Here is a 57,671-nt window from a genome sequence, read left to right on the forward strand (position 1 = left end):
GGCGATGGTGTGTCAGCGACATGGGGTTGGCTGACACACCATCGCCAGCAAGCCGGCTCCTACAGGGGATTGTGTTTATTCAATGAAAAGGGGCAGACCCGTGAAGGTCTGCCCCTGTTTTTTATTGCGCGAGATGACTCAGTCAGTCTCGATCCGCGAGTGCTTGCGGGTATCTTTCATGGTCACGTACACCAGCAACGACACGGCAATACACGCTGTGACATACCAGTAGTAACCGGTTTCCATGCCAATGCTCTTGAACCACAGCGCGATGTATTCAGCGGTACCGCCGAAGATCGACACGGTCAGTGCATACGGCAAGCCAACGCCCAGTGCACGAATCTCGGTCGGGAACAGCTCGGCTTTGACCACGGCGTTGATCGAGGTGTAGCCGCTGACGATGATCAGCGCCGCCATGATCAGGAAGAACGCGCCCCACCAGGATTGAACGGTGTGCAGCGTGGTCAGGATCGGCACGGTGAACAGCGTCCCCAGAATACCGAAGGCAATCAGGATCGGCCGACGACCAACTTTATCCGACAGCCCGCCGATGATCGGTTGCAGGCACATGAACAGGAACAGCGTGGCTGCCGAAATCGTGGTGGAGTCGGAGATGCTCATGCCGACCGTGTTCACAAGGTATTTCTGCATGTAAGTGGTGTAGGTGTAGAACGCCAGGGTGCCGCCCATGGTCAGGCCGACCACGGTCATCAGTTCCTTCGGGTGGCGCATCAAGGTGCGCATCGCGCTTTCCTTGGACTTCTCTTTCTTGGTGAACGACTCGGTTTCTTCCATGCCGCGACGCAGGTACAGCGCGACGACAGCACACAACGCGCCGATGGCAAACGGGATGCGCCAGCCCCAGGCGTACAGCTCTTCGGTGGTCAGCACTTGCTGCAACACGATCAGCACGGCCAGGGCTATGAGCTGACCGGAAATCAGCGTCACGTACTGGAAGCTGGAGTAGAAGCCGCGACGTTCCTTGGTTGCCATCTCGCTGAGATAGGTCGCCGAGGTGCCGTACTCACCCCCAACCGACAAACCTTGCAGCAGGCGAGCGAACACCAGCAGGATCGGTGCGCCGATGCCGATGGTTTCATAACCCGGGCTCAGGGCGATCAGCAGCGAGCCGAAGCACATCAGGTACACCGAGGCCATCAATGCTTTCTTGCGCCCGACCTTGTCGGCATACAGGCCCATCATCCAGCCACCGATAGGACGCATCAGGAAGCCGACGGCGAAGATCGCGGCGGTGTTCAGCAGTTGGGCGGTGGTGTCGCCTTTGGGGAAAAAGGCCTTGGCGAAGTACAGGGAGAAGGCGGCGTAGACGTACCAGTCATACCACTCGACCATGTTGCCGACGGAGCCGCTGAAGATCGACTTGATGCGGCTGGAGGTGGTTCTTTCTTTGGCGGGCGCGGCAGCCGACCCAAGGGGCAGGGCGTTGGAGTTATCCATTGAAGGATCCTTCGTCTAATTGTTTTTGTGGAGCGCGTTTAAACGCAGCCTGTGAGGGCTATAGCAGAAGGTGTGCCAAGAGGCAGAGGGGCGGTTTAGAGGGGTTTTGACGGATGGATGAGCGGAAATCCGCTTATGCTGGATTGAGAGTGAGCGGAAAGTTGCTTACCGACTCGTTATTTGCGTTGGCTGTGCCGGCCTCTTCGCTGGCAAGTCGAATCGTCGCACCGCAGCTCCTACAGTGGATCAAGGTCTAATGTAGGAGCTGGCTTGCCAGCGAAGAGGCCATATCAGGCACCAAAAAATCAGCTGTCTTGCAGGAACATCTCCCGACTCAACCCATGCCGCTGCATTTTTTCATTGAAGGTGCGGCGTGGCAGTTGCAGCTCTTCAAGCACCGCTTTCACATCGCCCTTGTGCCGGGTCAACGCCGCGCGCAAACAATGCGCTTCAAACGCTTCCTGTTGCGCCGCCAGCGACTGCCCCGGATCCATACCCATCGGTTCTGGTTCACTCAACCCCAGCACTTGCCGCTCAGCGACGTTCGCCAGTTCGCGCACATTGCCGGGCCAGTCGTGGCTTAGCAGATGGCTAAGTTGCGGGCCGGTCAGCGGTGGAAAAGTCCGCCCCAAACGCTCGGCGGCATGCTGGGCAAACGATTCGAACAACAACGGAATGTCTTCGCGCCGATCGCGCAACGGCGGCAACCGCAACTCGGCGACGTTCAATCGATAGGCCAAATCCTCGCGAAAACGCCCGGCTCGCGCCTCATCGAGCAGATCCGGTTTGGTCGCGGCGATGATCCGCAAGTCCACGCGAATGCTCTGGTTCGAGCCCAGGCGTTCAAGCTTCTGCTCCTGCAACACCCGCAGCAATTTCACTTGCTGGGCCAGGGGCATGCTTTCGATCTCATCGAGAAACAGCGTGCCGCCATCGGCGTATTCCAGCTTGCCGATGCGTTTGCCCTGGGCGCCGGTGAACGCGCCGCTCTCGTGGCCGAACAACTCGGCCTCGAACAACTGCTCGGGAATCGCCGCGCAGTTGAGCGCCACAAACGGCTTGTCGGCACGCGGTCCGAAGTCATGCAGGCAACGCGCAACCAGCTCCTTGCCGCTGCCGGTTTCACCCCGGATCAACACATTGACTGGCAACGCCGCCAGGTCCAGCACCTGTCGGCGCAAGGTCTGTAAACCACGGGACACGCCGAGCAAGGTGGCGTCGAGTTTGGCGCGGTTATCGGCCTGCTCATGCAGCGCGCGGTTTTCCAGCACCAGCCGACGTTTGTCCAACGCCCTGCGCAAACTGCTCAGCAGGGTTTCCGGGCTGAAGGGTTTTTCCAGAAAGTCATACGCGCCATCGCGCATCGCTTCGACTGCCATCGGCACATCGCCGTGACCGGTCAGCAAAATCACCGGCAAGTCAGCATCGCGGCGTTGGACTTCGGCCAGCAACTCCAGCCCGGTCATACCCGGCATGCGCACGTCGCTGAGGATCACGCCGGGAAAGTGCGCGGGCAATTGCGCCAGGCACTCATCGGCGCGACTGAACAACTGCACCTCAAAACCCGACAGGCTCAGCCATTGTTCGACGGCGCTACGAATGCTGCTTTCGTCGTCGACCACCATCACTGAATTCAGCATGCGACAGGTGCCTCCAGATCGATGGGCAAGGTCAGGGTAAACACGGCGCCGTTTTCGCCATTGTCGGCACTCAGGCGTCCGCCCGATTCGTGAACAATGGCAAACGATACCGCCAGACCAAGGCCCAGGCCATCACCCACCGGTTTGGTGGTGAAAAACGGATCGAACACATTCGGCAGGTGTTCTTCGGCGATGCCGCCACCGTTGTCGCTGACGCTCAGGCGCCAGAGTTGTTGGTCGGCTTCGAGGCGGATTTCCAGACGTTTGCAGGGCTTGTCGTGCATGGCGTCGAGGGCATTGCGCAGCAGATTGATCAGCACCTGTTCCAGACGAATCGCATCGCCGCGCACCCACGCCGGACGTGTCAGGTGCAGCACGGTGCTGACCTGTTCGTCACGCAGACGCGCGTCGAGCAAATGCAGCGACTGGTCCACCACCGCCGCCAGGTCCAACCGTTCGCGCAGGCCGCTGGGGCTTTTGCGGGCGAAGGTTTTCAGGTGGCCGGTGAGGGCCGCCATGCGCGTCAGCATCTCATCCACCGGCCTGAGCGCCTTGTAGGCGTCGTCGACCCGACCGTGATCGAGCAGCAGGCGCAAGGTTGCCAGTTGCATGCGCTGGGCGGTCAGTGGCTGGTTGATTTCGTGGGCGAGGGCGGCCGACATCTGCCCCAGGGCCGCGAGTTTCGCCGATTGCACCAGACCGTCTTGAGCGGTACGCAAATCGCGGGTGCGCTCCTCTACCAGTCGTTCAAGTTCTTCGCGGCTGCGCTGACGCATTTTGGCCAGGCGCCAGCGTTGATTGAGGAACAGCAACAGAAACACCAGCGCCAGCCACAACCCGGCAGCGGCGAGCGCGGCGTTGCGGCTGTCTTCGAAGGCGACTTGCGGGCGGCGCAGCAGGTGCAGGGTCCAGCCTTCACTGGCCAGCGGCAGCGACTCCCACAGGTAATCAGCCGTCCCGTCGGGGCCCGCGACGCGCCGCAGATCACTGTTGTCGTCAAAGTGCTGCAGCGGTTGGTAGTCCAGCGGTGTCAGCGGTTGTTTGTCGTATTGGCGGGTGGCCTTGAGCGCGGCGTGATCGCTGTCGCTCAACGGTTGCAACAATCGATAACGCCAGCCCGGCTGGTTGGCGATGAAGATGATCCCGCGCGCATCGCTGACCAGCAATGTGTCGCTGCCCTGACTCCATTCGCGCTCCAGTTCCGGAAACTCGAGCTTGACGACCATTGCGCCGAGAAACTCGCCGTTGTCGCCGGTGACCGCGCTGGACAGAAAATACCCCGGAATCCCGCTGGTCACGCCCACCGCATAAAAACGCCCGGTGCCTTGGGTGCGTGTTTCGCTGAAGTAGGGGCGAAAGCCGTAGTTGTGGCCGACATAGCTGCTGGGCAAACGCCAGTTGCTGGCGGCCACGGCGAGACCGGTGCGGTCAAGCAGTTCGAGGGTCGAGGATTGCGCTGCACCGTTGATTTTTTCCAGTTTGCGATTCAGCGCCTCCTGCTGTTCAGGCGATACCGTGCCGTTGAGGGCGGCGCGCAACTCCGGGTCCAGCGCAAGTACGGCGGGCAGGGCGCGGTAGCGATCGATCAGGGTGTGCAGGGAGTTGGCGTACAACGCCAGTTGCTGATTGGCGCGCGCGGCGTCTTCGACCAAGGCCTGGCGTTCGGTATGTCGCATGGCGAAACCGGCCGCCAGCGCGGCGCCGGCGATGATTAGCAAGGTGTACAGCGTCAGGCGCAAAGGCCGGGAAATCGCCAGCATGGTGTCCGAAACAATCAGCAGTAGGGGCGCGCACCATAACATGGAGTTGCGCCGAAAATTCAGGGCCCGGCGGCGCCGCGCAGGCCTTCAGGCGGCTCTTTTTTCGATGAGGTACTGTGAAACTCTTCCGGCCAGGTTTCTGGCTTGCTTGATCCCGCTTCGTGCGACTTTGAAGTCCTGCTCAAGCCTCGACCTGTCGAGAGCACCCGAGCTCATCGGCATGTTGAGGGAGCCGATCAGCCTGTCATCGCTGACGGTCGCGCCTGCCAGCGTTTCAAGGGCTTCGTTGACCTGCGCTTCTACATCATTGAGATAGGTGTCCAGCGCGTCGAGATTGGACGTTATCCTGTCGAGATCGCCTTGGCCAAGAGAATCATTGAGCGCTTCGGTCAGTTGGGACGCCTGACGCGCTATGGCCAGGGTTTGTTTGAGGTAAGGCACCTTGAGGTGTTTACCAATGACTCTGGCGGTGGTTTCGATGGCTATTTTTGTCAGGCCTGCCGAATTTTCCGGGCTGAAGCTTTGTGCCACCGCTTTAAAGCTGAAAGGCTCGGCGCGGGATTTGCTTTTCAGGTTTTTCACCGAGATCGCTGACGGATCCGGGGTGATGGTGTAACCCAGTCCTGTTTCCTCGCCGACTTTGTCCATGAATTTGGCGGCCGCTTCAGCGGCAAAAATTCCTCCGACAGCCGCTGTTACGGGGACCACAACAGGTGCTGCGGGCCCCGTCAGGGTGCCAATGCCTGTACCCAATGCGGCGCCAGCCGCCCCCACATGAAAAGTGAGGGCAAACGAAGCCACGCTAAACAGCAGTTTTTTGCCTGCCGTTTTGTAGATGTCACGGGTTCGAGTGAGGTTGTAGAGTTGATAATTGAGCTTCTTCATTTCGCTGTTGACGGTCGATAGCGTGTTTGACACGTCGATGATCTGTTGTTTTGCAGCATCCTCCTTGCGTGTACCGTGGCTGTCGATATAAAGCAGCGGGTTATTGCCCACAAACCCATACAGATTCAAACCATCCACATCCCCTTGCGGATCAGCACTCACCCACCGCTGCAACCACGGCGCGTAGTACCGAGCACCGTAGTAATAAAGCCCGCATTCATCCATTTCCTTGCCCGAATAACGGACGGTCTTGTAGTCAACCTCCAGCGCTGAAACCGCCGTCAGCCAGGCGGTGCCGCCAAACGGGTAATAGCCTTCGTGGCTGATCAGTCGGGCGTTTTGATCAAGCTCCATGAGGCTGGAACCCAGGTGATCGTCGAGGCTGTAGCGCAGTTGATCCTGATCGATACCGTCGGGTTTTTTGCTGACCCAATGCAGGCAACGCACGCTGCCACGACCTCCCGGCAGGGTGATGACGTGCAGTGTTTCGCCGTTATCGCGGCTACGGATTTCCAGCCCCGGCAGGTAAATGACCTGGTGGAAGTGGGTGGTCGATGACGTATGGGTTTCGTGGCGTTTGAAGACCCGTGCGCCCTGGCTGTAGCGAAAGATTTCGTCATCGTTGAGCCCGTCGTCACGTTCGACCAGCGTCACTGATGCCAGTTGATCACGGCTGTTCCAGTGCAGGGGCCTTCCCGGAGATGAGGTCTGGAGGTTGCCATGGCGGTCGAACAAGCTGTCGAAATCAGGGGCGGGATCCCCTGCTTTCCAGCGCACGCCCCGGTTGCTGGACGGGTCTATGAACATCTCTTGGGTGTAGCCGCCCACCGCGCGTTCATGGACCAACTTGATCAGGTTACCGCCGGGGTCGTAGGCGTAGGTCTGTTTGTAGTTGAGTTGGTTGTTTGGATCGCTCGGCGAAGGGCGCCCCGGCAAGTCCGAGCTCGGGACGGCATCATGACCGCTAGCGCTGGTCAGTTGGTACAGCGAGTTGTAGGTGAACGCTCGGTGACCATCGATGTACTGGTTCGCGAAAAACACCGGTTTAAACGTGAGATCGTCAATGTGTAATACGTTACCGACCCGATCATAAAAGTACCGAAAGTGTTGGAGCAGATCCTGCCCGGGCACACCGGCGGTCAAGGTATCGAGACGGCCATCGGCTTCGTCGTAAGCCCAGGTGCTGACCACACCGTTGCCGGCCTGCTGCTTGATGATCTGTCCGGCGGCGTTGTAACGGGCGTCTTCCAGAATGGTCGTGCCGTTGTCCTCGGGTTGGAGCCGAAGCTGGGATCTTTTCAGCTGCCCGGCGATGTCGTAGAACAGCTGTTGCAGGTGATCACCGGCATCGGTTTGGGTTAGCGGCGCGCCGAGAGGACTGTAGGTTCGACTGCTGGCGAAGGTTCCGGCATGGGTGATCGTTCGGCTGTCGAGCAGTGGTTCGCTGTGCAGGCTGAAGCTTTGGAACTCAAGAAGGCCTGAGGGATCGGTTTGCCTGATCATCTGGCCGCGCAGGTTGAGGTTCGGGTTATCAAGCGCGGTGGCGTAGGTAAAGGTTTCGACGGCGCCTTGATCGTTCTCTTCAAGCGTGATCACACGCAACTGGTTGTCGTAACGGGTGCGCCAATCATTGCCCCGCCCGTCCCAGCGCCGGAGTGTTTCACCGGCCAACCCCACGAGGCTCAGCCGCGTACCGGCATCGGCGCTGACGAGCTTGATCGGTTCACCGGAGAGTCGGTAGACCGCACTCAGGTTGGGCACTTTGTCGAACAGTCGCGGGTCCCACTGCGCCACCAAGTGCCCATGCGCGTTAGAGCGCTGGTGCGTGACAAGCGCTTCCAACAGCCCGTTTTGGCGCAGATAGTCAACCTGCCTGACAGGCAAACCCCGACTGTCGAAGACATTCAACCGCGGGGTGCGGTAGTGGAGGTTCTGCTTCATTTGACCGGCTCACAGGTAGGCCCACTCATGCGGCTGACTCAGAGAGGGTTCTATGTAATTTCGGGATCAGCTTCCTGGGCTTGGGCACCGGCTTCTCTACCGTATTCGCCACGACTTCCTGAGCCAACTCGGTCAGTCGCTGGGTCACACCCTCTGCTTCGCTTGGGGCATCTGCCAGGCTTTTCGCCCGCCCCAGTACGGCATCGATTGCTTCAAAAGGATCGACGCCGGTATTGACCAGTTTCATCACTTGACGTTGATGCACCGAGGCAAGTTCCTCCAGCTGGTTGTAGAACATTTTCTGCAGGGGCTCTGTGTAGCTCGTGATACTCGCCACTCCATTCTTTATTTTTTCGAGCACCTCTTTACCGCCGCTTAAAAGGTCCTGAGCGCCATTGACTACTTTCTTCGTGGTGTCCACGGCGGTGCTCAAGCCCTCTTTCAACTCCTGGGTATGCAGCGTTTGGGCAAGTTTTAAACCTTTCTTCAAGAAGTAATACCGCAGTAACGGCATCGCAATGGCACCGACCACCAGACCGACGACGGCGCCTATGCCTGTACCAACACCGGGAACTACACTTCCCAGCGCCGAGGTCACAGTGCTTCCCGCAATGGCCCCTTTGAGAATCGATTTGAAGCCATGTTTGGACTTCATGAATTTGCCCAGCGTCATGTTCTGTCGAACGTCGGCAATATCGGCGCCTTCGGGAACAAGTCCGTCGAATTCCTCCGCGAGATTGTGTAACTGGTCGGCGGCATTTTTGGCTTTGCCGAGAACGCCGATGAAATCTTTGGCCAGTTCAAACACAGCCTTGGTTGCGCCCGACTTGTCGATGTACAGAATCGGGTTGTTACCGACCATCCGATACAGATTCAACCCATCAACGGCTCCTTCGGGGTCCGGACTGATCCAGCGATGCAACCAGCTCGCGTAATAGCGCAACCCGAAGTAGTGGAGTCCGCTGACATCCAGTTCCTTGCCTGAGTAGCGCAGGGTCTTGTAACTCGCGTCTATCAATGATTTTGCCGCCCACCAGGCGGTACCGCCGTAGGGGTAATACACTTCGGCGCTGATCAGGCCACCGAAGCGATCGAGTTCCAATGCGCAGGATCCGAGATGATCATCAAGGCTATAGCGCAGTTGGTCAGGGTGTTCATCCGTGACCCAGTGCAGGCAGCGCACGCTGCCGTAAGCGAGTGGCACACTGATAACGTGCAGTTGCTCGCCATTGCTGCGGGTGCGGATTTCCAGGTGTGGCAGGTAAATAACGGTCTGGCTGTGAGTGGCCATAGGGGTATGCGTCACATGATGTTTACGGACCCTCTCGCCTTGACTGTACTGATACGTTTCGACGTCATCCGGCAGGTCATTGTCATGGACAACTAAAGTCACTTTCTCCAGTTGATCGCGGGCATTCCACTGCAAGGGCTGGCCCGGTTGTAAACATAATAAGTTGCCAGACCTGTCGAACAGTTTCTCGATATCCGGTTCCGGTTGGTTTTCATCCCGGCGCACGCCACGGTTGCTGGCGGGATCGATATACATCCGCTGAGTAAAGCAGTGCTGGTCGCGCAAATGGCGCAGTTCGATCAGGTTATTGCCCGAGTCGCACTCGTACTCTTCGGTGTAGTTATAGCGGGGGCCGGGATCGAGCGGGGTGATGACATCCGGCAAACCCGGCCGATTGTTGGGTATTTCACCCTCGAACCCGCTGGCGCTGATCAGTCGGTAGAGCGAGTCATAGCGGAAGTCGCGATGCCCCTCGACGCGCTGGTTGGCGAAGTACACCGTGGCCTGGGTGTGATCTTCGATGCGCAGGATGTTGCCCACCCGGTCATAGAAGTACTTGAAGTTCTGTTGCAGCCGTTCGCCGATCTTGCCGGCCTTCAGGGTGCAGAGGCGACCGTCGGCCGGGTCGTAAGTCCATTGGCTGACCACACCGTTGCCGGTGGTTTGCACCTTGATCTGGCCGGCAGCGTTGTACTGCGCATCCTCCAGCACACAGTGTTGCTCGCCATCCTCAAGTTGCAGAACGACTGCCTTGAGGCGTCCGGCACTATCGTAGTGAAAATGCTGATGATGTCCCCCTGCATCGATTTGCGTCAGCACCATGCCGAGGGGGCCATAAGTCCGGCCAGTGACGCAGGCGTTTGCATCGACAATCGTTCGGGTTTCGCGTCGCGGCTGACCGCGCAGGCTGAAGCTGCTCAGCTCGAGTCGGCCGGACGGATCGACGTGCGTGATCATCTGGCCCCGCAGGTTGAACGCGGGGTCGGCCGTTGCATCGGCATAGCTGAAGGTTTCGACATTCCGCTGAGCGTTTTCATCAATGGCCACAGCACGCAATTGATTATCGTAGCGAGTGCGCCAATGATGACCGCGCGGGTCCCAGCGTTGCAGTTCTTCGCCGGCCAGCCCCGTCAGGATCAGACGCCTGCCTGCGTCGACACTGTTGATCCTGATGGCCTCGCCAGAGAGGCGAAAGGCGTTGCTGAGATTTGGTTTGGGCAGCCTCGAATCCCATTGTTCGATCAGATGCCCGGCAGTGTTATAGACGTCTCGGGTGTTGAGTGATGCCACGTCACCCCCGGCTTTGCTGCGCAGGTAAACCACCTGACGCACCGGCAGCCCCCTGGCGTCAGTGGCTGTCAGACGTGGGGTGCCCCTATGGACGGCCGCGTTCACGTACTGGCACTCACAGGCCATGAGCCCGAGACATGGAGCGAGTGGTCCTTGGTCCATCAAGCCGCTGCATGGGAGCTTTTTCCAACGCGTGCCTGCTTCAACAAAAACTGGTTATCCGTCGTTCTACTCTCTTTGTAGAGCGCCAGGCCGGCTTTGTTTCTGCGTATCAAGTCTTGCGTTCTTTCATGCTGTTGCGTCAATTCGCTGAGGCGAATCGGTTCCAGCAGGCTTCGAGGGGTCATGTGATTGACATTGGGAAGTACATCGGCAGGGTAAATGACATCAACGCCTACGACCTTGAAGGCGGCCACGGAATTGGCATAGCGTTGATTCTCTGTGGATTCCCACTCATCCAGCATTGTCTCGATTTTGTTGATCTTGACCGGATCCAGCCCGTTATTGATGTCCTCGGCTTCCTGAACCCTTGAGCCCATTGCAAGGAAGGCTCCCACCCCTGGAACCACAGATCCGACCACGTTGTTGAAGAAAATATTGATGGCGCCGCCAAGCCAGTCGATCGGGTCTGAACTCGTGCCGAGACCCAGTCCATGGTCAATCGCCTTGATGGACATGGTTGATGTCTGTGGTATCAGCGGGCCTGTCAGCCGAGAAGTCGGAATCACAGACGGGCTCGTACGGCCTGCCATTTCACCCCCGAAGTTACCGACGGTAAGGCCACCGGAAAAAGGCATGACTTCTTGAGCATTGAGGCTGCCTGCCGACGTGTGTTGCGGCACCAGGCTGCCGAGGTTTTCGCCGGCATAGAAGCCGCCGGCAAAACCGATACCCGCATTGATGGATTCACCCACCAGGTTCTTCGCCAGCGATAGGGCAACGTTGGATTTATTGATGATGTTGTCGATTTGTCCCAGTGTTTGAGTGGCATGCCCTTCCAGGACCGAAATGAATCTTGAATAGTTGAGGATGACGTTTTCGGCTTTTTCCTCGCCGACGTGATCCACATAACGCAGCGGGTTGTTGCCCACAAACCCATAAAGGTTCAAACCATCCACAGCCCCTTGCGGATCAGCACTCACCCAACGCTGCAACCACGGCGCGTAGTAACGAGCGCCATAGTAATAAAGCCCGCATTCATCCATTTCCTTGCCCGAGTAACGGACCGTCTTGTAGCTGACCTCCAGCGCTGAATCCGCCGCTAGCCAGGCGGTGCCGCCAAACGGGTAATACCCTTCGTGGCTGATCAGACGGGCGTTTTGATCAAGTTCCATCAGGCTGGAACCCAAGTGATCGTCGAGGCTGTAGCGCAGTTGATCCTGATCGATACCGTCGGGTTTTTTGCTGACCCAATGCAGGCAACGCACGCTGCCACGGCCGCCCGGCAGGGTGATGACGTGCAGTGCTTCACCGTTGTCGCGGGTACGGACTTCCAGCCCCGGCAGGTAAATCACCTGCTGAAAATGCCTCGTTGTAGACGTATGGGTTTCGTGGCGCTTGTAGACGCGCGTGCCCTGGCTGTAGCGAAAGGTTTCTTCATCGTTGGGCGCGCCGTCACGCGCAATCAGCGTCGCTACGGCCAGTTGATCGCGGCTGTTCCAGTGCAGCGGCCTTCCGGGGGACGACGTCAGCTGATTGCCATGGTGGTCGAACACGCTGTCGAAATCGGGGGCGGGGTCGCCTGTTTTCCAGCGCACGCCCCGGTTGCTGGACGGGTCTATGAACATCTGGTGGGTATAGCCGTCCACCGCGCGTTCATGGATCAACTTGATCAGGTTGCCGCCGCCATCGTAGGCGTAGGTCTGTTTGTAGTTGAGACGGTTCCTGGGATCGCTCGGCATCGGACGGCCCGGCAGATCGGAGGTCGGCGCGGCGTCATGGCCGGTGGCGCTGGTCAGCTGATACAACGAGTCATAGGTAAACGCGCGATGGCCATCGATGAGCTGGTTTTTGAAGTACACCGGTTGAAACGCGAGATCGTCGATGCGTAACAGGTTGCCGACCCGGTCATAACCGTACTGAAAGTGCTGGAGCAGCTCCTGCCCGGGCACACCGGCGGCCAGGCTATCGAGCCGACCATCGGCCTCATCGTACGTCCAGCGGCTGACCACCTGATTGCCGGCCCGTTGCTCAATGATCTGGCTGGCGGCGTTATACCGGGCGGCTGTCAGCACGGGCAGCCAACTCCCGGTGGGCGTGAGCCGCAGTCGAACCTGTTGCAGCTGCCCGGCGATGTCGTACTGCATCTGTTGCTGATGATCACCGGCATCGGTCTGGGTTAACAGCGCGCCGAGCGGGCTGTAAGTCCGCTGACTGGTAAAGGTGCCGACACCGGTGATCGTTCGGCTGTCGCGCAACGGTTGGCCGTGCAGGCTGAAGCTGTGGCGCTCAAGAGCGCCTGAGGGATCGACTTGCCTGATCATTCGTCCGCGCAGGTTGTGGTTCGGGTCATCGAGTGCGGTGGCGTAGGTAAAGAGGTCGACGGGGCCTTGATCGTTTTCTTCAAGCGTAATCACACGCAACTGGTCGTCGTAAGTGGTACGCCAATGATTGCCCCGTCCGTCCCAGCGTTGGCGTGTTTCACCGGCCAGCCCCGTCAGGCTCAGCCGTTTACCGGCATCGATGCTGTCGATCATGACGGGGGATTCGCCAAGACCATAGACCGACTTCAGGTTAGGGGTGGGTGTATCGGCCAGGCGCGGGTCCCGTTGCTCCACCTGGTGGCTGATCACGTCCCGGGTTTGCCGGGTGACGAGAGGTTCCAGGGCGCCATTGGCCACATTGCGCAAGTAAGCAATGTGGCGCACCGCCAGACCTCGCGCGTCATGGGACGTTATGGCGGGGGTGTTCCAGTGAGATGCGCCGGTCATTGCACGGCTGCCTTGCGTCGTTGCGCAGGCGGCTCAACGTGGGTGTCATTGAAGTCCAGGCTGGTTTTGTACCAGGGGTGGATTATTTCAAGCGCGACATCGCCTTTGGCATTGATGATCTTGATCAGGCGGCCGAGGACGTCATAAAAGCTCTTGTCGTGGTGACCGAACTGCCTGAAGGCGTGGTCATGGATGTAGCCGTAGGTGTTGGCGAAATAGGGACGATAGGTGCGAACGGGGAGCCCCTTGTTGTTGTATTCCACGCGTTCGCTGATGCGCCAGCGCCGATCGGCGTGCGCAACCTTTGGTTGACCGTTTTCAATCACCAGTTCGCCGTTTTCCACGAGATAGGCATCGCCGGGTTCAACCAGTTGTTGGGTTTGCAGGGGGCGTGCGAACCCATCGATGATGCTCAGGATGATGTGGATTTGCTGTGGTGTCTGATCGTAATAGTCGCGGTCGGCGGTGAGGACGACGCTGTGCACCGGAATTCGTGGGACGCTCGGCAGCCGTTCCCACAATGCCTGCTCGGCCGGCGTCCGGGACTTGAGCCGGGCCAGTCGCCGCCGTGCGCCTGCACGTAGGTGAAGGCTTGGCAACACCCAACCTTGCGCGCACCCATCGGTCAGCCAATCGGGTGTCTGCCGGACGGAAGGGGGGAGCTGGCCCATCCAGCTGAACAGATCCTTGCGCCAGGTACTGGCAGCGTTTTGCAGTGTCTCTTTTGGGGCGTCGATGGCCGTGCCGGCGCTGTCATCTTCGGGACGCTGATAGTCGGCGATGGGCAGGAAACCGGCGGGCAGGGCGGCTTCGGTGCCGTAATAGGTGACCGTGTGCGGGCCGGACGGATCGTAAAGGGCTTCTTCGACGTTGTCGTTGGCATCGATGATGCGTACCGGTTGCAGTGAGTGGTAGTCGATTTCAACGCTTGTGGTACAGCCATCCGGCAGCTCGACGCTGATGTTCATCAGGCTGTAGTCGTCGTACCGGGTCGTAGTGATCCCATGGCTTTGTGTTTCGTTGAACTGCGTCACCTTATAAAAATGTTGAAGGTCGCCATACCTGGCAAAACTGTATTGGGCCGACCAAAGATTGCGCTGCTGGTCTTCCTCCTCGTCGGCCTCTTTGTCCGTACCCAGAAACAGCTTCATGGGCAGATAACCAATGTTCGCCAGTTCTTCCCGGATATCGATCGCAGGGCTGACGTCGCCATAGACATCCAGCGCCGTCTTGTTCAATTGAGCGACTTCCAGTGGCCCCGCCAATGCTTCGAAGTCGGCAGTGCCGTCCGGCAGCCGCGTGCCGTCAGCCGTTTTGAGATAACACTGCACCGATTGCGAGGTCAGCTCTCGCTGAGCCACCCATTCGGGTGACTTGAACAGGTCACGAAACTGTTCATAGGCAATGCCCTTTGGGCTAAGGCCCGCTGGAGCTGGTCCCTTGGGCAATACCAGGGCGCTACCGCGTTGCCGATATGGCAGGCCAAGCCTCCAGCCTTGCAGATTGGACAGGTGTATAAATTCGGCGCGGGTTTCGCTCAGGTAGTAGCTCTGTTGAGCCGGATCATGGGCGTCAATCCACCATTTGCGTTCGTCGACATCGTCAAACGGCGGCTCATCGTCCTCGGTCCTGCGCCGGGCATAACTGACCGTGATGCTGTGGTTTGTCAGTCCGAAGGCGTCCCGGTTCACGTTGATGACATGGCGGCACAGCGGGTCTTCGACGAAGCGCTCGTAGTGGTAACTGATGTTTTCCAATAGCGACGGCATCAGCACCGCATTGGGGTGGTGTTCACCGCGTTCACGCACTTGGCGCACGATGTATCGGGACTGTTCCACGAGGTACGGATTGGCCGGGACCGGGTCATCCGCCGCGTAAATTTCCATTCTCAGCACAGAGCCTGACAGGGCGCGGGCGATTTCGTGCGCGGTGGCTTCATCGGCCGGCGTAATGAGTTCTTCGCACTCATCGCTCGGGTGATATCGACAAAAAAGCGTGTCGCCCAGCGGGTGTGCCTTGTCATCGCGATTGAAGTAACCATCGCGCGGCATATCGATGTGCCTGCCGGTATGAAACCAGGTGCAGACCAATGCCGGGGCAGTGAAGCTTTCGTCTTCGTCCGAGGCGGTTTCGCTGTCGGTTTGGTGCAGCCGTCCGAAGCCACGGAACTCTCGGTCCTGACTGTCGTACCAAGCCTCGAAATAGCTGAAAAACTGATTCAGGCAATTGCCGGTGATTTCGTCGCGTTGGGTTTGCTGACTGACGACTTGCATAGCGAAAGGCAAGTAACAAACGGGAAGGCGCTTGAACTTGAGCATTCGCTGTTTTTCGTCCAGCCAGTACTGCGCGGAACTTCGATACACCACCTCGGTGCTGCAACCCATGTTGTTATTGCTGGCGATCATCAAATACGGTTTGGCGCTGACAAAATCATAGCGCCAGTGTTGGGGTTTGATGTGCGGTACGGTCAGGATCAGGCTGGTGCAGCCGAGCCCTTGGAGATCGGCGAGCGTGACCTGGCACAGGTTGTCGTAACGCACGCCTTCGGGCCAGGCAACCGGAATGGGAACCTGCTCAAAACCGTTGCCACCCCGGTTGAGGTAAATTTCGAATCCGTCCGAATTCAGATAAATCAGCGCGGGGGCGCCGGAGCCGTTTACATCTGCGATCCGTACCCGTGCCGCGTCGAACGTGTCGTATTTGAAGGGCAGGGCACTCATGACAAACCCCGTACCGAAGTGCCCATGCCCCATGTTCGGCCAGCATTTGATTTCGTCGTGGCGAATGCGGCACAACTCGGTCATGTCGCTGCCCAGCAGATTGCCCAAAAACACCAGTTCGCTGCGTGAGTTGCTGATCAATGGCAAACGGTCATCAATCGGCTTATGAAGGACATCTTCGCCCCTGACAAAACCGTCTTCACGATTATTGGCGTAAAGGCGCACCGCGTTGGGGCCGATCAGCGCCAGGGAGCTGAGTCCGTTGCCCGTCAAATCACCCAACTGCGAAAGGACGTTGAAAAACTCCGCCGGGAACGCCGTGAATGGAATGAAGCTTGACCAGGTTTTATCCGGATTCAGCGTGTAGAAACCGCTCATGCCGGGCTGAGCAACGAGCCAGTCCAGGCGACCGTCACCGGTGAGGTCCATGAGCGCTTGATGCGCTTGCTGGTTGCGATCCGCGACCGGGATTTCGCCGAGCGCTGTCCACGGGCCATAGCTGATGTGATCGCCACCGGTCAGGTCACGCAGCGGCTCGCGGTAGTACCAGCATTGGTCATAACGACACAGGAAGCCCGGCAGACCTTCTGCGAACAGATCAACGCACTGATAGCGTTGACCTTCTTCGATGCCCGGCATGTTCTCGAATGGGAAGAACGGTGTCGGCTGTTTATTCAGTTCGAAATCCGCATAGTCGAACTCCACCGGGGGCATGTTTTCCACGGTGCCGCTCGCGTCGTACGCCTGATAATGCGCCGCAGTGATTTGACTGTAAGACCAGGGCTCTGCGGTGACCGAGTACTCCAGTAGCAAGCGGCGGACCAACACTGGCTCATCACCCAGCAGCGGAAAATTGTGAAACATCAGCACTTGCTGGCAGAGACGGCGAGTGCCGACTTCAAAGCCCTGGCCATAGGACGAAAAGGGGTCGCTACGGGTCAGCCATGGCATAAGCGTCGGGCCGTCGTAGACAGGTTTTTCAGTCAGGTCCCGCGTGCGTTCGCCATAGTCGAACACCAGGTGAAAGTGCCATGAAGGCGGCGCAGATCTCAGTACGTTCCAGCCATACAAATGGCTGCTCGCCTCGAAGTTGCCATACAGCACCCGATGCAAGTACCGCTGGGCCCGGTAGTCATGCGGGTCAGGATCCTGGGTCGGGTCCTCCTGTTTGTACTCGTAACAGATGTGCTCGCCGCGAGCGTTCATGCTTTCTTGCAGCAACCAGGCGACAACCCGGTTCGGGTCCTGTGGGTCAGCCTTGCGCGCGGTCTCTATCCTGCCGAAAAGGTGAAGGCTGCCATCGGCCCCATGCACCAGCCAGAAACCATCGGGGTTGGCTTCGCAGCGCCAGAATTCGACCACATCAAAGGAGCTTTCCACCCGCGGCCAATATTGCACCACGCTGTGAGCCCCGATGGGCAATCCTCTGTATTCGGATTCTTCTCTGGACTTGATCTTGCCTTCGCCATCGCGCTCGGCCATGAGCTGTTCGCCCGTTGGGCTGAGGAACACATCATCGTCAGTGTAGCGAGGCACCCCTTTGCTAGTCTGGCGGGTGATGGCGATGAGGTTCAAATGCCAACCGACACCGTACGGTCCGTTTCCGGATTGGCTGCTATAGCTCAGAGAGAGCTGAGGGTCCCAGCCGCGGCCGGGCGAAAAAGGCAGTGACAGTACAAATGAAGCGCCTCCGCTCAGACCCACCTTGCCCCAGCTTTTACCGATGGTGGCGATGGATGCACTTTTGGCGATAGAGGGTTCAGTGATGCTCAGGGACGCTTGGTCTTGCATGGGGCTGATCCTGTGTTTGGCCTGGCGCTCGCCCGTAACTACGGTGTCGCTGGATGGATCAGACGCTAACAAGATGAGCGCCATTCGTAACCTGTCAGATCTGACAGGTCAGGCGGGGAGTTCTAGACCGAGTAGTTGTAAACACTTCGGTTTTAATGCCATGGGCATTATTTTTTGCGCAAAAAAAACGGCCGGGGCGTCTATTCAGACACCCCGGCCGCTTTTTAGCCCGCTAAAGCGCTTATTGCACTTCTACTGCCAGGCTGTCACTGATCTTCTTCTGCCAGATGGCAGGACCGGTGATGTGGACCGACTCGCCCTTGCTGTCAACCGCAACAGTCACAGGCATGTCTTTGACGTCGAACTCGTAGATCGCTTCCATGCCCAGTTCGGCGAAAGCCACCACGCGGGACTTCTTGATGGCTTGCGCCACCAGGTAAGCCGCGCCGCCGACAGCCATCAGGTAAACGGCTTTGTGGTCCTTGATCGCTTCGATTGCGGTCGGGCCGCGCTCGGATTTGCCGATCATGCCCAGCAGGCCGGTTTGCTCAAGGATCTGACGGGTGAACTTGTCCATCCGCGTCGCGGTGGTCGGACCGGCAGGGCCCACCACCTCTTCGCGCACCGGATCAACCGGGCCGACGTAGTAGATGAAACGACCTTTGAGGTCCACTGGCAAGGTTTCACCCTTGTTCAGCATCTCGACCATGCGCTTGTGCGCCGCGTCGCGACCGGTAAGCATCTTGCCGTTGAGCAGGACGGTTTCGCCCGGCTTCCAGCTCTGCACGTCTTCCGGGGTCAGGGTGTCGAGGTTGACGCGACGGGCCGACGGGCCGGCTTCCCAGACGATTTCCGGGTAGGCGTCCAGCGGTGGCGCTTCCAGCGAGGCCGGGCCGGAACCGTCGAGCACGAAGTGCGCGTGACGGGTGGCGGCGCAGTTCGGGATCATGCACACCGGCAACGAAGCGGCGTGGGTCGGGTAATCCATGATCTTCACGTCGAGCACGGTGGTCAGGCCACCCAGGCCCTGGGCGCCGATGCCCAGTTGGTTGACCTTCTCGAACAGCTCCAGGCGCATTTCTTCAATGCGGTTCTGTGGGCCGCGAGCCTTGAGCTCGTGGATGTCGATGGATTCCATCAACACTTCCTTGGCCATGACGGCGGCTTTCTCGGCGGTGCCGCCGATGCCGATGCCGAGCATACCCGGTGGGCACCAGCCGGCGCCCATGGTCGGAACGGTCTTCAGCACCCAGTCGACGATCGAGTCGGACGGGTTGAGCATGGCCATTTTCGACTTGTTCTCGGAACCGCCGCCCTTGGCCGCCACGTCCACTTCAACGGTGTTACCCGGAACGATGGAGTAGTGGATAACGGCCGGGGTGTTGTCCTTGGTGTTTTTACGAGCGCCCGCCGGGTCGGCGAGGATCGAGGCGCGCAGGACGTTTTCCGGCAGGTTGTAAGCCCGGCGCACGCCTTCGTTGATCATGTCGTCCAGGCCCATGGTGGCGCCATCCCAGCGCACGTCCATGCCCACGCGAACGAATACGGTGACGATGCCGGTGTCCTGGCAGATCGGGCGGTGGCCGGTGGCACACATGCGCGAGTTGATCAGGATCTGTGCGATGGAATCGCGGGCTGCCGGCGATTCTTCGCGCAGGTAGGCCTCGTGCATCGCCTGGATGAAGTCAACGGGGTGGTAATAGGAAATGAACTGCAGGGCGTCAGCAACGCTCTGAATCAGGTCGTCTTGCTTGATCACGGTCATGAGTCGCGCTCCTCTAAAAGACGGGAACATTCAATAAGGTGCTTGCAGCTTGGGTGCATCGGTCGGTTGCAAGCACCTTTCAAGGCACGCCGGGGCTGCTGGCGCGACGCTAAAAAGGCGCGGCAGTATAGCGCGCCTCGCTTGCGGGCACACCCGCCGGTAGTCAATCGTTGGTCGCATAACACCGCGGCCCTTGTAGCAGCTGGCGAAGCCTGCGTCGGCTGCTACAGGGATCGGGGCAAGGGTCAGGTATGAGCGAAAACGGGTCATGCTTTTGACGCCAGTTTTCTGCCCCAAAAATAGTATGGTTATTTATCCGGCTCGCCACTAAAGTGGCACCCGGCCTGTAGAGTAGGACACTCAAACAGCTTTCTTTCGCATGGTGAGTCAACGATTGACCCATAACGCCCTTCAACAGCTTTTACTCAAACGCTTTGCCCTTGCAGCCGGCACTTACGCCCTGGCGCTGATGCTACTGTGGCTGGCGTTTTTCTCCGGACACTACGATGAACCGGTGGCCAGCCTGGCCGTCGGCACTGCATTGGTGGTCATCAGCCAAGCGGCATTGTTCGCGGTGTTTTACAGCGGCCGCAACCAGCGCTTTTCCGATCCCAGCCTGACCGAAGCGCAAGTGTTGATGGGGCTGGGGTGGCAAACCTGGCTGATCGCCAATCTGGATGAGGCACGCGGCGCGTTTCTGGTGTTTTACGTGCTGATCCTGCTTTTCGGACTGTTCCATCTCTCGCGCCGAGCGCTGGTGCGGTGTGCGCTGTTGGTGTTTTTCAGTTTCAGTGCGATCACGCTGTGGGAGGGCTACCACTTTCAGCTCCACGACCCGGCGCTGGCCGGGTTGCAAGTGTGCGTGTTGCTTATTGTGTTGATCTGGCTGGTGCTCTACGCCCGCTATGTCCAGGCTACGCGTCAGCGCATGCGCCAGCGGCGCTTCGCTTTGCAAGCGCACCAGGACACCCTGCGCGGCATGATGCGCCAGCTCGAAGACCTGGTCGCCACCGACGAACTCACCGGGCTGTTCAACCGCCGCCATTTCCTGCGCCTGGCCTCCCGCGAACTGAACGCCATGGACGCTGGCGTGATGCATGGGCTGGCGCTGATCGACCTTGACCACTTCAAACGCATCAACGATGTGCACGGCCATGCGGCGGGCGACCAGGTTCTGCAAGCCTTTGCCGGTGTCGCGACCGCGTGCCTGCGCGACGGCGATGTGCTGGCGCGTTATGGCGGCGAAGAATTCGTGGTGATGGTGTCCGATTGCGATGCCGAACGTCTGACCGCGTGCTGTGAGCGGTTGCGCATCGCCTTCACCGGTGTCGAGCTGATCGGCCTCAACGTCGCCCATCTCAGTTTGTCGGCGGGTCTGACCTTGCTGGAGCCGGGCGACGATCTCGACGACGCCTTGCAGCGCGCCGATCAGGCGCTTTACCGCGCCAAACGTGACGGTCGCAACCGTTGTGCGGCGGCCTGGGAGAACGTCGATGCCTGAGTTGCGGGTCGGCGAGCGCCGCTGGTCGGTGGTACCGGGCAGTAACCTGCTCGATGCTTTGAATCAAAACGGTGTGGCCGTCCCCTACAGTTGCCGCGCCGGCAGTTGCCATGCCTGCCTGGTCCAATGTGTGCAGGGGTTACCGAGCGACAGCCGCCCCGATGCCTTGAGCGCAGAGCAACGCCAACAAGGCTGGCGCCTGGCGTGCCAGTGCCAGGTGGTCGAGGATTTGCAAGTGCATACCTTCGATCCCCAGGTCGATGGTCTTCCGGCCGAGGTTGCCGCCGTCGATTGGTTGAGCGCCAGCGTGCTGCGCCTGCGCCTGACGCCGCAACGCCCGTTGCGCTACAACGCCGGGCAACATCTGGTGTTGTGGTCGGGCAATGTGGCACGTCCTTATTCGTTGGCCAGCCTGCCGCAAGAAGACCGCTTTCTGGAGTTTCACCTTGATTGTCGTCAGCCGGGGCAATTTAGCGACGCGGCCCGTCAGCTGAAGATCGGCGATTCGATCCGCCTCGGCGAACTGCGCGGCGGCGCTCTGCATTACGACCCGGACTGGCACACCCGGCCGCTGTGGCTGTTGGCCGCCGGCACCGGTTTAGGTCCGCTGTTTGGCGTATTGCGCGAAGCGCTGCGTCAGGATCACCAGGGCGCCATTCGCGTCATTCACCTGGCCCATGACGCCGACGAGCATTACCTGGCCAAACCCTTGCACGCCATGGCCGATGGCCGCGATAACCTGAGTGTCGAGTGCTGGACTTCGGCCGAGTTGCCGCAGGCATTGGCGCAACTGCGGCTTGTCTCCCGGCAAACCCTGGCCTTAGTCTGCGGAGCCCCCGACAGTGTCGACGCCTTTTCCCGGCGCCTGTACCTCGCGGGATTGCCGCGCAATCAACTGCTGGCCGATGTGTTCCTGCCTCGTGGTTGAGCGCTGATTTTTTCAGACGCGAGACCCCCATGACCGAAATCATCCAGATCGAGCGCGAATGCGGTTTGCTGACGCTGCGCCTCAATCGCCCCGAGAAGAAAAACGCCCTGACCCGCGCCATGTACAGCCATATGGCCGAGGCGCTGAAGCAGGCCGATACCAACCCTGAAATCAACGCCGTGCTGATCACCGGCAGCGCTGAATGCTTCACCGCCGGCAACGACATCGCCGATTTCATCCAACAACCGCCGGGTAGCCTCGATAGCCCGGTGTTCCACTTCATGCTCAATTTGCTGGAGTGCCGCAAACCGGTAATCGCCGCTGTGGCCGGTGCTGCGGTGGGGATCGGCACGACAATGTTGCTGCATTGCGACCTGGTTTACGTCAGCCGTGATGCTCGCCTGCGCATGCCTTTCGTCAATCTCGGCTTATGCCCGGAGTTCGGCTCCAGCCTGATCCTGCCGCGCTTGCTTGGGCATGCCAAAGCAGCGGAGTTGTTGCTGCTGGGTGAAGGTTTCAGTGGTGAACAGGCGGCAGAGTGGGGCATTGCCACTGAAGCGTTGGGCAGTGGCGAAGCAACGTTGGCCAAGGCGCGGGAGATGGCGTTGCGCTTTGAATCGTTGCCGCCGGAAGCGGTGCGCATCAGCAAGCAATTGATGAAAGCGCCGGACCGGGAATTGCTGCGCAAGGTGATCGAAGAAGAGGGGGCGTTGTTCACCCAGCGGTTGCGGTCGCCGGAAGCGTTGGCGGCGTTGACCGGGTTTATCAAGCGGCATTGAATTTTCGGTGACTGGACGGGCCTCATCGCGGGCAAGCCCAGCTCCCACAGGTTTTGAGTTGAACGCTGGATTTGTGGACACCGCCAACCCCTGTAGGAGCCGGGCTTGCCCGCGATGGGGCCCGGCCAGACAACACAACTTTTGGACCAGAAACCAAAAAGCCCCGCCATTCACATGGCGGGGCTTTTGTTTTTCAGCGGTCGGTCACTCAGACCATCGGATCGCCAACGTGCAGGATTTTCATCCCGTTGGTGCCGCCGATGGTGTGGTAGCTGTCGCCCTTGGTCAGGATGACCCAGTCGCCTTTCGCCACAACGCCCAATTTAAGCAACTCGTCGATCGCAGCCTGGCTGACTTGCTCAGGCGGCAGGGACGCCGGGTCGAACGGGACGGTGTAGACGCCACGGAACATGGCCGCGCGGGCCTGGGTTTCGCGGTGCGGGGAGAACGCGTAGATCGGCACCGACGAACGGATGCGCGACATGATCAACGGCGTGTAGCCACTTTCGGTCAGGGCGATGATCGCCTTTACACCCGGGAAGTGGTTGGCGGTGTACATGGCCGCCAGCGCGATGCTCTGGTCGCAGCTTTCGAAGACCTTGCCGATACGGTGGCTGGAGGTCTTGCTGGTCGGGTGCTTTTCAGCGCCGATGCAGATGCGTGCCATGGCCTGAACGGCTTCCAGCGGATACAAACCGGCAGCACTTTCCGCCGAGAGCATCACGGCGTCGGTGTAGTCGAGCACGGCGTTGGCCACGTCGGACACTTCGGCACGGGTCGGCATCGGGTTCTGGATCATCGACTCCATCATCTGAGTCGCGACGATCACGGCCTTGTTGTGGCGGCGTGCGTGCAGAATGATTTTCTTCTGAATGCCCACCAGCTCAGCGTCGCCGATTTCCACACCCAGGTCACCACGGGCAACCATCACCGCGTCGGACGCCTTGATCAGTGCGTCGAGGGTGTCGTCGTCAGCCACGGCTTCAGCGCGTTCGATCTTCGCCACCAGCCAGGCAGTACCGCCGGCCTCGTCGCGCAGTTGACGGGCGTATTCCATGTCGGCGGCGTCACGCGGGAAGGACACGGCGAGGTAATCGACTTCCATCTCGGCGGCAAGCTTGATGTCGGCCTTGTCTTTTTCGGTCAGGGCAGGAGCCGTCAGACCACCACCACGACGGTTGATGCCTTTATGGTCGGACAGCGGACCGCCGATCAGCACGGTGCAGTTCAGTTCGGTGGCGGTGGCGGTATCCACGCGCATCACCACGCGGCCGTCGTCGAGCAGCAGCTCGTCGCCTACGCCGCAATCCTTGACCAGGTCGGGGTAGTCGATACCGACTACCTGCTGGGTGCCTTCGGTCAGAGGATGGCTGGTGGAGAAGGTGAATTGATCACCGATCTTCAGCTCGATCTTCTTGTTGGCGAATTTGGCGATACGGATTTTCGGGCCTTGCAGGTCACCCAGCAGGGCGACGAAGCGGCCGTGCTTGGCGGCGAGGTCACGCACCAGCTTCGCGCGAGCCTTGTGCTCGTCGGGGGTGCCGTGGGAGAAGTTCAGGCGGGCGACGTCCAGGCCAGCCAGAATCAGCTGTTCGAGAACTTCCGGCGAGTTACTGGCCGGGCCAAGGGTAGCGACGATTTTGGTACGACGGACGGACATGCAAAGACTCCTGAGTTCAAGCGCTGAGTGAGGCTACTATGCTCTTGGGGTGTAGTCATTGTTCGAATGCACTACTTATTGGCTTTTATCTTTAAACGATAGTGACCAGCAGCCTGAAGATTTAGCACAACGGGTCGATACAGAGCTCAAGACAGGAGAACCCCCATGCGATTCGCGCTCATTGCCGTCCTTGCCCTCAGTGTGACGGGCTGCGCCCGTTGGTCGATGAACCATCATTTGAATCTCGCCTACAGCGCCTACGACCGTGGCAATTGCGAGCAGGTGATACTCGAACTTTCAAAAGTCGAGCGCTCCAGCCGTGCGCGGCCTTATGTGTGGCCGGAAGTGTCGATGATGCGCGGCCAGTGCCTCGAAAAGCAGATGCTGTTTATCGATGCGGCGCAGACTTACCAGTACATCATCGAGACGTACCCGCACAGCGAATACGCCTACCGCGCCCGCGCGCGTCTGGAAACCCTGGAGAGCCAGGGCCGTTACCCGCTGCGAAGCGCCGCAGCCGTGCCCCCGAAGCAGTACTGATTGCAGTCGTCACGCAAGGGCTGGCTCACTGGCGGTGGTGAGCTATAGTCCAAGAGATCGGTTTTAGAGCTTTGCTTCTAAACCCGAGTGCATACCTGTGATCGGCAGGAGTAAGCGTCAGCGGTTGCATGGACTGTCGCACCGGGATCAGGGAGAACGCGCCTTCACTTCTATCAATAAAGAGGAAGACCCGTTCCGAAGCAGTAGTGCGGCCCTGCTTAAGGGTCTTGCTGGGCCATTTGCGCATGTTTACCAACCGCCGGATCACGCGGCATCAACTGCCGTATTTCCTGAAAGTATTCAACAGCGTCACCGACAAACCCATAGGCTTTCTCGGCAACGTGTCTGAAGACGGGCTGATGCTGATCAGCCAGTTGCCCATGATGGTGGGCGTCGACTTCGACCTGCGTCTGAAAATCCCCGCCACCAATGGTTGCCTGCAGGTCATCGACCTGGCGGCGAGTTGCCTGTGGTGCCATGAAGACGAAACGCCGCAGCACTACGACTCCGGGTTCAGCCTGCAACGGGCACCGCCGGAGTATGGGCAATTGGTGGAGGCGTTGAGGCAGTACTTCAGTTTTCAGCCGTTGCCGGCGTCTGCCTGAGTTTAGCGGCGCTCTCACGATTGCCATCGCGAGCAGGCTCGCTCCCACACTGAATCTCCTGTGTTCACAAATCCTTTGTGGGAGCGAGCCTGCTCGCGATGACGTCATTACAAACAACAAAGAATGACCGGTAACGACTACTTCGTCTTGATCGCCCGCTCGTTATCCAGCGACCGCTCCACCAGCATCAACCCCAACTCACTCATCTGATAAATCACCATCGCCAGATGCCGTGGCCTGTCCTCCAGGCTTTCGGCCAGGTCGAGCAGCAGAATGCTGACCGACGAAAAGGTCTCGTAGGTCTGGATGGTCAGGGCTTCGGGATTGGCATCCGGGACAACGGTGAACATTTTCATGGCGCGGTCCTGGGAAGTGCGAAGGGATTCGACGTCGGGTTTGAGGTAATGGTCGAGCGCCTTGTCGGCGGCGGCGTGGAGCTTTCGTGAATCGAGGGTGGCGTAGGGGGAAACCGGGTCGGTTTCGGGGGGTGGATTGGGTGTTGGTTTGAACATATTTTCGTACTCGATTGGGGCTGCCTCGACCTCGCGACTAAACGAGGGGTGGCGGCTGTAAGCAGGTTAGTCGACCGGTGAGTACGAGAACCGGCGCGCCCGAGAGCGCCCTGCGAACAGCCACCATCAAGTGCGGGGGATAGGGAAAACCCGACTGGATGACGCCTATGCACATCGTACAAACACCGGGCGACTAAACCCGATCGCTGATTGGCAGCGACACGGATCAAGTTACGGGGCAGGGCCAAGGTGCACAAGCCGGCGGATTCTGGCGGATGTGTAGTCCGTTGCGCAAGGTTGTGTAGTCAATGAGCCGAAGGGCGAAGGCGCGGCCTTGATCGCGCAAAGCAGGAGGGTGCCGCTCGTCGGAACTGTCAGATTTTACAGGTTGGCAACTTCTGGGTTCGCAGTTAGAAAGAAAGCCTAGGGCTTTCCACAGCAGGCTGCGAAGGAGTGAGATCATGTCCGAAGATGAAAGCAAGTTCCGTGAGACTGAGCGCAGTCGCGTTGAAGATGTCAGTGAAGGGGAGACTTTGCCGTCGACCGACATGGAAAACCCGGATACCCGCGTAGCTATTAATCCGGTCAGATTTCCCTATATCTATGATGGGTTAATAGTGAGCCAGGATGAGTCGTTTGAGTACCGCATAGACGTCGATGGTAATCACCAGGTTTGGCTTCAGGTCATGATAAATGACATAGAGGATTGGTTTTCTCACGGCAAATGGACCGCAGGAAATGCATGGCACTCTAGCCGATTCAGCTACAAAAACAATTCAGGTCCTTTAAAACTGAATCATTATTGGCAGTACGGGAGTCAGAATTCAGGCTGGCACACCATTGATCTTTATATGAGTACCTTGCCCAAAATTGACAATGCTGCAACGTTTACAAATGTCATTACAGGAACGGGCGGCGATGCCACTACCCTCAGGATTTGTTCGGTTGACGGGCGTCCAATCAGTGGGGATTTTCAGTCAAGTAACGGTAGATGGTCGACTACATTAAATGGCAATTCAGGAACGTATGAAATATACGTCGAGCAATCCGTTCCAAACTTTGACTCTCGGAAATCCGCTGTAAAAAACATAACTTACCTAAAATCACCAAGCTTCTTAACCCCCCTCGAAAATGCGGACGTGGTCGCGTCAAAAAATATAGTAATCACTGGTAGTCAAGGAGCAGCTGGTCAAGTCATCCAAATCGTCAATGAGGGCGGAAGTAAAGAATTGGGTCGGGGTATTGTCGACGTTGGAGGAATGTGGACAATACCCATTGATTTGAGTGACAGAACAGGAAAGGTAACTATTGCGGCTCGGCATTTGCTGTCGGGTAATGAAGCATGGTCTCACCGAAGTTTTATTGTGGTGCCTCCAGTACCTTCAGTGCCTGACATTTACATGCCTGGCACCGGTGCTATCACTGATATGCGAGGGCCAATATCCGGAACAGGTGCTGTTGCAAATGCCATTGTCGAAGTACTTAAGGACCTTGATCATTCGTTCAAGATCGGGGAGGGGATCGCAGGTCCGCAGGGGCAGTGGACCATAACAAGATTCGACAGGGATATGCCCCCCGGTCCGTTTTCGATTGTCGCGCGACAAATTGTCGGAGGTGTGCCTTCTGATGAGAGCGCAGCCCGGTCGTTCAAAGTCCGTCCTCCAGCACTGACCGCCGTCACCATTTCATATCCAACCGAAACCTCGCTCAAGTTCTCAGGCACTGGCCACACCGGCGCAACGGTCGAGATCACTGTCGTCAGCGGGCCGGGAGGGACGCCGCCGTCCGCTGTCACAGTGACAGGTGGCCGGTGGGAAACCACCGCGACCAACTGGCCGTTTGGCACCTACAGCCTGAGGGCGATTCAGAAAGTCTCGGACAATGCCAATGGCTGGATTGAGTCACAGCCTTACGCATTTACCGTCAACCGGGTGCTGCCGGATCCGAGCGACATAAAGTGCACGACGGAATACCGGCCGACCTTCTCCGGCAATGGCACCAACAACGCTACGGTGAAGATCGCTGATCCCGGTGGCAGAACCTTCCCCGCCCCTAACGCGCTCGTGTCCGCAGGCAAGTGGTCGAGCCAGGCATCCCAGGTGTGGGGGCCGACATTCAAGCGGGATGTTCATGTCAGGCAATTTCTGGATAGTCAGCAGTCGCCGACCTGGGTCCCCCTCATAGTCACCATCCCACCATTGGCACCTATCATTGGCCTGGTGGTAGAGGACGGCTTCTCTCCAAAATTCTCCGGCACCTGCTGGTCAAATGCAGTCGTTGAACTCACGTTCAGCGATGCCCCCACCATCAAGCATCCTGCCATCGTTACCGGCCCAAACTGGACCTTTCAGCGCGGGACTGGGTTTGAGCCGGATGTTGTCACTCACACCGTCACCGTAACCCAGACGGCTGCCTCGCAAACATCGCCCGCTGCGTCTGAAACCTTCAAGGTCTACACGCCCATTCCCCAACCGGTGTTCACTAAACCCGAGCCCGACTCTGAGGTCGGTCGCGACATGACGGTCGAGGGTCGGGACGGCATGGCCGGGGCCACGATGCAGCTGCGCGATGCTCAATCCGGGCGGGATCTGGGAGACCCCAAGCTGCTGACAGCCGACGGTGAGTGGTCAATCGAACTCACCGGTCTGAGCTTTCGAAAGTACACCATCGATGCGCTACAAACGCGCTATGAGCGGCCATCCCCCCGCAGCGACATGGTCGATTTTGAGGTGGTGCTGCTGCCACCGGTCTTTACACAGCCAACGGAAAACGGCGATCTGCCACGAACCGCGACGCTTGAGGGGTGGGCCACATCGGGTGCGCGGGTCGAGGTTTGGCTCGATGGTGCTGCCGAGCCTTTGTTGAAGGATATTCCCGTGGGCACGGATGGCCGCTGGAAGGCCGAGGTGACCTTGCCGGTGGGGGCCAAAATCATCCGGGCCAGGCAAACCTTTGAAGAACGGACATCCCGGGATAGTCGCCCGTTGAACTACAACGTCGTGCCGGCGGCCCCGTATATCGAAACCCCGGCACTGGACGAACAGCTCGGTCGGCGGGTGGTGGTGTCAGGTTTTGGCGTGCCAGGGGATACCGTGACGGTGAAACTGAGGGACGCTGCGTTGACGGTGCTGGGGCAGAGTCCGGTGCTGGAGGATCGCACCTGGTCGGTGACGCTGATGCTCGATCAGCCTGGCGGTCGCTATGGCCTGGTGGCTGTGGCGTCGTGCGACGGTTTCGAATCGGCCGAATCCCCTGAACGACCGGTCGTGCTGGGTACGTTTGTGCCGTCCATTAATGTGCCGGCGGCGGGATGTTGGGTCAGTGATCCGGTTCACTTTGAAGGTCAGGGTAAACCGGGAGTCGGGCGCGTCATGAGCTGGTTCAACCCTGAGCAGGTGTGGGCGCCGAATATTGCCGTCAGCACCAGTGGCTGGCAGGGCAGTGCGGAGCAGCCGCTGCCCGACGGCGGCAATTGGTGCCGGTTCAGGCAGACCCTCACTGACGATGGGGATGGCGCGACGGTGTCCGATTGGGTGGACAGCCAACGCTTCGAAATCCTGCCGGCGTCCCCCAAAGCCTGAATCAACTTCTCGATGAACGGTCGCCGGTACTGTCAGTTATGACAGTAGACGGTGGTCGGTTTCAGGCGCCAAATCTCTTCAATCAATCGCACGGCCTGACAGGCTTGTCAGGCTGTTCAGGACCGTTATCGGCTCAAGGAACCTGACCATGGCTGACTCCCGCCCCGTCTCGCAATTGCTGAACCAGGTCTTCAGTGAAGAACAACGCGCACAGTACGCTGCTCTCAACACTTACATCGAAGACGGTGGTTCGATTTTTCCTCTGGTGGAAAAGGGTGTGCAGGGGCTGGTGAAGGAATACAACGTGAGCCCCGATGACGCCCGCCGATTTTTGCGGCGGGCCAACAGCATGGCCATTTATGTGCGCCGACAATTCATCGAGCACAGCTTGCGCGGTCATGAAACAGATGAGGCTGGGGCGACCAGTGGTTTGTTGTCGATGGTTTCGGGACCCAGTTTCGAAACGCTGTTCAGGCCTGAGTTCGCCAGTTTTTGCCCGTCGCAAGCTCTGGAATCTCTCGCTTCGCCAGTGGCGTATCTGATCGAGCTGTTGAGGTGGATCGAGCAGCGTATCGAGTCCGTTTCGAGCAGCAACGAAAAGCTGCCGCTGCATGAGCGACGCAAGGACCTGAAACCGCTGTCGGTCGATTTCAATGCGGTGTATCGATCGGTGTCTGCGGTCGACATCATTGTCCCGGTGCTGGAAACCTTCATCGCCGAGCACGATGCCAGACTGGATATTGAAGACGCGATGATCGAGGCGCGATATCCCAATGGGCTGCCTTATTATCAGCACTGGGTGACCCTGGATGCGGTCGCCCGTCACCAAGGCCTTTCGGTCGGCAATTTTGCGCACCTGGTGGACATCTCTGCCCCTTATTTTTTGCAACGCCAGGCGTGGGATGCCGACGCGGGGCGTGCCCTGGCTCACGCATCACGGCTGGGGCCTTATCAGCGACGGTTGCTGACCGAGGAGCCTGCAGACTCCGAAAGTCGCGACGCTTTTTATTTACAGAACTTCGGTGCCGGGGGCGTGGCGTGGCAGAACCTTAACCAGGTGCCATTCTTTGGTGAGCGAACCAAACTCGACACCCTGGGGCTGGAGGCCTTGCTGTCGGTACGAGGTTTCGCCCCCGTGCGCTCTGCCAACGTGACGTACCCGCAAAACAAGCCTGTTGAGCCGGAAAGCTGGCGCTCCGGTTCGGTTTACCTCAATGCCAATAGCGACCCCGCGGTCAGCATTACGGGTAGCGGAACCGGCCCTTCATTCCTGCATAAATTATCAGCGGATCCAACCGACGAAAATGGGCTTGAGCGATACGACCGAATGAACCGCAAGTTGCGTCTGGATCAGTGGCTGGAGCTGCCCAGCGATCAGGTGGATGCGTTGTTGGTGGCGGCCATCAGGGCTGAATCGCGCAGTAGCGCATCAGACAATGCCTGGTTGATCACGGAAAAAGTCGTGCATGCGCTGGGGTTGTTTCAGTCGTTACGCGAGCGCTACGGGTGTACGGCGCCAGACTTTGCCGCGTTTATCAACGAGTTGTCGATTTACGGTCGCGGTGAAGCGCTCTCGCAGTTTGATCAAGTCTTCAATGGCCAGGGCGACTACCGCCAACCCATGTTGCTCGATGACGGTGAGTTCTCGGTGTTGCCCATCCAGGGCGATTCCGAATTGACGATCACCCAGTTGTGCAGTGCGTTGGGGATCGACCTGCAGACCTACCGATACCTGGCCATGGCGATTGCCGGTGCGCATGGCGTCACCGACAACAAACTCAAGCGTACCGCTGCGGTCATCTCCAGTTTTTATCGCCTGGTGAAGCTGCCCCGTCTGTTGGGCATGACGCCGGTCGAAGGCGTCCTGATGCTGACGTTATTGGGTGGGGAAGAATGGCTCTACGGTCTGGCGGGTACTCCCCGGATCCATTCGACCCAAGTTGACACACCCGATGTGCTGAACCTCATTTACGCCCTGCATTCCTGTGTGGGGTGGTGCGCAGACCGCAAACTTGCGGTGCTCTGGATGTTGCAGCACATCTCACAACCCCAGGCATTGGCCACCGATTCTGACGATGAGCGCCAGTTGTTTGAAAAAGTGCGCAGCCTGTTGTCAGGCGCTCAGCTCACCCACTCGGCGTTACTGATGGCAGGTGTGCCACCGCTGGCGAACGCAAGCTGGCTGGATTTGCTGACGATGCTGGTCGATGCTGACGGGCTGGTCCTGGCGTATGCGGGTACGCAAGCCGAGTACCTGGCCTTTGCCCGGCAGGCGCTCGACGGGGCGGTGAAGGATGGCCTCGGTGAGAGCGATGAAGTCGCACGCGCTGCCATTGTCGAGAAAATGCTCGCCGTGCTTTTGCAGGCCCAGGAGGCTCAGGCGTCGGTGATCAAGGAGTCGCTGGCAGTTTATGCGGGCGTCAACGCCGAGCAGGCGTTTCAAGTGCTGGCCTGGGCCAATGCAACGGTGCACCAATTGTTGCGTCAGGTGTTCGAACGCACCCTGTCGGATCGGGAAGACTCCTTGCGGGGACGCAACGAGCAGCCTGACCCGCTGCTTGTACTGTTGGCCGATGTACGCCGTCGCAGTGCGGTGGTGGCGAAACTCGATCTCGGCGCCCAGCTGTTGCAGGACTACCTGGATTACGGCCACAAGGCCTGGCTCGATCAGGAGGACAAACATGCGTTCACGGTGAGGACGCTTTACTACCTGACGGTGCTCACCCGGGCGTTTGAGTTGAGCGAGAAGCCTGCGCAGAAACTGCTCGATTATCTGCGTGAGGTCAATGCCTTGCCTGACAACCTGAGCGTTGATGCTGAGCGTCTGGCCCAGCAAGCGGCTACGATTCGTCTGGCGGAGTTTTTCGACTGGAGTGTTCAAGAGGTGCGCGAGTGTGTCAGTCGCATCGACCCGGCACTCAAGATCCTGAAAAACCTGACCCAACTGGATCTGTTGATGCGCATTCGGGTCATGGCGACGAAGACCGGCATGGATGCCTTGACGATTTTTTTGATCGGCACCCTGCCAGAGGCCGTGGACAAGTCGAAGTACAAGGATGCTGCCGAGCATGCGTTGCTGAGCCTGTCCGGATCCCCTGTGCCTCAGATGGCGTTCACGGAGGATTTGCAGCAGCTCGTTACCTTGACCTGTGTGCCGGACAAGACCGAAGTGGTGGCCAGCAAGCCCGGCGAGAAAATCACCTTCACCGTGACCCTCAAGGATATCGACGCAAAGCCGTTGAGCGGCGTCAAGGTTCACTGGCTTGCCACGCTGGGCAGTATTGCCACCGGGAAAACGGACGTCGATGGCGTGGTCAAGGCAGAGTTCTTGCCCGGCAAGGTCATGGGCACGGACACCCCGCAGTTCTGGCTGGATCTGTTCGAGCCGCAGTACGCCCCCACCATCCATGTTGTCGCTGACGCGCAGTCACTGCAGTTTCCGCCTTCGCTCATGTCGCCGGTGCCGTTGGGCACCGTGCCCCACGGTCAGGAAGTCGAACTCTACGCCACGTTGATGGACCAGCATCTAAACCTCGGGAAAAACAGCCTCGTGCGATGGAGCTACGAGGTTGTGGGCGATACCAAAACGCCTTTGCTGGTTATCCGGCCGGAGCAGACCTACACCAACCAGGAGGGGTTGACGCGAGTGTTTGCCTCTAGCCCTACCGGTGGAAAGTTTGAGATCAGCGTTTTGTCCGAAGCAGGAGAAACCACGGCTCATTTCGAATCCATCTCGTTCGACGGCAAGGAGGCAGGTCAATGATCGCTATTGCTGACTGGTCCTGCGTTTCCGGCTCAACCCCTCAGGAGTAAGGACTATGGCTCTGAACAATATGGCTGGCCTGCTCGAAAAGCGCCGTAATGCACTGGTCGAGTTCTGCATCGGGAAGTTCGGGAGCGGAGAATCGCCAAAGTACAGCTTCCTGAAAACCCCGGCAGACCTGTTCGAACTGCTGCGCATGGATCCCCTGGACAACTACCCGGTTCAGAGTTCCCGGGTGGCCGAAGCGACGAGCTGCGCCCAGCAGTTTATTCATGCCGCGTACCGCAAGCTGGAGCCGGGCTATGCGACGATCGAGTTCGATAAAAGAGATCTGGCGACTTGGGAGCTTTACAGCAATTACCCGGATTGGGCCGCGCGGCAACTGATCGCGATTTACCCGGAAAATTTCATGACCCCCTTTGTGCGACAGCGCAAGACCAGCCTGTTCAAAACCCTGGAAAACAATCTCAATCAGACCCGCCTGAACAGCGATTCGGTACAGGCAGCCCTGCAGGATTACCTGAAAACGTTCGAGCAGACCTGCAACCTGGACGTGATCAGCAGCTACATGGACGGTGCCTCGCCGGCACGCGCCGATTATTACTTTGTCGGTCGCCAGCGGGTGCCGCCTTTTCAGTATTTCTGGCGCAAGGCTGAGGTGGAACTCTCGCCAGCCGATGTCGCCCTCAATCCCGCGGTGTGGAATGAATGGCAGCCGGTGGATATTCCGGCCGGAGCCAAGGTGTTGGACATTCGCCCGGTGTTCTGGAGCGGGCGGTTGTGCCTGGTGTGGGCCGAGTGGCGGGACAAGGTCGAGGGAGCGGATGGCAAGAGCATACCGCCGTGGCTGGACATCAATCTGGCGTTCATGAGTCAAAACGGCCAGTGGTCGGCACCGCTGAACATGCACAGCTCCGCGCAGACGGCAGATCACTCCCAGGACAAAAACGTTCGACTGATTGCGACCGTGTGGGCCGATCATCACAACCCCAAGGGTAAATTGGGGGTGTTGTTGACGAACCGCAAAGGGGGCGCGAGTGAGCCCGGTCTGAATGTGACAGCGGTACGCGATGTGCTTTTCCGTCCCTTGCCCGAAGACGATGGCGGCTGGCTGAAGCACGCCGCGGACAAACGCTTTGTCACCGCCGAAACGGTGCAGCATCCATTGCTGAACCAGCCGACCATCGCTGCCGCTGTGGCCACGCCAGGGACCTTGGCGCCTTACCTGGATGTGCAGGCCGTGGCGTTTCGGGTCGGCGAAGAGGATGTGCTGATTGTCCAGGGAGTTTTGAGGCCCACGGGAGAAACCCGTACCGATAACGTTGAATTGGAATTGACATTGAAAAACCCAGCCGAAGGCGACCCGGCACCGATTAAAACCTCCAAGCCAATTGCCGGTGGCTGGGGCACCGAATGGCAAGTCTTCAAGCGGGGGAAAGGTGCATGGGGGACGCCGACCTTTACTTTTGGCAGTGCCACGGGTGGATATGGACTTAAAGAATTTGTATTGACGATTGCCAACGTAACGGACTTCGACCCGTCGGCATTGCTCAAAAACACTTCCAATGCGGCGCAGTTTATTGCTTTCAACCAGCCAGACTGGACGCTTAAATTCACCCGTCTGAATTCGCTGTTCGGCCCCGAGCTGGTGCAACGCTCCAATGTTTCCGTGGATGCCGTACTTGATTGGGACACCCAGTTTCTGTCGGAACCGCCCCCCGGTTCTGCAACGATCAGCGAGCCGAACGGTGCATTCAACGGCGCCAATGGTTTGTTTTTCTGGGAGCTGTTTTTTCATTTGCCTCATCTGGTCTCAACGCGCCTGCGCACGGAGGATCGTTTTCTGGAGGCGCAAAAATGGCTGCATTATCTGTTTGATCCGCAGGCGCCGGCGGACATTACAAAAGCAGTAAATCCTAAACCGCTTTACTGGCGCTGCCGGCCATTGAACGTCGTCAAAGGCAATGTGGGCTTTGAAACCCGCGCACCGACCGATCCGGACGCCATCGGCTATTCCGCGCCCTACCATTTCCAGATCCTGGTGTTTACTGAATACGTCAAGAACCTGGTCGCCTGGGGCGATTGGTATTACCGCCAGCTCACCCGTGACAGCCTGGTGGCGGCCAAGTTGTGTTACGTCCAGGCCGAGTTCTTCATGGGTAAGGCCCCTACGGTGCGCACAGTGAACCGTTGGGAAACCGACACGGTGGAGGGCCTTTTGGCCAAGAGCCTGTCGCGACCGGCGCTTGAGCAATTTGAACAAACCCTCGGGTTCAGCCTGGCGGACTTTCCTGTCGGCGCCGACGAACCGCCCGAGCTCGGGTTGCTGGCGAACAATCCTTTCAAACTCCCGATCAATGATCAGTTGCTCGCGATGTACGACTTGCCCGGCCAACGCCTGCATAACCTGCGCAATAATCTCACCCTTGACGGCAAGTCGATGGAGATCCCGCTTTTCAGCCCTCCCACCGATCCCAATCAATTGTTGCAAGACCTGGCGGCCGGGGGCATTGGCGCGCCAAGACCCATGGGCGGGCGTCTGGTGGTCGGTGCTTTCCGTTGGCGCGTGATTTTCGAGGCGGCGTTGCGTGCCGTGCAAACCCTGCAGGAATACGGCAACCAGGTGCTGCGCTTGCTTGAGCAGCGGGATCGGATCGAGCAGGAAGAAATGCAGCAAGACCATCTGGTGAAACTGGGCACCTATGCCCAGACCGTGCAGGAATATGCCATCGACCAGTTAAAGGCGAATGTGGTCGCGCTGGAGCAAAGTCGAGCCGTGGCGGCGGAACGGGCCGATGCCTATGCGGCACTCTATGACGAAAATGTGTCGGCGGTTGAATACGAGGTCATGGAAAGTCTGCAGGAGTCAAAAAAACTGTCACTGGTGTCCTCAAGCATCAAGCCAGCAGCCGGGGTGCTGGCTGCACTGCCCAATGTGTTCGGTTTGGCCAATGGTGGGTTTCGTGTCGACGAAGCCATCAATGCCGTGTGCTTTGGACTGGACATCGCTTCGGCGGTCAAGCAACTGGACGCGGACAAACAAGCCACCACCGAAGCCTATCGTCGTCGTCGCAACGAATGGGAGATGCAACGTAATCAAGCGACAGCGGAGATCCGGGCGATCGATGAGCAGATCGGTGCTCAAAGGCATGCCGTCGAGGCGGCCAAAACCAGCCTGCAGCAGACCCTCACGGCCAACAGTCAGGCGCTGACGGTTTACAACTTCCTCAAGAAGCGTGCGACCAATGCCGAACTGTTCGGCTGGTTGCTGGGCCAGTTCAAGGCCCTGCATTATCAGGCGTACGATGCGGTCGTCAGTTTGTGCCTCAACGCTCAGGCTTCGTTGAACGCGGAAACCGGCGATTACGACGCGAATCTTCCCTTGCCTCAGGTCTGGCTGGATAACCGTCACGGCTTGACCGCAGGCGAACACTTACGCGGGCATTTGTTGCGCATGGAGCGTGAATACCTGCAACGCCATGAGCGACGGCTGGAATTGGTCAAAACCGTATCCTTGCGGCAATTGTTTGACGACAAGGTCGAACCGCAAGTAGGGATCGACAACTGGACGTCTGCGCTGCAGCAGTTGCAGGACCGGGGGACACTGGAATTCAAGCTTACCCAGCTGCTGTTCGATCGCGATCATCCGGGGCATTACTGCCGACAAATCAGCTCGATCGAGGTCGATCTGCCGGTGCTGACCGGCCCTTACGAAAATGTACGAGCAACCTTGTTGCAGATCACCAGCATGATCGCGACCAAGGCATCGAGTCAGTCTGTGAGGTATTTGCACAACCCGGACGGTGCCACAGGCCCCTCCGACGTGCAGGTCAACCTGCGCAGTGGTCAACAAATCGTCTTGTCGATGGGGATTGCCGATAACGGCATGACGGCCATGAAACCTGATGAAGGGTTGCTCAACCCCTTCGAAAACACCGGGGCAGTGTCGCGCTGGACGTTGAACTTTCCACGGCCGACAAAAACGTCGCAGCACGCCATGCTGCTGTCGTTGACGGACATCATTCTGCGGATCCGTTTCACAGCCAAAGCCGGCAAGCCAACCTTCGCGCGAACCGTCGAAGACCTGGTAACCCAAGCTGAAAACCCGGAGCAAAACCCAACCGTCGAAGGAGCCGTCCGTCATGAATGAACCGATCATCCAGGCCAATCAAAGTCTGATCCGCAATGGCGATTTCAAGCAGGGGTTTTCCGATTGGAAGAAAGGTCCGAATAATCCAGGCTGGTTGAGTAGAGCAAGTGAACTCCATGATGGCGAATTTATTCCTTTACTGAAGTCTGGAAACAAGTCTTCGGTCAGTCAGCGGTTGGAGGTCCCAAAGGATCCCATTGAGCAAGCGCGCTATGTCCTCGGTTTCTGGTGCGAGACACGACACACCGAAGCGGGCACGCTGAAGATCAGTATTGATGGGCAGCAAGAGACTTTGGTAATCCCGTTGCCGCCGGGTGCATCTCGGGATGTGGAGGAGGATCAGGCGCGGATGAGGAACGGTCAGCCGCTGGAGTTCCAGCCGATCAAGTACGAAGTTGAACTGGCGCTGCCATTCAGTGCCGGGGACACGCTCACCGTCGACGTGTCCAGCCCGGCCAATGCCCCCAATGACCCCATTTCGGGCATCTGCATCACCCGAATCAATCTCCAATTGCATCTGGAGCCAGCGGTGATGCAAGGGCTGATGCTGGATGAAGAACCGGTGTCACCTGCTGCGACGCTGTACCTGTGCCTGGGGGCCTCCGCGAGCGAGGCTCACCGGTTGAAATTCCTGCCCGCGCCAGACAATGCCTGGCGGGACACCCACGCGGCATTGACCAGCGACGACAATCCGCTTGGCGCGGTTGTCGCGGCGCCAGACTGGGGGGTGGATCATCCGCTGGAGGATCAATGGCAGCTTGATTGCCCGTTGATTGGCGAGGAGGGGCCCTACCTTTTCTCGATGAACCTGCTTAACCAGTACACCGCCGAGCCTTACTCGGTGAGGGTATCGCTGGGGCATCATCGTTTGGTGTTTCGTGAGGTGCTCGAGGCGGCGTATTACCCGGTGCTTGAATACGGGCAGCGTGTGCGTCTGGGTGTGCAAGTGGCGTCGTATTACACCGGCCAGGCCCTCAGCGGGCGAACGGTGACCTGGACATTTGAAGGCCAAGGGGTGAAAGGCGCTGGCGTCACGAATGACCAAGGCTGGGCTTACTTCGATTTTGAACCGGTGGCAGCGGGTAACGTTGTCATTCAGGCCTCTGTCGACAGCCCCTATTACGCCGCTGGTGTGGTCACTCAGGCGTTGGAAGTTCGGGTATTGGCGACGGATCCGTGGAAGGAAGTATTGGCGGTCGTCGAGGGCGATGAGAAGCGTTGGGAGGAAAAAACCGGCTATCCCAATCGGGGCTCGGATTATCCGGTGACGGTGAAACTGCCTGCGGACAACCCGTTGTTGGGCACGGAACTGTCGTTGCGCTGGAGCGGTGATTCCCATGAACAATTGGGGGTTGGTGTCAGCCCGCCGCTTGAGGAATCGGTGCCGGTCATCGGTCGCGATATGACCTGGACCCTGACGAGCGAGGATCGTCTTGACGGTCGGTTTTATCTGGAGCTGGTCTGCTCGAAGCTGTTGTCTCCTTCACCGAAAAAAACCATGTCGCTGGCGCGCAATCTGGTCAAGGTCGGCGAGGTGCGTGAGGCCAACAAGTTTCCGGTGGTGGATGAAAACGAAAGCGTGCTGTTGCGGGTGCAGGTGGTGCATGTCGTGGCCAGTGGCGACGGTGATCCGGTGAACAACGCGTGGGTCGACTGGATAACCCCTGAAGGCACGATTGCGACCCGATCCGGTGCCGGTGGCTGGGCCAGTGTGTTGTATACGCCGAAAGTCGCAGGGGATCAGGTCGTCGAGGCCAGCATCAAGGCCCATGAAGAGGCCGTTGCGATTGAACAGCTTTTTGATGTGAAGGCGATTGCGACCAGTCCCTGGAAGCGTGAAGTCAAGATCCTGCTGGATGAGGTGGAGGTCGAACGCAATACGCTCGGCGTGCTGTGTCGGCGTGGCCAGACACATACCTTGAAAGTTGTTCCGGTCGCCGGCAGTTCGTGGGTTGGAAAAAACATCAGTTTGCACTGGCGAGGTGCAGCCCCGGATATCGGATTAGTGCCTGCTGACCTCGGAACGCCCAAGGCTTTGGTAGCAGACGGCGTGGAATGGAAACTCGTCTCACAAGCGAATGACAGCCTCAGCAGTCTGTTTGAACTGGAGCTACGCCATGAAAGCGCTTCAACCGTTCGGGAACTGTCCGGGCGCTTGATGTCTGCAGACCTGACGGAAGAAGTGAGCCTGATGCTGGATCAGATATCGGCAGCGCTCGACGGTCAGTCACTTTACCCCTGCCTGGGCGTCGTGCATCGCTTCAACGTTTTGCCCCATGCGCTGAGCCCGTTGGTGGGACTGGATTCCTCGCTGGCGTGGTCGGGGACCCCCGCCGATCAGTTAGGGGCAACGGTTCAACCCACTTTGAACCTGCCTCAAACGATCACCGACGGCGGTGCTATCTGGTCATTGGACTTCACCGCCAGTCAGCAACCCGGCCAGTTCGCCTTGGCGTTGGCACTGCCTCAGTTGAACTTCGTTGCCAGCGCCAAGCCGATGATGCTGGCGCACAACAAAATCAGGATCGAGTCGTGGCGTGAATCGCCGGTGGATCCGGTGGTAGGGCAGGAGCCTGCGTGGCAGTGGGTTCAGGTGTTCTCTCATTTCACCCAGCACGCTGTGAATCAGGTGCCCGTGACATGGACGACGCCGCAGGGGCCAAGGGTGGTGCATACCGATAACGAAGGTTGGTCCGGTATTGATTTTTCGCCGGTAATCGATGGAGCACATGAAATACAGGCGTTGGTGGTCAGTGCTTTTGACAGCTTTGAAGATAAACGCGTGATGGGGGTTACGGCACTGGCGAGCGATCCGTGGGAGGGGCTGTCGGTCAGGTTTGACGGCGGATTGGCTCACGCCTGGGGCGAAAAGACCTACTTCCCGCGTCGCAAAGGTGAACACATGTTTGAGGTGCCGGCTCCCCAGAACAGTCCGTTGTTTGATCGTGACTTGACACTCGGCATGACGGGGACTGGGCCTGACGAACTGGGAATCAGGTTTTTGTTGGGGGCCTTGGGGGTACCACGCAAGTTTTTCAATGTGGTGAATTTGCAGTATCAGTTCAAGGCGGGCGATCTGAAGGACGCAAGTTTTGCGTTGCGATTGTCATCGGAACGGCAGGCGAGTCTTTCGCCAGCGAACGCGATGTCATTGGGGGAAGGTGCGCAGGTGGTGAAAATCACCGGGAACAGCCGCGTTGATCAGACGCTGGATTGGGGGCAGGAATTTTTTGGGCAGGTCACCGTAGTGTCGGCCATCAGTGGCAAGGCGATGGTGGGATGGGTGGTGACGTGGCGTAGTCCTGATCTTGGAGTCGTGACCACTGTGACTGATTATTACGGGGTGGCGAGAGTTCGCTTCGTTCCCGAAACTCCTGGAGAGGCTGAGTTGACGGCAACGGTGGGGGATAGGGAGTCGGTTGCGTTGTCGTATTTCCTGAATGAGCCACGGGAAATACAGACTCTGTCCAGTCCGGATCCTGCCGGATTTCCCGGAGATGAGGTCTCGGCCGACGCTATCGTTGTCTCAGCTATCACTGGCGAACCTTTGTGGGATGTAGAGGTAATGTGGGACTTCCCGGGCGTGACGATTGCACCAACGAGAACTAACAAAGAAGGGAAAACGAGTGTGATGTTCAGGCTTTCAGCGAACATGCCGAGTGTTTTGGGAGCCTCTGTGCGAGGTGGAAAGGCGGGATGGGATACGGCACTGCTAATGTTTACTGTTGAGGATCGGCAGCTAGCCTTTGTTCAACTCATCGGCAATGGCCAATATTATGTAGGGCAAACGGCGCGCCTCAGCTGTCGGCTGGTTGATAACACCACTGGAGAAGGTGTCGTAGGTGTAGACGTCGCCTTTTTCAACAATGGCGTATTCGATGTTTATGTGAAATCGGCTGATCAAGGCGTCTTGAGTAGACATTATCAATCGGATCGATATCAGCATTACGAAGTACTCATGCGGTTCCTAAACTCTGACGGTACAGTTAACGTTGAACAACGTGCAGGTATCGTATTCCTGGAGCGCTAGGGGTCCATTGATGGACGTAATTGCTCATAGCGCTGCCGCCTTCTTCCACCCCAAATACCGCGTCACCAACTCGGCCCCTAACTCCTGGGGTCGAGCATCCACCACCAGCACTCCATGAGCCTTCAACCGCTCATGGAGCTGCGCCCGGTCATTCAAATAATCCACCGTCCCGCAATAGGCCAGCGCCTCTGGCAAGGTCTGCACCGGGGCGTGCCGTAGATTATCGAGCAAGTCCTCACGCAGGCTCGCCACCAACACCCTATGCAGCTTGCTCAAGCGTTTAACCGCAGTCAGCAATTCTTCATCGTCTTCATCCCGCAGGTTGGTCACCAGCACCACTAGCGCCCGGCGTTTCTGTCGGGCCAGCAGTTGAGTGGCCGCAGCCTGGTAATCGGCGGGGCGTTGAGTGCTCTGGAGGTCGTAGACGCTGTTGAGCAACACGTTGAGCTGGCCCGTGCCTTTGATCGGGGCGAGGTAATGCGGTCGGTCGCTGGCGAAGGTGCTCAGGCCCACGGCATCACCCTGGCGCAGGGCGACGTAGCTGAGCAACAGGCTGGCATTGAGTGCGTGATCGAAATGCGCGAGTTCGTCATCCTGACTGCGCATGCGTCGACCGCAGTCGAGCATGAAAATAATCTGTTGGTCACGTTCGTCCTGATACTCACGGGCAATCGGCGTGCGCTGGCGGGCGGTGGCTTTCCAGTCGATCTGGCGCAGGCTATCGCCTTCACGAAATTCGCGCAGTTGATGAAACTCCAGACCCAATCCGCGACGTTGTCGCTGGCGCACGCCGAGTTGGTTGAGCCAGTTGTCCACCGCCAACAGCTGGCCGTCGTAGATGCGGGCGAAGTCGGGGTAGACGCGGGTACTGTCGACCACGTTCAGCAGGCGTTTGTCGGACCATAAACCCAAGGAACTCGGCAAGCTGATTTCACAGTGTTCGAAGCTGAAGTGGCCACGCTTGAGCGGACGCACCCGATAGCCAATCTGGCTCTGTAGACCGGGTTGCAATTCGACGGACAAGGGGAGGTTTTCGAAACTCAGTCCCGGTGGCACATGATCGAAAAGGTGCACGTTCAGCGGTTGAGTGAACGCATGTTCAACGTCCAGCCGTACTTCACTCCACCGACCCAATGCCAGACTGCCGGGCATGTGTCGGCGCAGGCGCGGCGAGGGCTGGCGTCTGAGGCGAATGGCGTCGAGCACGGCCAGCGACAACAGGGCCAGTAGCAATCCCCAGTTGATCGACAACAGAGTCGATGGGACGGCGATGTCCAGCGCCCGCAACGCGCCTAACACGATGCCGATGACCAGCAGGATCGCGAGCCAGATCAGCAGCAGGCGTGTCGGTTTCACAGGCGCGGTGCCGGCACTTGATCGAGCAATTGCCTGAGCACTTGATCGACGTCCAACCCTTCAATATCCAGCTCCGGCGCGATGCGCACTCGATGGCGCAGCACCGCCAATGCACATCCTTTGATATCGTCCGGAATCACAAACTCGCCACCGCGCAACAACGCACGGGCTCGGGCGCAGCGCACCAAAGCGATGGATGCGCGAGGCCCGGCACCGAGGGTCAAACCCGGCCAGCTGCGGGTGCTGCGGGCCAGGCGCACGGCGTAATCGAGGACCTGATCGTCCAGCGGCAAATCACTGGCAATACGCTGCAAGGCCAGCACGTCCTTGGCTTGCAGTACGGTGCGCAGCGGTTGCACGTCGAGCATGTCGGCGCGGGTCGAGCGGCTAACCTGGCGGACCATGTTCATCTCCTGCTCGGCGTCGGGGTAATCCATGCGCACCTTGAGCATGAACCGATCGAGCTCGGCTTCGGGCAGGGGATAGGTGCCTTCCTGTTCGATGGGGTTTTGCGTGGCGAGCACCATGAACGGTTGCGCGATGGGCAGGGCGCGGCCTTCGAGGGTGACCTGGCGTTCCTGCATGGCTTCGAGCAATGCGGCCTGGGTTTTCGCCGGGGCGCGGTTGATCTCGTCAGCCAGCAGCAGATTGGTGAACAGCGGGCCTTTGCGCAGTTTGAACTGCTCGGTGTTCAGGTCGTAGACCGCGTGCCCGGTGACGTCGCTGGGCATCAGGTCCGGGGTGAACTGGATGCGCGCGAATTCGCCACCAAAGCAGCGGGCGAGGGCGCGTACCAGTAATGTCTTGCCCAACCCCGGCACGCCTTCGAGCAGCACATGGCCACCGGCGATCAGAGCGGTGAGGACGTCGTCGATCACGCTGTTCTGACCGATCACGGCTTTCTGCAATTCGCCGCGCACGGCCTGGGCCAATTGACTGGCGCGCTGGCGTTGCTGGGCGGCGTGAGTTGGCGAGCCGGGCTCGATCTGTTCACTCATAAAGCGTTCCTCAAGGTTTGCAGGTGGGCGACCAGACGGCTGAAGTGAGCGCTGGACAGCCGCTGCTTCGGTCGCGGGCTCATGGCCTGGCTGATAGCGCGTGTGGGTTGGCCGGTCAGGCGTGCGAGCACCAGCCATTGCTCGGCAACGCCGAGTTGTTCAAAACCGGGATGACGGCGCCGCACACGGCGCAGGATGTCTTGTTGCAAGGCTTGCAGCAGGTGCTGCTGGCCGTTGCGGCGCAACATGAAATCGGCACTGGCGCGCAGGTGTTCCTGGAGTTGGCGGCGGCCTTTCGATGCGGGTTCCAGCAGCGGACCCTGGCGCACGCCGACATGCCAGAATCCCAGGATGATCAGCGCAATCAAGGCCACCAATGCCTGTGGGAAATAACGCCAAAGCAAGGTCAGCAAGCTGTCGTGATCGGTGTTGAACAGCAACGTGACGCTCGTGTCCGCCGTCAGATACCAGAGCAGCCAGGCATTGTCGTACTGGTCGATGGCCGGGGTTTTCCACAGGTCGGCATCGGTGACCACGGTAATCGTGCCGAGCCCGTGATTGAGCTGCATCATGTGCGTGGCCTTGCCGCTGTTGGCCCAGGCTTGCGCGAGGTTTTTCGGGTCGTCGAGATGGAATGCCGTGTCGAAATTCGCGTAGGCCGGTGCTTCTTCATCTTCCAGATACAGCTTGGTCAGTTTGGGATAGTGATCGTCGAGGATGTCGGGTGGCGGGTCCTTGAGGTCTTTGCTCAGCGACTGGTGCAATTGCACCCGGTCGAGTAGCAGGTCGTTGCTCTGGCCGGTCTTTTCATCCCAAAGGGATTGGGCAACAAATAAAATACGCCCACCGGACCGGGTCCAGTTCAAGATCTGATCAATCTGACGCGGGGTCATGTTGTAGCGATCCCCGAGCAGCAACAGGCTGTGCTGATGGGGATCGAGGGTGGGCAGCACGTCAAGACCATTGGCATGGTTGACGGTCAGGCCCTGCTTGCGCAAAAAATGTTCAGCGGCGAGGTAGGGGTTGGCCTGCGCTTCAGGCGATGGGCCGTGATCGATTTCTGCCTGATAGGGCGTGGCTTTCAGGTACAGATAAATACTCAGCGCACCGACCAGCAGGACGATGAATACGCCGGTCACCTGCCACAATCTCCGGTTCAATGGGCTGCTCCCGGACCGAACAAAGCTCGCCACCCGTCACACAGTTCCTGTTGCAGATGCGCAGGTGGCAGGCGATGACCGTAGGCCATGTTCTGCCAGTGATCGGTCAGGGTTTTGCTAAAAGCCAGCAACGCGGGTTGCTGCAATTGTTCGACGCGCCGCAGAACCTCGCCTTCGGTGTCGGCGGGTTTCAGCGCCATGTGGTGGTCGTGCAGCAAATGGCTGAGCAGGGCGCGATAGAGCAAACCGAGGGCCGCCCGCGGGTTGGTTTGCCAGAGACTTTCAGCGCTGGCGGCAATGTCGGCGGGCAGGGTTTCGCGGTTAAGGTCCAGGCCGAAAGCCTGCTGCGGTAACGGCCGGGCGACTTTACTTTTCAACGCGGGTCGACGGCTGACGAACGCCTGCAACCAGTCACGGTAACGCCAGATCAATATGCCGATACCGCCGATAATCGCGCTCCACAGCAGCAGTTCAATCAAGGTGGCGAGGAAGCCGAAACGCTGGCTGTCGAGCAGCGCCAACAACGCCTTCAGCCATTCGGGTGTTTTGCCGTCATCCGGGGTTTTGGCCTCGGGTTTATCCTCGCCAAACTGATAGCGGGTGACCGTTTCCTTGTTCTTGAACGGTGGTTTGTCGAGGAGAGCTTTGATGCTGTCTTTTGAAGCCTGGCTGGTCAGCGGTTGATTGAGCAGACGAGGACTGTCCGGAGTGATGACAGGCTCGGCGGCCCAAACGTGTTGCGCGCCAGGCACCAACAGGATTGCCGCCAGAATCAGGGTGAGGGTGGTTGTATTGAGGCGTTGGCGTAAGCGGCGAAACACCAGTTCAATATCCCAGGCCTCCAGCACCGTGCGCCGGTTCAGGTAAAGACTGAAACCGCAGGCGACATAGACCGGCTCCCAGACAATCAGCACCAGCACGTAAAAAGCATTGGTCAGGTGTTCCAGCCAGCGCCAGTCCTGCACGACGGCGGTGATCAGGGTCTGCCAGCTCCAGTCGAGTTCGACCTGCTGTGGCAGGAACAGGTAGAACAACACCATCAAACCAATCCATAGCGCGCTTTCCAGATGCACGCCGATGATCGTCAGCCATTGCGCCGCACCGGCGTTGCGCCGCAGCAGTACTTGCAATCGCTGTTGTCGCGGCTCGCCACTCAGGCCCTCAAGTTGCACCACTGGCATCACAAAACTGCGGCTCAGGCTCAGGCGGCGCCAGGTCAGGCTGGCCAGCAGTTGCGGCTTGAGCAGGCGTGGCCATTCGCGCAGCGCCTGTTTCAATGTCGGTGTTTCGCCGAACAGGCTTTTGGACAGGATGAACAACGGCAGGCGCTCAAACGCCGGTTTAAGCCACCAGAAGATAAACACGGCCAGGGACGGCGAATCCCAGAACATCGCACTCAGCAAGGCGAAGACCGGCAAGGTCACGATGGCCCAACTGGTCATCAACAGGCGTCGATGGCGCTGGCTCAGCAGCACGCCCAGGTCCATGGCTTCCCAGGTGTTGCGCGGGCGGATCACGACCGTGGCGTCACTCAGGCGCATGGCGAGCCCGTCCGGCAAACAGCAGATACGTTGCGACAAACGCCCAGAGCGCGGCGCCAACCAGGTATTTGGTCATCGGTGCCGGAGCGGTCATCGACGACCAGTAAGCTTCGATAAACGCCGCAATCAACAGGAACAACATGACACCGCAGATCAGCAACACACTTTTGCCCGCCGCCAGTCGCAACGCTTCGGCGCGCGGCAGGCGTCCCGGTGCAATCAGCGCCCAACCCAGTTGCAGGCCGGCGGCACCAGCCAGGGCGATGGCCGTCAGTTCAAAGGCGCCGTGGCCGATCACGAATGACCAGAACGTTTGCCCGTAGCCGACGTGCGTCAGGTGCCCGGCCACTGCGCCGATCATCAAACCGTTGAACAGCAGGAAAAACGCGCTGCCCAGACCCAGCAGCAAACCACTGGCGAAGGTCTGAAAGGCGATGCCGATGTTGTGCATGATGTAGTAACCGAACATCACCCAGTTCTCACTGGCGGCGCGTTCCGTTGTGCGCCCCAAATGGCCGGCGACCGGGTCGTACATGCTCTGCAGTTCGCCGACCTGCTCGGTCGGAATCAGGTTGTAGACCAGGTCCGGGAACAGGTACACCAGCAGCGCGAAGCCGATCAGGCTGCCAAAAAACATCAGGCCGGCGGCGAGCACAAAGCGCCATTGTTCACGCACCAATCGCGGAAAACCGGCCAGGATGAAGCCCGCCACGTTGGCGCCCAGCTGACTGCGATGCCGATACAGCTGTTGATGCCCGCGTAGCGCGAGCTGCTGCAATGAGTCAATCAGAAAACTGCTGTAGCCGCGCTCCTGAGCCAGCGCCAAATGCTGGCAAAGGCGACGATAGTCCTTGGGGAAACCGCCGGTCCGGGACGCGTCCTTGCCGTGCTCCAGTTGACCCAGCATCAGGGAAAACTGTTCCCACTCGGCCTTGTGGCGCTGTTCGAAAAGACTTTGCTTCATGCCGGACCCAACAAGCCGCGGGCAATGCCGTTGAGTTCTGCCACAGCGCGCGGCGGGTCGATCTGCAGCGGTTGAGCGAGAATCGAGGCGAGCTCAAGGGTGCGCGCTTCGGAGAGTTCACCCTGGCGTTCGGCAAAACCGAGGATGGCGCGTTGTTCGGGCAGCGTCAGGGCAAAAGTCGGGCGCACAGGCTGGGCTTCGGGCAGTTGCGGGCGGGTGAGCGGTTGTTCGCGGTAGATCACCAGCGTGCCGGCAGCGAGGTCGCCGAGGCGTTTGAAGGTGGGATGTTGCAGGCAGCTGATGGCGCCGAGGAAGTAGCCGAAGGGCAGCATGTCGACAAATCTCAGCAGGTTGCGCAGCAGCGAAGCGGTCCAGCCGACCGGCGTGCCGTCGTCCTGCACCACGCGCAAGCCCATCCACTGCTTGCCGGGTGAGCGGCCCTGATTGAGCACTTCGAACAGCACCATGTACCACCAGCTCACCCCGAACAGCAGGAGCGAGCCCAGCCCGGCGCCAAGCTTTCCGAGAAACGCCAGCACGATAAACAGCAGGCCGAGGATCAGCCCGCGCAACCCGAGGTCAATGGCGAAGGCCAGCGCACGCACCATCAACCCGGCGGGACGCAGTGGCAAGTCGATGCCTTCGGGCGTTTCGACTTGATACCGCGTGTCCAGTGGCGGGTACAGCGTCGCTTTCCTTGGCAGTGCTGTGGTCTCGAGCATGGGCAACCTGTGTGGCCTGTTCGGGATTCGATGTCTGTCCGATGCTAGCAGCCTCTCGGGGGAAAACGACATAACTATGTATTGCACGGTGAGTGGCCAGAGGTGATTGAATGACAAGATTACTGGCCGGAGCGGGATGTGAACGCCTAGACTTCGCCGATCTTCAGTTCAGGAATAGCCCGTGACCTCCATCTTCTGGTACGACTATGAAACCACTGGTATCAATCCGCGCTGCGACCGTCCGCTGCAAGTGGCGGGGATTCGCACCGACTTCGATCTCAATGAAATAGACGAGCCGGTCAACCTTTACTGCCAGCCCAGTGACGACATCCTGCCGCATCCGGCCGCTAGCGCGATCACCGGCATTACGCCAGGCCGCCTGGCCGAACAGGGCTTGAGCGAAGCCGATTTCATGACCCGGGTGCATGCCCAGTTGGCGGCGCCTGGCACGTGCGGTGCGGGTTACAACACGTTGCGTTTCGACGACGAGATGACCCGTTACAGCCTGTATCGAAACTTTTTCGACCCGTATGCGCGCGAGTGGCAGGGAGGTAACAGTCGCTGGGACCTGATCGATGTGGTGCGTGCGGCGTATGCCTTGCGTCCGGATGGGCTCGTCTGGCCCTCAGACGACGAGGGCCAAGTGACGCTCAAACTCGAACGCCTGACCGCCGCCAATGGCATTGATCACGGAAATGCCCACGAAGCGTTGTCAGATGTGCGCGCCACCATCGCGCTGGCCCGTCTGATTCGTGAAAAACAGCCAAAGTTGTATGACTGGCTATTCAAGTTGCGCAGCAAACAAAAAGTGATGGACCAGGTTCGCCTGTTGCAACCGATGGTGCATATTTCCGGGCGTTTTTCGGCAGCCCGCAGCTATGTCGGTGTGGTGCTGCCACTGGCCTGGCACCCGCGTAACAAGAACGCATTGATTGTCTGCGACCTGCACCTGGATCCCCAGGGTTTGCTGGATCTGGATGTCGAGACCTTGCGACAGCGGCTGTACACCCGTCGCGATGATCTGGCCGAAGGCGAACTGCCCGTGCCGCTTAAACTCATTCACATCAACAAGTGCCCGGTGGTCGCACCCTTGTCGGTACTTCGCCCCGACGACCAGCAACGCCTGGGGCTGGACATGGCGCTTTATCAGGAGCGGTCGCTGCGGCTAATCGACGCACAACAAGTTTGGCGAGATAAAGTGCAGGCAATTTATACCCACGAAGATTTCACGCCAAGCCAGGATCCCGAACAACAGTTATACGATGGTTTTATCGGTGACCGGGATCGGCGTCTATGCGAGCAAGTCAGGTCCGCGGACCCTGCGCAGTTAGCACAAGAACAATGGCCTTTCGATGACGAACGTTTACCTGAATTATTGTTTCGATATCGCGCACGCAACTTCCCCGATACGTTGAATTCCGAGGAGCAAGAGCGCTGGCGATTATTCTGTCAGAAACGTTTGTCAGCACCCGAGTGGGGGGCACCCCATACGCTAAATACTTTTGCAGAAGCTGCGGCCCAAATGAACGAAACTGCTACACCGTTGCAGCGTGCAGTGCTGAATGAATGGCAATGTTATGTCGAGGCATTACAAAAACGTTTGAATCTTTGAAAACGAAAATAGTCATGCCCCCCTCACGGGCATAAAAAAACGCCAGCATTCGCTGGCGTTATTTTTTGTCACCTTTCTATCTGTGACAAGCTCTGCGGCTTAGCCCAGCAGAGTAGCCCAGCCTTCAACCACGTCGCCGCCCCACTTGGCTTTCCACTCTTTCAGAGTTTTGTGGTTGCCACCTTTGGTTTCGATGACTTCGCCGTTGTGCGGGTTTTTGTATTGTTTAACTTTGCGAGCACGCTTGGTGCCAGTAGTTTTTACTGCGCCGCCGCGTGGTGCTTTGGTTTTGGACTCTGGATCCAGCAGCGCGATGATGTCACGCAGGGACTTGGAGTATTCGCCCATCAGGGTGCGCAGTTTGCCTTCGAATTCCAGCTCGGTTTGCAGTTTGTCGTCTTGGGACAGGTTCTTCAAACGGGCTTGCAGCTCTTTGATAGCTTCTTCGGTGGCACGGTATTCGTTGATCAAGGACATGAGGACTACCTTATGTTGGAGGCTGGATGGCAGGGAACAGTGTGGCAATAATAGTCAGGGTGTTTCATCAAGTAAACATTTAACCGACGTTTTAATTAAATTACTTGTGAGGAACAGGGTGGAAATTGAAGAGGTCATTAAATAGTGTGAGCAGACAACACAGATATTCACAATTTGACTCTTGATATCGACTAAAAGATCACCACCGCGCGGGGAACGGGTGCTTTCAGAGTCGGGTCCACGACCGGTATGCCGGGCAAGCCGTCATCAATACTGTAGTTTTGCTGCGCAATCGCTAGAATGGCGGCCTTTGCGAAGTTCTGGAGTTTCCCCCTCATGCGCACTTTTCGGCTGGTGATTGCTTGCCCGGACCGCGTCGGCATCGTTGCTAAAGTCAGTAACTTTCTGGCGTCACATAACGGCTGGATCACCGAAGCGAGCCATCACTCGGACAATCTCAGTGGCTGGTTCTTCATGCGTCACGAAATTCGTGCCGACTCGCTGCCTTTCGGTATTGAAGCCTTTCGCGAAGCCTTTGCGCCGATTGCCAAAGAGTTCTCGATGGACTGGCGCATCACCGATACAGCGCAGAAGAAACGCGTGGTGTTAATGGCCAGCCGCGAGTCTCACTGCCTGGCTGACTTGCTGCACCGCTGGCACAGCGATGAACTGGATTGCGAAATCTCCTGCGTGATTTCCAACCATGATGACTTGCGCAGCATGGTCGAGTGGCACGGCATTCCTTACTACCATGTGCCGGTCAATCCACAGGACAAAGAGCCTGCGTTTGGCGAAGTTTCGCGTCTGGTCAAACAGCACGATGCCGAAGTGGTCGTACTTGCCCGCTACATGCAAATTCTGCCGCCGGCGTTGTGCAGCGAATATGCGCACAAGGTCATCAACATTCACCACAGCTTCCTGCCGTCGTTCGTCGGCGCCAAGCCGTATCACCAGGCTTCCATGCGGGGTGTGAAGTTGATCGGCGCAACCTGCCACTACGTGACCGAAGAACTGGACGCCGGCCCGATCATTGAGCAGGACGTGGTGCGTGTCAGCCACAGTGACAGCATCGAAGACATGGTGCGTTTCGGCCGTGATGTCGAGAAGATGGTATTGGCGCGCGGTCTGCGTTATCACCTGGAAGACCGGGTGTTGGTGCACGGCAACAAGACGGTCGTGTTCTGATAACACCGCAATGCAGTTGAAATTCGAAGGGCCTGGGCGTTCAATCGCTTTAGGCCCTTCGCTGTTTCTGCACTGAGGATATTGAACATGGCCGATCCACTCGACAAAGCCACTTCTAAAGCACCGGCAACAGTGGGCGAGGGCTGTTTGAGTCGCTATGACCCGGATGACATGAACTCCGAAGACGGCACGGAGTTTCCCGGTGCTGCCGAGTTGTGGGAGCAGTTACAGCAAGACGGTGAAGACACGATCAAGCCTGCTTGAACTTCATCAACTTCCTCAGCAGCGGCCGTCCGAGCATCAGCAAGAACAAGGGGCCACCCGCTATCAGGTAGAAGTAATAAGTCACCGCCCGCCAGATCAAAATGGCCGCCGCAGCGGTTGACTTCCCCACCATGGGCGCCAGCAAGGCCGCCGACGTCAACTCCGCCGCCCCGGCACCCCCCGGTAGCAAACTGAATTGCCCTGCACTGAGCGAAACCATCTGGATCAAAAAGCACCAGGCCCATTGCAAATCCGCCCCCAGCCCGCGTATTGCCAGATACAACACACTGTAGCGCAGGACCCAATGTAAACAGGTCAGCGCAAACACCGTGATCAATGTCTGAAAAGGCAACTTCAATGCGTCAGTGAATGCGGCGAGGAAGTGCAGAAGTTTTCGTGCCCAGCGCAGGCGCGTAGTGCTTTTTACATTCAGGCGAACCAGAAATCGGCCGCTCAGGCGAATCAGCAGCCGATGGTAGCGGGCGACCAACACGCAGCAAATCAACCCGCCGAACATTGAAATGACACTGACAGTCAGCAGCCATTCCATACGTTCGCTGAGGTGCTGGAACAGTGCATAAATCAAAATCCCGCTCAGTGCACAGAGAAAAAACAGCAGATCACTCAGTTGATCCATAGCGAATACCGCGCTGCCCCTGGCCGGTTGCACGCCATTGCGCGCCAGCAACGCCATGATCGCCAGCGGTCCGCCGCTGCCGCCGGGGGTGGCGCAATAGGCGAACTCGGTGGCCATCACCACGCCGAGGCTTTTGACCGGGCTGACCTTATCGCGCTGATCGCCCAGTAACAGGCGCAAGCGCAGGGTGTTCACCACCCAACACAACAGAATCATGCCGAACATGATCAGCAGCCAGTTCAATGGAAAGCTTTGCAGTCGCGACCAGGTCTGGTTACCGCCCAGCAACAGCGGGATCAGCACCGCAGCCAGCAGGGCAATGAACAGCACAATCCCCCGGTTCATGCTGCGCGGCCGACCGGGTCGTGTTGCAAAGCCAGCCATTGGGACTTGGTCATCGACACGCGCCCCTCGTCGAGCAAGCGCTTGAGGGTTTGCAACCAGTAGTTGCGCGAGAACGCATGGCGCATGTCCACTGGGTGCAGGCCCAGGCGAATGACCGGCGCGTGCTGCCAATGCTGCTCGCGTTGATCGCTGAGCAATTTCGACAAGCCCCGCCGCCAGGCACTGCGAGCGCTCCAGACCAGCCCTGGCGCATCTATCGGGGTGAAATCCGGCAGTCGATACAAATGCTGCGAGTCGCTGGTGTAGCGCAGCGGCAATTGGCGCAACGCCTGGCGCGTGCCTTCGCTCATCAACCAGGCCGGTGCGACGAAACCTTCCAGCGGCCAGTTGTATCGCTCAAAGACCTCAATTCCGGCGCGCAACCGGGCGAGTGCGGCGTGTTGCGACAGGCGGTAAAACTCGCCTTCGTGGGTGTAGATACGGCGCATGAACCAGTCTCGCGGGTTGCCGGGCGGTGGTCCTTCATCGCAATGAAAGTAGCCGTGCAATGCCAGTTCGTCCCCTCGGGCGATACGGTGGGTGAGCGCTCGTCGAAATTCCGGGTGAGCGTCAAGGCTGTTGTGTTTGTGGAAATCCGGGACCACCAACCATGTCATCGGTACGTCGCCCCATGCGTCGACCGCTTCAACGAAGGGTTGATAATCGGCCCAGGTTTGCGGCGTAACGTCGTGCAACACCAGTAACACGCAGGAAGGGCTCATCGGATTAACCATTGGCAGTCAGCGGCCATTGGCTGCCGAGTACGGCGTGATAGTGCCCCAGCAGACTGTTGACCACCGTGTCCCAGCTGTATTGTCGCTCCACGTGACAGCGCGCAGTTTTCCCCAACGCCGCGCTGTCCTGGCTGAACAACTCACGAACAGCGTTGGCCATTGCCGTTGAGTTGTTCGGCGCGCACAGCAAGCCGCAGGGCGCGGTAACAATTTCCGGAAAGGCCCCGGCTGCCACCGCCACCACCGGAATGCCGCAGGCCATGGCCTCGAGTACTACCAGTCCGAACGTTTCCTGATCGCCGGCGTGCAGCAAGGCATCGGCGCTGGCCATCAATCGCGCTACTTGTGCGGTCGGGCAGAACCCGTCAACCACCGTGACGTTGTCCGGCACAGCGGCCGGCATCGACGACCCCACCAGCAGCAGGTGATAACGGGGCCCCAGACGCACCATGCAATCGAGCAGTACCGGCAGGTTTTTTTCTTTGGAGCCGCGTCCGGCGAAAATCAACAGATGAGTGTTTTCATCAATGCCCAATTCGGCTCGCAGGCCAGGGTCTCGGGCATCGGGGTTGAAGGTTTGCAAGTCAACGCCCAAGGGTTGGACGAACACGTTCTTCACCCCCAGCCCGCTCAATTTGTCGGCCATGACCCGGCTCGGCGCCAGCACCCGGTCGAAGTTGCCGTAAAGCTTGCTGACATAGGCCTCGACGTTCGGCGTGACCCAATGGCCCATCCGATTGCTGACCAGCAGCGGCAAGTCCGAGTGATAAAAACCGATGACCGGCACATCCAGTTGGCGTCGCGCATCCAGTGCTGCCCATGCGGTGAGATAAGGGTCGCCTACTTCGATCAGATCGGGCTGTAAATCCTGCAGGACATTTCGCCAAGGGGCGAGACGGAGGGGGAAGCGATAACCCTTGCCAAAGGGCAGGGCAGGGGCCGGAACCGTGTAAACGCCATCCGTTTCACTCAGGTGAGCGCCCGGAATCAACAGGCTGTGGCGAATGCCCGGCTTGGTGCTCAGGCGGCGGTGTTTGGCATCCAGATACGTGCGCACGCCACCGCTGGCAGGGGCGTAGAACATGGTGATGTCCGCGATATGCACGGTGAACAGCCCTCCGGTGCTGTTGTTCTCCCTTGGTTGACCTTTATGAAGGATAGATGTTCGGTTGGGGTTTTGCGGTGGGGGTGTCAGCGGGGTTTTTGGGCGTTTGGTAGTCCGCTATCGCGAGCAGGCTCGCTCCCACAGGGTTAGTGCAAACCTTGTGGGAACGACGGTGCGACGATTCGACCTGCTCGCGATGGGGCCCTGTCTGATGCTAGATTCGGAAACTGCCTACCAACTGCTTCAGACGCGAAGCCTGCTGCTCAAGATCTGAGCATGCGCGCAAGGTCGATTGCAGGTTTTCAACGCCTTCCTGGTTCAGCGTATTGATCTCGGTAATGTCGACATTGATCGACTCCACCACTGCAGTCTGCTCTTCGGTCGCCGTGGCTACCGACTGGTTCATCCCGTCGATTTCACCGATGCGCAAGGTCACGCTGTTCAACCGCTCGCCGGCCAGGTTGGCGATTTCCACGCTGTCCTGACTGTGGCGCTGGCTGTCGCTCATGGTGCTGACGGATTCGCGGGCGCCGACTTGCAGCTCCTCGATCATGGTCTGCACCTGTTGCGCCGATTCCTGCGTGCGATGCGCCAGGTTGCGCACTTCATCGGCCACCACCGCGAAACCGCGACCTGCTTCACCGGCGCGGGCCGCTTCAATGGCCGCGTTGAGCGCCAGCAGGTTGGTTTGTTGGGAAATGCTGGTGATCACTTCGAGGATCTGGCCGATGTTCACGGTTTTGCTGTTCAACGATTCGATGTTGGTGCTCGATGCGCTGAGCATGCTCGACAGCTGATTCATCGCGGCAATGCTGCGGTCCACCACTTGCTGGCCGTCTTCGGCCAGGCTGCGGGCATCGCTGGCCTGGCTCGACGCTTGCGCGGCGTTACGGGCGATTTCCTGGGCGGCGGCCCCCAGTTGATTGATCGCTGCGGCGACGCTGCTGGTGCGCGAGGCCTGCTGGTCGGAGTTGAACATTGAGGAGTTCGAGGCGGCCACGACACGTAGCGCTACTTCGTTGACTTGGCCGGTGGCCGAGGACACTTCGCGAATCGAGGTGTGAATACGTTCCACAAAACGGTTGAACGCGGTTCCGAGAATACCGAACTCATCGTTGTTCTGGATGGTCAGGCGCTTGGTCAGATCGCCTTCACCGTCGGCGATATCGGCCATGGCGCGGGTCATGATGTGTAGTGGCTGGATCAGGATGCGTATCAGCATGCCCAACAGCGCGATGATGATCGCCACCGCAATGATCGTCGCGACGACCGCCGAAGCGCGGAATTCGCTGAGCATCGAGAAGGCTTTGTCCTTGTCCACCGACAAACCGATGTACCAGTTGACCGACGGCAGGCCTTTGATCGCGGTGAAGGTGACGATGCGGGTCTTGCCGTCGACTTCCACTTCACTGTAGGCGCCGCCGATGCGCGGGGTATTTTTCGGGTAGGCCTCGCTCAGGGATTTCATCACCAGGGTTTTATCCGGGTGAACCAGGATTTTTCCGTCGGCGCTGACCAGGAAGGCATACCCCATGCCGTTGAAATCGCGAGCGCTGAGGGTGTCGATCAGGGTTTGCAGGCTCAAGTCGCCGCCCACCACGCCGACGCTTTGTTCGGCTTTGCGCGAGGCAGTGGCGATGGAAATGATGGTCTGGCCGGTGGCTGCGTCGATGTACGGTTCGGTCAGGGTCGCGGTGCTGCTGTTTTGCGCGCCTTTGTACCAAGGGCGAACGCGTGGGTCGAAGCCAGCGGGCATCTTGGCGTCCGGGCGAATAGTGAAGCTGCCGGTGGCATCGCCCAGGTAGGACGCCATGAACGTCGACGTCAGGGCTTTCTGCTCAAGCAGGCTGGCGACCGTGGACGGTTCAGGATTGATGGCGATGTTTTGGGCGAGGTTGTCGATCAGCAGGATTCGGCCGTTCAACCAGGTCTGGATGTTGTTGGCGGTGACGTCACCCATCTCACTGAGGTAATTGTCGAGGTCTTCGCGGATGGCGTTACGCTGTAAATAGTCGTTGTACAGCGTGAACGAGGCGAAGGCGGCAATAACAATGAGCGCGGCGGCAAGCAAAATCTTATGGCTGAAGCGCAGGTTTTTGTTCATGGCTTGGGGTTCCGCTAAGGTCTTAATGTCCTGGGCGTGCTTTTATAAAGACACGCTAAGTGGGCAATGTTGTAAATAAGCTGATATTTCCGTTCTTTCCTTAGGGAATTACCGACGCTGATTTCTATGCAGTCTCGGTTTTTGTATCGGCCGCGCCGGATCAAAGATTAACCATGGGTGACAAAATGCCTGACTCATTGCAACTCGTTCTCGGCGCCGACCTTGCCGGCCAGTCCATCGCCCAGGCCATGCGTCTGGCCAACCGTCACGGTCTGGTCGCAGGCGCTACCGGGACGGGTAAAACCGTCACGTTGCAGCGCATGGCCGAAGCTTTCAGCGACGCGGGCGTCGCGGTGTTTGCCGCCGATATCAAGGGCGACCTGTGTGGTCTCGGTGCCGCCGGCAACCCGCAAGGCAAGATCGCCGAGCGCATCGCCGGGATGCCGTGGCTGAATCACAAGCCTCAGGCGTATCCGGTGACCCTGTGGGACATTCATGGCCAGTCTGGTCATCCATTGCGCACTACCTTGAGTGAAATGGGCCCGTTACTGCTGGGCAGTCTGTTGGAGCTGACCGACAGCCAGCAGTCGGCGCTGTACGCGGCGTTCAAGGTGGCGGATCGCGAAGGGCTATTGCTGCTGGATCTCAAGGATCTGAAGGCGTTGCTCAATCACCTGCGTGACAACCCGGAATTGCTCGGGGATGACGCCGCGTTGATGACTACCGGCTCAAGTCAGGCGCTGTTGCGGCGTCTGGCAACTCTGGAACAACAAGGCGCCGAAGCGCTGTTCGGCGAACCGGCGCTGCAACTCGAAGATATTTTGCAGCCGACCGACGACGGTCGCGGGCGCATTCACTTGCTGGATGCCAGTCGTCTGGTTCACGAAGCGCCGAAGGTCTACGCGACC

At 58.8% G+C, this 57,671-nt stretch carries 34 protein-coding genes (1 of these 34 running past the window's edge); 13 read left to right on the forward strand and 21 right to left on the reverse strand.

Annotated elements, in window-relative coordinates; translation table 11 throughout:
• Positions 1 to 138 precede the first annotated feature (138 nt).
• The 8 genes from KGB06_RS03070 to KGB06_RS03105 form a co-directional block, all read right to left on the reverse strand.
• Complete coding sequence (locus KGB06_RS03070) at positions 139 to 1,458, reverse strand: MFS transporter (RefSeq protein WP_223511783.1); 1,320 nt, start codon at positions 1,456 to 1,458, stop codon at positions 139 to 141.
• Positions 1,459 to 1,763: 305 nt separating this feature from the next.
• Positions 1,764 to 3,098, reverse strand: coding sequence for a sigma-54-dependent transcriptional regulator (locus KGB06_RS03075; protein ID WP_223511785.1), 1,335 nt, complete (start codon positions 3,096 to 3,098; stop codon positions 1,764 to 1,766).
• Positions 3,092 to 4,900, reverse strand: coding sequence for an ATP-binding protein (locus KGB06_RS03080; protein WP_223511787.1), 1,809 nt, complete (start codon positions 4,898 to 4,900; stop codon positions 3,092 to 3,094). Before KGB06_RS03080 ends, KGB06_RS03075 begins: the two co-directional genes overlap by 7 nt.
• Positions 4,901 to 4,945: 45 nt before the next feature.
• Complete coding sequence (locus KGB06_RS03085) at positions 4,946 to 7,684, reverse strand: RHS repeat domain-containing protein (protein WP_223511789.1); 2,739 nt, start codon at positions 7,682 to 7,684, stop codon at positions 4,946 to 4,948.
• A 25-nt stretch (positions 7,685 to 7,709) separates the two neighbouring features.
• Positions 7,710 to 10,022, reverse strand: coding sequence for an RHS repeat-associated core domain-containing protein (locus KGB06_RS03090; protein ID WP_223511791.1), 2,313 nt, complete (start codon positions 10,020 to 10,022; stop codon positions 7,710 to 7,712).
• A gap of 404 nt (positions 10,023 to 10,426) precedes the next feature.
• Positions 10,427 to 13,195, reverse strand: coding sequence for an RHS repeat domain-containing protein (locus KGB06_RS03095; RefSeq protein WP_223511793.1), 2,769 nt, complete (start codon positions 13,193 to 13,195; stop codon positions 10,427 to 10,429).
• On the reverse strand, positions 13,192 to 17,706 hold the full coding sequence (locus tag KGB06_RS03100) for a SpvB/TcaC N-terminal domain-containing protein (RefSeq protein WP_223511795.1): 4,515 nt from the start codon (positions 17,704 to 17,706) through the stop codon (positions 13,192 to 13,194). Before KGB06_RS03100 ends, KGB06_RS03095 begins: the two co-directional genes overlap by 4 nt.
• A gap of 241 nt (positions 17,707 to 17,947) precedes the next feature.
• Entirely contained in the window at positions 17,948 to 19,471 is a 1,524-nt protein-coding gene (locus KGB06_RS03105) for a fumarate hydratase (RefSeq protein ID WP_223511796.1), read from the reverse strand.
• 394 nt (positions 19,472 to 19,865) lie between these two features.
• On the opposite strand from KGB06_RS03105, the gene KGB06_RS03110 reads away from it, so the two are divergent.
• The 3 genes from KGB06_RS03110 to KGB06_RS03120 are packed head-to-tail and all read left to right on the forward strand — an operon-like array spanning position 19,866 to position 22,679.
• Positions 19,866 to 20,972 (forward strand): sensor domain-containing diguanylate cyclase, encoded by a 1,107-nt coding sequence (locus KGB06_RS03110; RefSeq protein ID WP_223511797.1) that lies wholly within the window; start codon positions 19,866 to 19,868, stop codon positions 20,970 to 20,972.
• A complete protein-coding gene (locus KGB06_RS03115; RefSeq protein ID WP_223511798.1) occupies positions 20,965 to 21,900 on the forward strand; it encodes an iron-sulfur-binding ferredoxin reductase in 936 nt (311 codons plus the stop codon). Before KGB06_RS03110 ends, KGB06_RS03115 begins: the two co-directional genes overlap by 8 nt.
• 29 nt (positions 21,901 to 21,929) lie before the next feature.
• Positions 21,930 to 22,679: an enoyl-CoA hydratase-related protein gene (locus tag KGB06_RS03120; RefSeq protein WP_223511799.1), complete on the forward strand. Its 750-nt coding sequence runs from the start codon at positions 21,930 to 21,932 to the stop codon at positions 22,677 to 22,679.
• A gap of 208 nt (positions 22,680 to 22,887) precedes the next feature.
• Here KGB06_RS03120 and pyk read toward each other — a convergent pair whose 3' ends face one another.
• Positions 22,888 to 24,339 carry a pyruvate kinase gene (pyk, locus tag KGB06_RS03125; protein WP_223511800.1) on the reverse strand — a complete coding sequence of 484 codons (1,452 nt, stop codon included), beginning with the start codon at positions 24,337 to 24,339 and terminating at the stop codon, positions 22,888 to 22,890.
• Positions 24,340 to 24,504: 165 nt separating this feature from the next.
• On the opposite strand from pyk, the gene KGB06_RS03130 reads away from it, so the two are divergent.
• Both KGB06_RS03130 and KGB06_RS03135 read left to right on the forward strand, forming a co-directional pair.
• On the forward strand, positions 24,505 to 24,879 hold the full coding sequence (locus tag KGB06_RS03130) for a tetratricopeptide repeat protein (protein ID WP_223511801.1): 375 nt from the start codon (positions 24,505 to 24,507) through the stop codon (positions 24,877 to 24,879).
• 245 nt (positions 24,880 to 25,124) lie between these two features.
• Entirely contained in the window at positions 25,125 to 25,484 is a 360-nt protein-coding gene (locus tag KGB06_RS03135; RefSeq protein ID WP_223511802.1) for a PilZ domain-containing protein, read from the forward strand.
• A 137-nt stretch (positions 25,485 to 25,621) separates the two neighbouring features.
• On the opposite strand, the gene KGB06_RS03140 is transcribed toward KGB06_RS03135, so the two are convergent.
• Positions 25,622 to 25,996, reverse strand: a complete 375-nt coding sequence (locus tag KGB06_RS03140; protein WP_223511804.1) for a DUF6124 family protein — start codon at positions 25,994 to 25,996, stop codon at positions 25,622 to 25,624.
• Between the two features lie 461 nt (positions 25,997 to 26,457).
• On the opposite strand from KGB06_RS03140, the gene KGB06_RS03145 reads away from it, so the two are divergent.
• The 4 genes from KGB06_RS03145 (at position 26,458) to KGB06_RS03160 (ending at position 41,520) form a co-directional block, all read left to right on the forward strand.
• Positions 26,458 to 29,577: a hypothetical protein gene (locus tag KGB06_RS03145; RefSeq protein WP_223511806.1), complete on the forward strand. Its 3,120-nt coding sequence runs from the start codon at positions 26,458 to 26,460 to the stop codon at positions 29,575 to 29,577.
• Between the two features lie 148 nt (positions 29,578 to 29,725).
• Positions 29,726 to 33,340: a Tc toxin subunit A gene (locus KGB06_RS03150; protein WP_223511807.1), complete on the forward strand. Its 3,615-nt coding sequence runs from the start codon at positions 29,726 to 29,728 to the stop codon at positions 33,338 to 33,340.
• 55 nt (positions 33,341 to 33,395) lie between these two features.
• Positions 33,396 to 37,490 (forward strand): neuraminidase-like domain-containing protein, encoded by a 4,095-nt coding sequence (locus KGB06_RS03155; RefSeq protein WP_223511808.1) that lies wholly within the window; start codon positions 33,396 to 33,398, stop codon positions 37,488 to 37,490.
• The gene (locus KGB06_RS03160; protein WP_223511809.1) at positions 37,483 to 41,520 is read left to right on the forward strand and encodes a hypothetical protein; all 4,038 of its coding nucleotides are present in this window, start codon (positions 37,483 to 37,485) and stop codon (positions 41,518 to 41,520) included. The genes KGB06_RS03155 and KGB06_RS03160 overlap by 8 nt, the downstream gene beginning before the upstream one ends.
• Before the next feature lie 24 nt (positions 41,521 to 41,544).
• On the opposite strand, the gene KGB06_RS03165 is transcribed toward KGB06_RS03160, so the two are convergent.
• The 6 genes from KGB06_RS03165 to KGB06_RS03190 are packed head-to-tail and all read right to left on the reverse strand — an operon-like array spanning position 41,545 to position 48,261.
• On the reverse strand, positions 41,545 to 42,876 hold the full coding sequence (locus tag KGB06_RS03165) for a DUF58 domain-containing protein (protein WP_223511810.1): 1,332 nt from the start codon (positions 42,874 to 42,876) through the stop codon (positions 41,545 to 41,547).
• The gene (locus KGB06_RS03170; RefSeq protein ID WP_223511811.1) at positions 42,873 to 43,874 is read right to left on the reverse strand and encodes an AAA family ATPase; all 1,002 of its coding nucleotides are present in this window, start codon (positions 43,872 to 43,874) and stop codon (positions 42,873 to 42,875) included. The genes KGB06_RS03165 and KGB06_RS03170 overlap by 4 nt, the downstream gene beginning before the upstream one ends.
• The gene (locus KGB06_RS03175) at positions 43,871 to 45,034 is read right to left on the reverse strand and encodes a DUF4350 domain-containing protein (protein WP_223511812.1); all 1,164 of its coding nucleotides are present in this window, start codon (positions 45,032 to 45,034) and stop codon (positions 43,871 to 43,873) included. The genes KGB06_RS03170 and KGB06_RS03175 overlap by 4 nt, the downstream gene beginning before the upstream one ends.
• Positions 45,031 to 46,575, reverse strand: a complete 1,545-nt coding sequence (locus tag KGB06_RS03180; protein WP_223511813.1) for a DUF4129 domain-containing protein — start codon at positions 46,573 to 46,575, stop codon at positions 45,031 to 45,033. The genes KGB06_RS03175 and KGB06_RS03180 overlap by 4 nt, the downstream gene beginning before the upstream one ends.
• Entirely contained in the window at positions 46,562 to 47,539 is a 978-nt protein-coding gene (locus KGB06_RS03185; protein ID WP_223511814.1) for a stage II sporulation protein M, read from the reverse strand. Before KGB06_RS03185 ends, KGB06_RS03180 begins: the two co-directional genes overlap by 14 nt.
• A complete protein-coding gene (locus tag KGB06_RS03190; protein ID WP_223511815.1) occupies positions 47,536 to 48,261 on the reverse strand; it encodes an RDD family protein in 726 nt (241 codons plus the stop codon). Before KGB06_RS03190 ends, KGB06_RS03185 begins: the two co-directional genes overlap by 4 nt.
• A gap of 181 nt (positions 48,262 to 48,442) precedes the next feature.
• Between KGB06_RS03190 and sbcB the strand changes: the two genes are divergently transcribed.
• Entirely contained in the window at positions 48,443 to 49,873 is a 1,431-nt protein-coding gene (gene sbcB / locus KGB06_RS03195; RefSeq protein ID WP_223511816.1) for an exodeoxyribonuclease I, read from the forward strand.
• Between the two features lie 99 nt (positions 49,874 to 49,972).
• On the opposite strand, the gene mvaT is transcribed toward sbcB, so the two are convergent.
• On the reverse strand, positions 49,973 to 50,350 hold the full coding sequence (gene mvaT, locus KGB06_RS03200; RefSeq protein WP_007933316.1) for a histone-like nucleoid-structuring protein MvaT: 378 nt from the start codon (positions 50,348 to 50,350) through the stop codon (positions 49,973 to 49,975).
• A gap of 336 nt (positions 50,351 to 50,686) precedes the next feature.
• Here mvaT and purU point away from each other — a divergent pair, with 336 nt between their 5' ends.
• Together purU and KGB06_RS03210 are read left to right on the forward strand one after the other, a co-directional pair.
• Positions 50,687 to 51,535, forward strand: a complete 849-nt coding sequence (purU, locus tag KGB06_RS03205) for a formyltetrahydrofolate deformylase (protein WP_223511817.1) — start codon at positions 50,687 to 50,689, stop codon at positions 51,533 to 51,535.
• Between the two features lie 87 nt (positions 51,536 to 51,622).
• Positions 51,623 to 51,799, forward strand: coding sequence for a hypothetical protein (locus KGB06_RS03210; protein ID WP_223511818.1), 177 nt, complete (start codon positions 51,623 to 51,625; stop codon positions 51,797 to 51,799).
• On the opposite strand, the gene KGB06_RS03215 is transcribed toward KGB06_RS03210, so the two are convergent.
• From KGB06_RS03215 to KGB06_RS03230, 4 genes are all read right to left on the reverse strand, one after another.
• A complete protein-coding gene (locus KGB06_RS03215) occupies positions 51,786 to 52,781 on the reverse strand; it encodes a lysylphosphatidylglycerol synthase transmembrane domain-containing protein (RefSeq protein WP_223511819.1) in 996 nt (331 codons plus the stop codon). The genes KGB06_RS03210 and KGB06_RS03215 overlap by 14 nt on opposite strands.
• Complete coding sequence (locus KGB06_RS03220; RefSeq protein WP_223511821.1) at positions 52,778 to 53,554, reverse strand: DUF2334 domain-containing protein; 777 nt, start codon at positions 53,552 to 53,554, stop codon at positions 52,778 to 52,780. The genes KGB06_RS03215 and KGB06_RS03220 overlap by 4 nt, the downstream gene beginning before the upstream one ends.
• Positions 53,547 to 54,668: a glycosyltransferase family 4 protein gene (locus tag KGB06_RS03225; RefSeq protein ID WP_223511911.1), complete on the reverse strand. Its 1,122-nt coding sequence runs from the start codon at positions 54,666 to 54,668 to the stop codon at positions 53,547 to 53,549. The genes KGB06_RS03220 and KGB06_RS03225 overlap by 8 nt, the downstream gene beginning before the upstream one ends.
• Positions 54,669 to 54,873: 205 nt before the next feature.
• Entirely contained in the window at positions 54,874 to 56,763 is a 1,890-nt protein-coding gene (locus KGB06_RS03230) for a methyl-accepting chemotaxis protein (protein WP_223511823.1), read from the reverse strand.
• A gap of 185 nt (positions 56,764 to 56,948) precedes the next feature.
• On the opposite strand from KGB06_RS03230, the gene KGB06_RS03235 reads away from it, so the two are divergent.
• Positions 56,949 to 57,671 carry the 5' portion of a helicase HerA-like domain-containing protein gene (locus KGB06_RS03235; protein WP_223511824.1) on the forward strand. The gene runs 765 nt beyond the window's last position, so only the first 723 of its 1,488 coding nucleotides appear in the window; it begins with the start codon at positions 56,949 to 56,951; the stop codon falls past the right edge of the window.

It is taken from the genome of Pseudomonas sp. GL-B-19, assembly GCF_019956415.1.
In the GTDB taxonomy this organism is placed as follows: Bacteria; Pseudomonadota; Gammaproteobacteria; order Pseudomonadales; family Pseudomonadaceae; genus Aquipseudomonas.

Bases quoted from the DNA above. Each gene is read 5' to 3' on its own strand.
- KGB06_RS03130 (WP_223511801.1), top strand. From the start codon at position 24,505: ATGCGATTCGCGCTCATTGCCGTCCTTGCCCTCAGTGTGACGGGCTGC.
- KGB06_RS03115 (WP_223511798.1), top strand. From the start codon at position 20,965: ATGCCTGAGTTGCGGGTCGGCGAGCGCCGCTGGTCGGTGGTACCGGGC.
- KGB06_RS03120 (WP_223511799.1), top strand. From the start codon at position 21,930: ATGACCGAAATCATCCAGATCGAGCGCGAATGCGGTTTGCTGACGCTG.
- KGB06_RS03210 (WP_223511818.1), top strand. From the start codon at position 51,623: ATGGCCGATCCACTCGACAAAGCCACTTCTAAAGCACCGGCAACAGTG.
- KGB06_RS03145 (WP_223511806.1), top strand. From the start codon at position 26,458: ATGTCCGAAGATGAAAGCAAGTTCCGTGAGACTGAGCGCAGTCGCGTT.
- KGB06_RS03160 (WP_223511809.1), top strand. From the start codon at position 37,483: ATGAATGAACCGATCATCCAGGCCAATCAAAGTCTGATCCGCAATGGC.
- KGB06_RS03220 (WP_223511821.1), bottom strand. From the start codon at position 53,554: ATGGTTAATCCGATGAGCCCTTCCTGCGTGTTACTGGTGTTGCACGAC.
- KGB06_RS03155 (WP_223511808.1), top strand. From the start codon at position 33,396: ATGGCTCTGAACAATATGGCTGGCCTGCTCGAAAAGCGCCGTAATGCA.
- KGB06_RS03075 (WP_223511785.1), bottom strand. From the start codon at position 3,098: ATGCTGAATTCAGTGATGGTGGTCGACGACGAAAGCAGCATTCGTAGC.
- KGB06_RS03085 (WP_223511789.1), bottom strand. From the start codon at position 7,684: ATGAAGCAGAACCTCCACTACCGCACCCCGCGGTTGAATGTCTTCGAC.
- KGB06_RS03215 (WP_223511819.1), bottom strand. From the start codon at position 52,781: ATGAACCGGGGGATTGTGCTGTTCATTGCCCTGCTGGCTGCGGTGCTG.
- KGB06_RS03140 (WP_223511804.1), bottom strand. From the start codon at position 25,996: ATGTTCAAACCAACACCCAATCCACCCCCCGAAACCGACCCGGTTTCC.
- KGB06_RS03095 (WP_223511793.1), bottom strand. From the start codon at position 13,195: ATGACCGGCGCATCTCACTGGAACACCCCCGCCATAACGTCCCATGAC.
- purU (WP_223511817.1), top strand. From the start codon at position 50,687: ATGCGCACTTTTCGGCTGGTGATTGCTTGCCCGGACCGCGTCGGCATC.
- KGB06_RS03100 (WP_223511795.1), bottom strand. From the start codon at position 17,706: ATGCAAGACCAAGCGTCCCTGAGCATCACTGAACCCTCTATCGCCAAA.
- KGB06_RS03135 (WP_223511802.1), top strand. From the start codon at position 25,125: ATGTTTACCAACCGCCGGATCACGCGGCATCAACTGCCGTATTTCCTG.
- KGB06_RS03190 (WP_223511815.1), bottom strand. From the start codon at position 48,261: ATGCTCGAGACCACAGCACTGCCAAGGAAAGCGACGCTGTACCCGCCA.
- mvaT (WP_007933316.1), bottom strand. From the start codon at position 50,350: ATGTCCTTGATCAACGAATACCGTGCCACCGAAGAAGCTATCAAAGAG.
- KGB06_RS03150 (WP_223511807.1), top strand. From the start codon at position 29,726: ATGGCTGACTCCCGCCCCGTCTCGCAATTGCTGAACCAGGTCTTCAGT.
- pyk (WP_223511800.1), bottom strand. From the start codon at position 24,339: ATGTCCGTCCGTCGTACCAAAATCGTCGCTACCCTTGGCCCGGCCAGT.
- KGB06_RS03170 (WP_223511811.1), bottom strand. From the start codon at position 43,874: ATGAGTGAACAGATCGAGCCCGGCTCGCCAACTCACGCCGCCCAGCAA.
- KGB06_RS03185 (WP_223511814.1), bottom strand. From the start codon at position 47,539: ATGAAGCAAAGTCTTTTCGAACAGCGCCACAAGGCCGAGTGGGAACAG.
- KGB06_RS03180 (WP_223511813.1), bottom strand. From the start codon at position 46,575: ATGCGCCTGAGTGACGCCACGGTCGTGATCCGCCCGCGCAACACCTGG.
- KGB06_RS03070 (WP_223511783.1), bottom strand. From the start codon at position 1,458: ATGGATAACTCCAACGCCCTGCCCCTTGGGTCGGCTGCCGCGCCCGCC.
- KGB06_RS03105 (WP_223511796.1), bottom strand. From the start codon at position 19,471: ATGACCGTGATCAAGCAAGACGACCTGATTCAGAGCGTTGCTGACGCC.
- KGB06_RS03230 (WP_223511823.1), bottom strand. From the start codon at position 56,763: ATGAACAAAAACCTGCGCTTCAGCCATAAGATTTTGCTTGCCGCCGCG.
- KGB06_RS03080 (WP_223511787.1), bottom strand. From the start codon at position 4,900: ATGTTATGGTGCGCGCCCCTACTGCTGATTGTTTCGGACACCATGCTG.